Source organism: Hohaiivirga grylli (assembly GCF_039655745.1).
Lineage (GTDB): Bacteria > Pseudomonadota > Alphaproteobacteria > Rhizobiales > Beijerinckiaceae > Hohaiivirga > Hohaiivirga grylli.
Genome location: NZ_JBBYXI010000001.1, coordinates 865,074 through 922,744, shown reverse-complemented (window position 1 = coordinate 922,744; position 57,671 = coordinate 865,074). Strand labels below are relative to the sequence as shown.

Annotated in this window: 47 protein-coding genes and 1 tRNA gene (1 of these 48 only partly in view); 28 read left to right on the top strand and 20 right to left on the bottom strand. The window is 48.4% G+C overall.

From position 1 onward, the window contains the following. The first annotated feature begins 99 nt into the window (after positions 1-99). Together WJT86_RS04000 and WJT86_RS03995 are read left to right on the top strand one after the other, a co-directional pair. A complete protein-coding gene (locus WJT86_RS04000) occupies positions 100-1,071 on the top strand; it encodes an L-threonylcarbamoyladenylate synthase (RefSeq protein ID WP_346336186.1) in 972 nt (323 codons plus the stop codon). A gap of 78 nt (positions 1,072-1,149) precedes the next feature. Continuing rightward, complete coding sequence (locus tag WJT86_RS03995) at positions 1,150-2,043, top strand: LysR family transcriptional regulator (protein WP_346336185.1); 894 nt, start codon at positions 1,150-1,152, stop codon at positions 2,041-2,043. A gap of 39 nt (positions 2,044-2,082) precedes the next feature. Here the strand turns inward: WJT86_RS03995 and WJT86_RS03990 are convergent, their stop codons facing one another. From WJT86_RS03990 to WJT86_RS03970, 5 genes are all read right to left on the bottom strand, one after another. Then, the gene (locus tag WJT86_RS03990) at positions 2,083-3,321 is read right to left on the bottom strand and encodes a cell wall hydrolase (protein WP_346336184.1); all 1,239 of its coding nucleotides are present in this window, start codon (positions 3,319-3,321) and stop codon (positions 2,083-2,085) included. A 140-nt stretch (positions 3,322-3,461) separates the two neighbouring features. Continuing rightward, positions 3,462-3,698 carry a hypothetical protein gene (locus tag WJT86_RS03985; RefSeq protein WP_346336183.1) on the bottom strand — a complete coding sequence of 79 codons (237 nt, stop codon included), beginning with the start codon at positions 3,696-3,698 and terminating at the stop codon, positions 3,462-3,464. Between the two features lie 65 nt (positions 3,699-3,763). Further along, entirely contained in the window at positions 3,764-6,430 is a 2,667-nt protein-coding gene (ppdK, locus tag WJT86_RS03980) for a pyruvate, phosphate dikinase (RefSeq protein ID WP_346336182.1), read from the bottom strand. 326 nt (positions 6,431-6,756) lie between these two features. Continuing rightward, positions 6,757-8,841 (bottom strand): glycine--tRNA ligase subunit beta, encoded by a 2,085-nt coding sequence (gene glyS / locus WJT86_RS03975; RefSeq protein ID WP_346336181.1) that lies wholly within the window; start codon positions 8,839-8,841, stop codon positions 6,757-6,759. Between the two features lie 50 nt (positions 8,842-8,891). Then, the gene (locus WJT86_RS03970) at positions 8,892-9,818 is read right to left on the bottom strand and encodes a glycine--tRNA ligase subunit alpha (RefSeq protein WP_346336180.1); all 927 of its coding nucleotides are present in this window, start codon (positions 9,816-9,818) and stop codon (positions 8,892-8,894) included. A gap of 213 nt (positions 9,819-10,031) precedes the next feature. On the opposite strand from WJT86_RS03970, the gene hisS reads away from it, so the two are divergent. Then, positions 10,032-11,516: a histidine--tRNA ligase gene (hisS, locus tag WJT86_RS03965; protein ID WP_346336179.1), complete on the top strand. Its 1,485-nt coding sequence runs from the start codon at positions 10,032-10,034 to the stop codon at positions 11,514-11,516. A gap of 37 nt (positions 11,517-11,553) precedes the next feature. Here the strand turns inward: hisS and tyrS are convergent, their stop codons facing one another. Continuing rightward, positions 11,554-12,831 carry a tyrosine--tRNA ligase gene (gene tyrS, locus WJT86_RS03960; protein WP_346336178.1) on the bottom strand — a complete coding sequence of 426 codons (1,278 nt, stop codon included), beginning with the start codon at positions 12,829-12,831 and terminating at the stop codon, positions 11,554-11,556. Positions 12,832-13,128: 297 nt separating this feature from the next. Between tyrS and WJT86_RS03955 the strand changes: the two genes are divergently transcribed. From WJT86_RS03955 to WJT86_RS03945, 3 genes are all read left to right on the top strand, one after another. Continuing rightward, a complete protein-coding gene (locus tag WJT86_RS03955) occupies positions 13,129-14,232 on the top strand; it encodes an ATP phosphoribosyltransferase regulatory subunit (RefSeq protein WP_346336177.1) in 1,104 nt (367 codons plus the stop codon). A 14-nt stretch (positions 14,233-14,246) separates the two neighbouring features. After that, positions 14,247-15,230 (top strand): ATP phosphoribosyltransferase, encoded by a 984-nt coding sequence (gene hisG, locus WJT86_RS03950; RefSeq protein ID WP_346336176.1) that lies wholly within the window; start codon positions 14,247-14,249, stop codon positions 15,228-15,230. Positions 15,231-15,447: 217 nt separating this feature from the next. Then, the gene (locus tag WJT86_RS03945) at positions 15,448-15,909 is read left to right on the top strand and encodes an META domain-containing protein (protein WP_346336175.1); all 462 of its coding nucleotides are present in this window, start codon (positions 15,448-15,450) and stop codon (positions 15,907-15,909) included. A 59-nt stretch (positions 15,910-15,968) separates the two neighbouring features. Here WJT86_RS03945 and WJT86_RS03940 read toward each other — a convergent pair whose 3' ends face one another. Next, positions 15,969-18,101, bottom strand: a complete 2,133-nt coding sequence (locus WJT86_RS03940; RefSeq protein ID WP_346336174.1) for an ABC transporter ATP-binding protein/permease — start codon at positions 18,099-18,101, stop codon at positions 15,969-15,971. 252 nt (positions 18,102-18,353) lie between these two features. Here WJT86_RS03940 and WJT86_RS03935 point away from each other — a divergent pair, with 252 nt between their 5' ends. The 6 genes from WJT86_RS03935 to WJT86_RS03910 all read left to right on the top strand — a co-directional run bounded on the left by WJT86_RS03935 (position 18,354) and on the right by WJT86_RS03910 (position 23,795). Then, positions 18,354-19,448 carry a methionine ABC transporter ATP-binding protein gene (locus WJT86_RS03935; RefSeq protein WP_407066899.1) on the top strand — a complete coding sequence of 365 codons (1,095 nt, stop codon included), beginning with the start codon at positions 18,354-18,356 and terminating at the stop codon, positions 19,446-19,448. 85 nt (positions 19,449-19,533) lie between these two features. After that, positions 19,534-20,172: a methionine ABC transporter permease gene (locus WJT86_RS03930; protein WP_346336300.1), complete on the top strand. Its 639-nt coding sequence runs from the start codon at positions 19,534-19,536 to the stop codon at positions 20,170-20,172. A gap of 29 nt (positions 20,173-20,201) precedes the next feature. Then, entirely contained in the window at positions 20,202-20,993 is a 792-nt protein-coding gene (locus tag WJT86_RS03925; protein ID WP_346336173.1) for a MetQ/NlpA family ABC transporter substrate-binding protein, read from the top strand. 112 nt (positions 20,994-21,105) lie between these two features. Next, positions 21,106-21,897, top strand: a complete 792-nt coding sequence (locus tag WJT86_RS03920) for a MetQ/NlpA family ABC transporter substrate-binding protein (protein WP_346336172.1) — start codon at positions 21,106-21,108, stop codon at positions 21,895-21,897. A gap of 187 nt (positions 21,898-22,084) precedes the next feature. Further along, positions 22,085-23,032 (top strand): LysR family transcriptional regulator, encoded by a 948-nt coding sequence (locus tag WJT86_RS03915; RefSeq protein ID WP_346336171.1) that lies wholly within the window; start codon positions 22,085-22,087, stop codon positions 23,030-23,032. Between the two features lie 124 nt (positions 23,033-23,156). Next, a complete protein-coding gene (locus tag WJT86_RS03910; RefSeq protein ID WP_346336170.1) occupies positions 23,157-23,795 on the top strand; it encodes a DUF1287 domain-containing protein in 639 nt (212 codons plus the stop codon). 50 nt (positions 23,796-23,845) lie between these two features. On the opposite strand, the gene WJT86_RS03905 is transcribed toward WJT86_RS03910, so the two are convergent. The 3 genes from WJT86_RS03905 to groES all read right to left on the bottom strand — a co-directional run bounded on the left by WJT86_RS03905 (position 23,846) and on the right by groES (position 26,204). Then, positions 23,846-24,094 (bottom strand): hypothetical protein, encoded by a 249-nt coding sequence (locus WJT86_RS03905; protein WP_346336169.1) that lies wholly within the window; start codon positions 24,092-24,094, stop codon positions 23,846-23,848. A gap of 124 nt (positions 24,095-24,218) precedes the next feature. Further along, complete coding sequence (gene groL / locus WJT86_RS03900; protein WP_346336168.1) at positions 24,219-25,856, bottom strand: chaperonin GroEL; 1,638 nt, start codon at positions 25,854-25,856, stop codon at positions 24,219-24,221. A gap of 57 nt (positions 25,857-25,913) precedes the next feature. Next, positions 25,914-26,204, bottom strand: coding sequence for a co-chaperone GroES (gene groES, locus WJT86_RS03895; protein WP_346336167.1), 291 nt, complete (start codon positions 26,202-26,204; stop codon positions 25,914-25,916). A 347-nt stretch (positions 26,205-26,551) separates the two neighbouring features. Between groES and WJT86_RS03890 the strand changes: the two genes are divergently transcribed. The 7 genes from WJT86_RS03890 (at position 26,552) to WJT86_RS03860 (ending at position 31,879) form a co-directional block, all read left to right on the top strand. Next, positions 26,552-26,902, top strand: a complete 351-nt coding sequence (locus tag WJT86_RS03890) for a porin (RefSeq protein WP_346336166.1) — start codon at positions 26,552-26,554, stop codon at positions 26,900-26,902. Positions 26,903-27,048: 146 nt separating this feature from the next. Next, positions 27,049-27,441 (top strand): c-type cytochrome, encoded by a 393-nt coding sequence (locus tag WJT86_RS03885; RefSeq protein ID WP_346336165.1) that lies wholly within the window; start codon positions 27,049-27,051, stop codon positions 27,439-27,441. A 310-nt stretch (positions 27,442-27,751) separates the two neighbouring features. Beyond that, positions 27,752-28,741, top strand: a complete 990-nt coding sequence (locus tag WJT86_RS03880; protein ID WP_346336164.1) for an ABC transporter substrate-binding protein — start codon at positions 27,752-27,754, stop codon at positions 28,739-28,741. A 67-nt stretch (positions 28,742-28,808) separates the two neighbouring features. Beyond that, complete coding sequence (locus WJT86_RS03875) at positions 28,809-29,834, top strand: FecCD family ABC transporter permease (protein ID WP_346336163.1); 1,026 nt, start codon at positions 28,809-28,811, stop codon at positions 29,832-29,834. Beyond that, positions 29,831-30,607 (top strand): ABC transporter ATP-binding protein, encoded by a 777-nt coding sequence (locus tag WJT86_RS03870; RefSeq protein WP_346336162.1) that lies wholly within the window; start codon positions 29,831-29,833, stop codon positions 30,605-30,607. The genes WJT86_RS03875 and WJT86_RS03870 overlap by 4 nt, the downstream gene beginning before the upstream one ends. Positions 30,608-30,634: 27 nt before the next feature. Next, positions 30,635-31,255 (top strand): hypothetical protein, encoded by a 621-nt coding sequence (locus WJT86_RS03865; protein WP_346336161.1) that lies wholly within the window; start codon positions 30,635-30,637, stop codon positions 31,253-31,255. Between the two features lie 18 nt (positions 31,256-31,273). Then, a complete protein-coding gene (locus tag WJT86_RS03860) occupies positions 31,274-31,879 on the top strand; it encodes a hypothetical protein (RefSeq protein WP_346336160.1) in 606 nt (201 codons plus the stop codon). 26 nt (positions 31,880-31,905) lie between these two features. Here WJT86_RS03860 and WJT86_RS03855 read toward each other — a convergent pair whose 3' ends face one another. Together WJT86_RS03855 and WJT86_RS03850 are read right to left on the bottom strand one after the other, a co-directional pair. After that, positions 31,906-34,665: a bifunctional acetate--CoA ligase family protein/GNAT family N-acetyltransferase gene (locus WJT86_RS03855; RefSeq protein ID WP_346336159.1), complete on the bottom strand. Its 2,760-nt coding sequence runs from the start codon at positions 34,663-34,665 to the stop codon at positions 31,906-31,908. A gap of 198 nt (positions 34,666-34,863) precedes the next feature. Continuing rightward, a complete protein-coding gene (locus WJT86_RS03850; RefSeq protein WP_346336158.1) occupies positions 34,864-37,422 on the bottom strand; it encodes a PAS domain-containing sensor histidine kinase in 2,559 nt (852 codons plus the stop codon). Positions 37,423-37,798: 376 nt separating this feature from the next. Between WJT86_RS03850 and wecB the strand changes: the two genes are divergently transcribed. The 8 genes from wecB to WJT86_RS03810 all read left to right on the top strand — a co-directional run bounded on the left by wecB (position 37,799) and on the right by WJT86_RS03810 (position 49,068). After that, positions 37,799-38,932, top strand: coding sequence for a non-hydrolyzing UDP-N-acetylglucosamine 2-epimerase (wecB, locus tag WJT86_RS03845; protein WP_346336157.1), 1,134 nt, complete (start codon positions 37,799-37,801; stop codon positions 38,930-38,932). A gap of 70 nt (positions 38,933-39,002) precedes the next feature. Further along, positions 39,003-41,219: a hypothetical protein gene (locus WJT86_RS03840; RefSeq protein WP_346336156.1), complete on the top strand. Its 2,217-nt coding sequence runs from the start codon at positions 39,003-39,005 to the stop codon at positions 41,217-41,219. Positions 41,220-41,252: 33 nt separating this feature from the next. Next, positions 41,253-43,382, top strand: coding sequence for a glycosyl transferase family protein (locus tag WJT86_RS03835; RefSeq protein WP_346336155.1), 2,130 nt, complete (start codon positions 41,253-41,255; stop codon positions 43,380-43,382). 4 nt (positions 43,383-43,386) lie between these two features. Further along, positions 43,387-45,411, top strand: coding sequence for an NfrA family protein (locus WJT86_RS03830; RefSeq protein ID WP_346336154.1), 2,025 nt, complete (start codon positions 43,387-43,389; stop codon positions 45,409-45,411). A gap of 46 nt (positions 45,412-45,457) precedes the next feature. Then, a complete protein-coding gene (locus WJT86_RS03825; RefSeq protein WP_346336153.1) occupies positions 45,458-46,312 on the top strand; it encodes a DUF4434 domain-containing protein in 855 nt (284 codons plus the stop codon). Positions 46,313-46,570: 258 nt separating this feature from the next. Beyond that, a complete protein-coding gene (locus WJT86_RS03820) occupies positions 46,571-47,899 on the top strand; it encodes a sensor domain-containing diguanylate cyclase (protein ID WP_346336152.1) in 1,329 nt (442 codons plus the stop codon). A gap of 102 nt (positions 47,900-48,001) precedes the next feature. Further along, the gene (locus WJT86_RS03815) at positions 48,002-48,772 is read left to right on the top strand and encodes an EAL domain-containing protein (protein WP_346336151.1); all 771 of its coding nucleotides are present in this window, start codon (positions 48,002-48,004) and stop codon (positions 48,770-48,772) included. A gap of 219 nt (positions 48,773-48,991) precedes the next feature. After that, positions 48,992-49,068 (top strand) — tRNA-His (locus WJT86_RS03810). A gap of 63 nt (positions 49,069-49,131) precedes the next feature. Here WJT86_RS03810 and WJT86_RS03805 read toward each other — a convergent pair. The 7 genes from WJT86_RS03805 to WJT86_RS03775 all read right to left on the bottom strand — a co-directional run bounded on the left by WJT86_RS03805 (position 49,132) and on the right by WJT86_RS03775 (position 55,270). Beyond that, a complete protein-coding gene (locus WJT86_RS03805; protein WP_346336150.1) occupies positions 49,132-50,226 on the bottom strand; it encodes a DUF475 domain-containing protein in 1,095 nt (364 codons plus the stop codon). 283 nt (positions 50,227-50,509) lie between these two features. Then, the gene (locus WJT86_RS03800; RefSeq protein ID WP_346336149.1) at positions 50,510-50,992 is read right to left on the bottom strand and encodes an arsenate-mycothiol transferase ArsC; all 483 of its coding nucleotides are present in this window, start codon (positions 50,990-50,992) and stop codon (positions 50,510-50,512) included. Next, positions 50,989-51,480, bottom strand: a complete 492-nt coding sequence (locus WJT86_RS03795) for a UPF0262 family protein (protein WP_346336148.1) — start codon at positions 51,478-51,480, stop codon at positions 50,989-50,991. Before WJT86_RS03795 ends, WJT86_RS03800 begins: the two co-directional genes overlap by 4 nt. 80 nt (positions 51,481-51,560) lie before the next feature. Then, positions 51,561-52,850 (bottom strand): histidinol dehydrogenase, encoded by a 1,290-nt coding sequence (hisD, locus tag WJT86_RS03790; protein ID WP_346336147.1) that lies wholly within the window; start codon positions 52,848-52,850, stop codon positions 51,561-51,563. 36 nt (positions 52,851-52,886) lie between these two features. After that, a complete protein-coding gene (locus WJT86_RS03785; RefSeq protein ID WP_346336146.1) occupies positions 52,887-53,315 on the bottom strand; it encodes a DUF2948 family protein in 429 nt (142 codons plus the stop codon). 343 nt (positions 53,316-53,658) lie between these two features. Continuing rightward, positions 53,659-54,948 (bottom strand): UDP-N-acetylglucosamine 1-carboxyvinyltransferase, encoded by a 1,290-nt coding sequence (gene murA / locus WJT86_RS03780; protein WP_346336145.1) that lies wholly within the window; start codon positions 54,946-54,948, stop codon positions 53,659-53,661. A gap of 169 nt (positions 54,949-55,117) precedes the next feature. Further along, positions 55,118-55,270: a hypothetical protein gene (locus tag WJT86_RS03775; protein ID WP_346336144.1), complete on the bottom strand. Its 153-nt coding sequence runs from the start codon at positions 55,268-55,270 to the stop codon at positions 55,118-55,120. A 186-nt stretch (positions 55,271-55,456) separates the two neighbouring features. Between WJT86_RS03775 and ptsP the strand changes: the two genes are divergently transcribed. Next, on the top strand, positions 55,457-57,496 hold the full coding sequence (gene ptsP, locus WJT86_RS03770) for a phosphoenolpyruvate--protein phosphotransferase (protein ID WP_346336143.1): 2,040 nt from the start codon (positions 55,457-55,459) through the stop codon (positions 57,494-57,496). A gap of 16 nt (positions 57,497-57,512) precedes the next feature. On the opposite strand, the gene WJT86_RS03765 is transcribed toward ptsP, so the two are convergent. Then, positions 57,513-57,671, bottom strand: partial view of a BglG family transcription antiterminator gene (locus tag WJT86_RS03765; RefSeq protein ID WP_346336142.1) — the final stretch only. The gene runs 1,761 nt beyond the window's last position; the window shows 159 of its 1,920 coding nt (coding positions 1,762-1,920); its start codon lies off the right edge, out of view; it ends in the stop codon at positions 57,513-57,515.

Below are 57,671 nucleotides of genomic sequence, written 5' to 3'. Positions count from 1 at the left end.
TAGTGGGACGTGTTTTTTAATACCGCTATTTTTAGACATTTTTTACAGCCTGCGTCAAAGAGTCAACGCCGACTATCGCAGGGTTCCATGGAGTCCTAATTGAACCCGACAGAGTATTTACAAGCAGACGAGATCGGGCTTCAAAGAGCAGCAGAACTTCTGGCTCAGGGCCTATGTGTCGCCTTTCCGACGGAAACAGTCTATGGCCTGGGAGCAGACGCAACCAGCCCGAAAGCCGTAGCAGACATATATTCTGCGAAACAAAGACCAAGCTTTAATCCGCTTATCGCTCACCTTCCATCGGCAGAAATGGCTTTTGAGCAAGGGGTCTTCTCTGAAGATGCCAAAGCCCTCGCAACAGCATTCTGGCCTGGCCCACTCACTCTTGTCGTGCCAATTTCAGCAACGTCCACTGTGTGTGATTTAGCACGAGCGGGGCTCACCAGCGTTGGTTTACGCGTACCCGACCACCCTGTTGCCAAAGCCATTCTGGAGAAAGTCGCTCTTCCAATTGCCGCACCTTCTGCAAATAGCTCAGGTCATGTCAGCGCCACCTCCGCACCGCACGTCCTTGAAGATTTAAATGGACGAATTGCAGCTGTTGTTGACGGAGGCTCAACAAACGTAGGCGTTGAATCAACAATCATTGACTGCACAGGTACTGAGCCGGGCTTATTACGCCCCGGTGGTATTACACGTGAACAGATTGAAGCCGTGCTGGGAAAGAAGCTGGCACACCGTCCACCTGTTTCCGCCAAACCAATGGCTCCGGGCATGCTCACATCCCATTATGCCCCCCTGACAGGCGTCAGACTAAACGCAACATCATTTGGCCCTAGAGAAGCAGCCCTCCTGTTTGGGAAAGATTTTCAGGCGCCAGATGCCCTTATCAGTTTCAATCTCAGTGAAAGCGGTGATCTGGCAGAGGCTGCAGGCAATCTGTTTTCTGCATTAAGAACTTTGGATGAAGCGGGGGCTGATTGTATAGCTATATCCCCAATCCCCAATTCTGGTTTGGGCGAAGCTATAAATGACAGGCTTTCCCGAGCTGCAGCGGACAAAACAGCCTAAGCCACAAAATATCAATTCCAAGCTTGCAAATTTATGCATACGATAACGATGTTATCTTTGCAGAAAAGCATACTTATCATGTCGAAACTCTCATGGGATGATTTCCGGCTCGTCAAGGCAGTGGCGGATGCCAAAGGGCTTGTAGGCGCTTCAAGACAACTGAAACTCAATCATTCAACGGTTTTCCGCCAGCTTGCGCAGGTTGAAGAGTCGCTTGGAGTGAAACTGTTTGAGCGCCATAGAAACGGCTATGTCCCAACCTCGGCCGGACAGGAAATGATTACTTTGGCCGAGCGCATGGAGTTCGATATTTTCAGCTTCAGCAGAAAGCTCTCAGATCATGAACAGGCCCTTTCCGGTTCTCTGAAAATCACAACCAATGATATGCTGCAGCAAAGCCTGATCCTCCCTCTGCTGCCCGGATATATGGCACATTATCCCGATATTCATGTTGAGCTTATTCAAACCAATCAGGCTCTGAGCCTTTCAAAACAGGATGCAGACATTGCCATACGGGCCACTGACGCCCCACCGGAAAACCTGGTCGGGCGACGAATAAGCCCATTGTCATGGGCAATTTACGGTCATGCGAATAACTTCAAGAAACTGCTCAGTTTTGATGATTTAAGAGCCATGCAATGGATTGGCTTCAGCGATAATCTTGCCGGTTCCAAACCCGCACGTTTTATGACGGATCATGTTCGACCTGAAAATATCGCCTTAAATCTCAACACGGTTTTGGGCGTCTCATGTGCCATTGAAAATGGCATAGGGATTGCCGCCCTTCCCTGTTACTTGGGCGATACACATCCAGCCCTCGCCCGATTGACGCAACCTCTTCCTGAACTTGAAACCAGCCTCTGGTTACTGACCCATGCGGAGCTACGAAACTCAGCTCGTGTCCGCTCATTCATGGATTACTTCGGGACAGAACTTTCAAAACAAAAAAACAGGCTCGAAGGAGGCTTGTAACCTTCGAGCCTGTCTAAAAAAATCAGATTTTCATATGGATCAGGTTTGACCCGGCCTCAGCTTATAGAAGATATGCCGGCCAATCACGTCCATCTTCTTCAGCTTCTTTGACCAGTAAGGCTTCACATAATCTGCGTGATAGTGCGTTGCACCACCCACATCGGCCAGATAGGTCTTGCCCTCAAGAACCGAGTTGGCAACTTTCTGTGCCTGAGCCCATGGGCCCGGCTCTGTGATACGCAATGACTTGCCTTCACAGGCGAATGAGAACTGGCAGGCCATATAACGGTTACGGTTCTGGTAAACAGTTCCGCAGATTGTTGATGGATATAAACCACTCTTCACGCGGTTCAGAACAACCTGCGCAACAGCAGCCTGCCCATCAGCCGATTCACTGCGAGCCTCAAAGTATACGGCTTCGGCAAGGCACTTTTTCTCAGCGTCCCAGTTTGAAGCCTTGATAAGTGCTGCATAATTTGGTTGCAGCCGCTCATCAATCCAGCCAGCATTACCCAGTTTGGAGACAGGAACGGAAGATGCAATCTCCATTGGCATTTCATCCAGAGGAGCAGGTGTAGAAGACGACAGGACAACCGCGCGGGAAACAGCAGGAGAAGACCCATCACCCATACTGTAAGTTACGCCGGAACCAGTAGAGCCAGCAGCGGCTGTCATTGGTGAATGCGTTGTTGTGCTGCTGACAATTGCAAAATCCGGCTCATCTTCATCAAGCTGGAAGGTTTGCAAATCATAAGGTTCTGCTTCTAATGACCCTGACAGAACAACTGTTGGGGGTAATGCACGTTCGTCACGGGCAAATGCCAGTTTGACAGCAGTTGAAGAATTTCTCAGATCAATAGCCCGGCGGCTTAAGCTTTCAGGAATATAGCGTGAAGCTATCTTCGTGGACTTGTTAACTTCAGGAAAAGTTGAACCTGTCTGCTTCATCTCACCTTTAGGCGGTAGATAGCCAAGGCTGTCATCTGTATTGTCATCCCTGAAGCGAAGGGAAGCCTGTAGGGCAAGGCTTGTATTGTCGATGAGACGGTTGCCACTATAGGCACGTAAAACCATGTCACTCTGCATGATTGGTGCATCAGCAGCTGTCATCTGGTTCATATGTTCGCGGGAAAGCGCTGAAAGGCCAGACTGAGGTGTGTTTCCGGCTTCCGCCGTAAAAGAAACAAGCAGGCCAACACTCAAGGCCCATGGAGCTGTGACAGCACAAACCCATTTCATACGGGACCGACGCTGCTGACGATGATTACGCAACCTCACGTCACACCACCTTAACGCAAAACAAAAACACAACACACCGCCATGATTCGTCATAACGGAACAGTCTTATTTATCTCGTGTTAAGGTTGACAGGAGGTTAAAATGGAAGCCTGAACGCAACAAAAATTTGCAGCTTCCTGTCAGGAAGCTGCTTTGTATTTGCGGGAATGGTACCAAGTATAGATTGCCAGAATAAGCCAGAACAAAACCCGGCCCGTAAAAGCACCTGCTGCCTGCCCATACTGACCAGCAGCCCATGGCTCCATAACATTCCTGCCAGAAGCAGCATAAAGAGAGCCGGCAACGATCAGAAAAAGCGAGAAAATACGCAGACCGATAAGCATACCTTTTCGACTAATAGGTTCCTCGTCTGACATTCATTCCCACTCCAATAAACTTCAGGCCCCTATCTTATTGATCAGGGGCCTGAAATTCAATTGTTTTAACGCTTTGCTTTTATCGCAGCCTGAGCAGCAGCCAGACGCGCAATCGGCACGCGATACGGTGAGCAGGAGACATAAGCCAGCCCGACGTTATGGAAGAAATGGATAGACGCCGGATCTCCACCATGCTCACCACAGACACCAAGTTTGATATCAGGGCGTGTTTTTTGTCCAAGCTCAACAGCAAGCTTAACCAGCTGCCCGACACCAATCTGATCCAGAGAGACGAATGGGTCATGGGAGAGAATGCCCTTATCGGTATAATTACCGAGGAAAGTTGCTGCATCATCTCGGGAAAGACCAAGTGTCGTCTGTGTCAGATCATTGGTACCAAACGAGAAGAACTCAGCAGACTGGGCAATCTCATCAGCCAGAAGAGCAGCACGTGGCAGCTCAATCATCGTACCGACCTGATAATCCAGCTTCTCTTTACTTTCCTCTTCAACGGCTTTTGCCATTGCATCAATCCGGCCCTTGACCAGATCAAGTTCCATTTTGCTCAGAACGAGCGGAACCATCACTTCTGGCTTCACCTTCTGACCAGTTTTGCGGCCCGCTTCAATGGCAGCCTCAAAAATGGCACGGGCCTGCATCTCTGCAATTTCAGGATAAGCCACGGCAAGGCGGCAGCCTCGGAAGCCCAGCATCGGGTTGAACTCATGCAGTTCATTGACCCGACGGCGGAGTTTATCTTCCGATACACCCATCGCCTTGGAGACTTCTTCGATATCCTTATCCGTATGCGGCAGGAATTCATGCAGAGGTGGATCAAGCAGACGGATCGTGACGGGCAGACCACTCATGATTTCAAACAGCTCGGTGAAATCTGCGCGCTGATAAGGGAGAAGTTTGGCAAGTGCCTTACGACGTCCCTCTTCATCATCCGCTAGGATCATTTCACGCACGGCAACAATCCGCTCTTCATTGAAGAACATATGTTCTGTCCGGCTGAGACCAATGCCCTCAGCTCCGAAGTTGCGTGCTGTGCGCGCATCCAGAGGTGTTTCTGCATTGGCTCTGATCTTGAGGGTACGGGCGGCATCAGCCCATTCCATCAAAGCAGCAAACTCACCAGAAAGCTCTGGCTCAAGCATCTTGATCTGACCGATCAATACCTGACCTGTCGCCCCATCGATGGTGATAATATCACCCTTGGACAAGGTCTTATCACCAACTGAAAGTGTCTCAGCCTTATAATCTACGCGGATAGAACCTGCACCTGAGACACATGGCTTACCCATACCACGCGCCACAACAGCTGCGTGTGATGTCATACCACCACGGGTTGTCAGAATACCTTCAGCAGCATGCATCCCGTGAATATCGTCTGGCGATGTCTCAATGCGAACCAGCACAACAGGCTTGCTTTCCTTCTTGGCGATCTCAGCATCCTCTGAATTAAAGACAATCGCACCACAAGCTGCCCCCGGTGAAGCCGGAAGGCCTGAGGCTAGAACGTTACGCTCAGCTTTTGGATCAATCATTGGATGCAGTAACTGATCAAGAGAAAGCGGATCGACACGAAGAACAGCCTCTTCCTTTGTGATCAGCCCTTCCTTGACCATATCAACGGCAATGCGCAAAGCGGCTTTTGTCGTGCGTTTGCCATTACGGGTCTGCAGCATCCAGAGCTTGTTATTCTCGACCGTAAACTCGATATCCTGCATATCGCGGTAATGCTGCTCGAGCTTATTGTAGATGCGGACAAGCTCATTGTAGACCTCTGGCATTGCCTTTTCCATTGAGAGCTTATCAGAGCCAGAGGCAATTCTGGCAGCCTCTGTGATATCCTGCGGCGTGCGGATACCGGCAACCACATCTTCACCCTGCGCATTGATCAGGAATTCACCGTAGAAAGCATTCTCACCCGTGGACGGGTTACGGGTAAAGGCAACGCCTGTGGCCGATGTTTCACCCATGTTGCCGAAGACCATGGACTGGACGTTAACCGCGGTTCCCCAATCAGCAGGGATTTCATTCAGTTCACGATATTTGATAGCTCGCGGTGTCATCCAAGACCCAAACACGGCACCAATCGCACCCCATAGCTGTTCGTGCGCATCCTGCGGGAATGGGCGGCCCAGCTCACGCTGAACAATAGCCTTATAGGTTGTAATGATTGCCTGCCAGTCATCGGCTGTCATCTCAGTATCAAGTTCATAACCCTTACGATCCTTGAAACCATCCAGCTCTTCTTCAAAGTGGTGCAGGTCAACACCAAGCACCACATCAGAATACATGCCAATGAAGCGACGGTAGCTATCAAACGCAAAACGGCGGTCGTTGGCACTCTTCGCCAAAGCCTCAACGGTGGTGTCATTCAGACCAAGGTTCAGAACCGTATCCATCATGCCCGGCATAGAAGCGCGGGCACCGGAGCGAACAGATACGAGTAACGGGTTTTCAGAATCACCAAACTTGCGATTGGCCAGTTTACCGGTTGCAGCAAGAGCCTCCTCGACCTGAGCTTTCAGATCGGCAGGATAGCTTTGGTTTTCTTTATAGTAATAGGTGCAGACTTCAGTCGTGATTGTAAAACCGGGAGGAACAGGAAGTCCGAGGTTTGACATCTCTGCCAAATTCGCACCCTTCCCACCTAACAGGTTGCGCATCTCTGCCGTACCTTCAGCCTTACCATCACCGAAGGTGTAGACCCATTTAGTCATAATCTGATCCCCATTAGAGAAATAACCGGCAATACCGATACCTTCCAGAGTTGAGCACAGGCTTTCCGAATGGAAGATGAACGATATTTTGGCGAGGCCAGCTTATTAGAGATTTTTCAAAAGGGAACCCGAAATAATTTTTCATAAGTCATTAATTGGACCAACAAAATATATCAGAAGCTATTTTCTTTACTACGCCAAGTGGAGCTTACTGGTTGATCGTCCAAATCTACTTGTAGAAAATATCTTATTCTTTCTTCTGAATTGTCAATAAAGAAAAACCCCGGTCATAAACCGGGGTTTTAGAAAGTAAACCAAAGCTTCAATCAGCCTTCAATTTTTGAGAAATCTGCCACTTCCCGTGTTGCTGCACGAATAGCGTTCAACAGGCAAAGGCGGTTTTCACGAAGATCAGATTCCGGCGCATTGACCGTAACTTTTTCAAAGAAGTCATCAACCGGCTGACGTAACTGAGACAGGGCTTTCATTGCCCCTTCAAAATCTTCCCGAGCAACAGCAGATGCCGCTTCTTTACCGGAAACCTCAAGAGCCTTGGCCAGAGCCTTCTCTTCTGGTGTCACCAGTAGTTCTGACTTGATAGCTCCATCAAAGGTACGGCCATCTTTCTTCTCTTCAATACGAAGAATATTGGCAGCGCGACGGAAGCCGGCCAGAAGGTTCTTGCCATCTTCGCTATCTAGGAAACGTCCAAGCGCTTCAACACGACGGACAACCATCAGAAGATCATCCTGACCGGGCAGAGAGAACACGGCATCAATCAGGTCATGACGGGCGCCTGAATCACGCAAATAGACCTTAAGGCGATCTGCAAAAAAGCCAAGAAGATCACGGGCTGCTTCTGCATTACCAGCAACCTTGCTTTGTGCCTTGTTAAAGGCATCAAACAGCGGAAGACGGATTTCGTTATCAACGAGCAGACGGATCACACCAAGGGCAGCACGACGCAAGGCATAAGGATCTTTTGAACCTGTTGGCTTTTCATCAATTGCCCAGAAGCCTGTCAGCGTATCAAGCTTATCAGCCAGTGCCACCGTAATGGAAACCGGGTCAGTTGGTACGCGATCAGACGGACCAAGCGGCTTATAATGCTCTTCAACAGCAGCAGCGACAGATGGTGTCTCACCCTGCAATGCAGCGTAATAACGACCCATAAGCCCCTGCAACTCAGGGAACTCACTAACCATACCTGTAACAAGGTCAGCCTTTGCAAGCTGAGAAGCGCGCTGTGCCTGAGCCTTATCAGCCTTTACAACAGCTGCCAGCTCACCTGCCAGTGCACCAATACGGGCAATGCGTTCACTCTGCGTACCAAGCTTTTCATGGAAAACAATCTGATCAAGCTTTGGCAGACGCTCTTCCAGTTTCTGCTTCTTGTCTGTTTCCCAGAAGAACTTCGCATCGGAAAGACGGGCTTTAACAACGCGCTCGTTTCCTGAAACGACAACAGCGCCACCATCGGTTGGCTCAATGTTTGAAACAAGAATGAACTTGTTAGCAAGCCTGTCGCCTTTACCAAGAACAAAGCATTTCTGGTTTGTGCGGATGGTTGTGCGAATAACCTCTGGCGGAATTTCAAGAAACGCCTCATCAAAGGTGCCCATCAAAACCTTTGGCCATTCAACAAGGCCAGAAACCTCATCAAGAAGACCCTCATCTTCAATCAGCTCAAGCCCCTGAGCAAAGGCAATATCCTTGGCATCATGCAGGATAATATCCTTGCGGCGCTCGGCATCCAGAACGACCTTGGCCTTTTCCAGAGACTGAACATAATCATCGAAACGCCGTACCTTGATCGCTTCTGGCGCCATAAAGCGGTGCCCGTAAGTGATATTGGATGAAACCACGCCATTGATTTCAAAAGGTACGATTTCCGTATCTTCTGTTTCAGGGCCGAATGTGCAGAGAATGGATTGTAATGGACGCACCCAGCGCAAAGCGCCCGGCTGCGCAGATGCAGCCCCCCAGCGCATGGATTTTGGCCATGGGAAATCACGAATGATCTGAGGAATGAGCTCGCTCAAAACCTCAATAGTTGAACGACCGGGCTTTTCAATAACAGCCACATAGAACTCACCCTTCTTCGGGTCGCTCTCAATGGTAGCCTGATCAAGTGAAGACAAGCCTGCACTTTTTAAGAAGCCCTGAACCGCAGCATCCGGCGCCCCAACGCGTGGGCCCTTGCGCTCTTCACGAACGTCCTTACCCTTTACAGGCAGGCCTGCAATATGCAGAGCTAAGCGGCGCGGTGTTGAGAAGGCTTTAGCACCTTCATACAGAAAGCCCTGCTCAACCAGTGCATCTGTGAGCAGCTTCTTTAAATCCTCGGCAGCGCGACGTTGCATCCGTGCAGGGATTTCTTCAGAGAAAATTTCAAGTAGTAGATCGGACATCTGAATAACTCACTGGCCTCTCTATCGAGAGGCAAAACTGCATGGAATTGTTAAGCTTCGGCCTGCCCACCGGCAGTCTTCAACCAGGCGGCACCACAAGCTTTGGCAAGCTCGCGAACACGCAGGATGTAACTTTGGCGCTCAGTCACGGAGATCACACCACGTGCATCAAGCAGATTGAAGAGATGGCTGGCTTTCAGGCACTGGTCATAAGCAGGCAATGCCATCAGGTGGGCTTCCCCTCGTTCACCATCAGCCAGATACTTCTGACAGGCCGCTTCTGCATCACGGAAATGGCGGAACAGCATTTCGGTATCCGCATACTCAAAGTTATGGCGGGAATATTCCTGCTCGGCCTGAAGGAAGACTTCACCATAGGTGACCTTCTCGTCACCCTCGCGCCCATTAAAGTTCAGGTCATAAACCGAATTGACGCCCTGAAGATACATGGCAATGCGCTCAAGTCCGTAGGTCAGCTCACCCGCAACAGGGGCGCATTCCACCCCAGCAACCTGCTGGAAATATGTGAACTGGCTGACTTCCATACCATCACACCAGCATTCCCAGCCAAGGCCCCATGCACCAAGTGTCGGGCTTTCCCAGTCATCTTCAACGAAGCGGATATCGTGAAGCAGTGGGTCAACACCGATTGCCTTCAAAGATGCAAGATAAAGCTCCTGCAGATTTGGCGGGTTTGGCTTCAGGATAACCTGATACTGATAATAATGCTGCAGGCGATTCGGGTTTTCACCATATCGGCCATCGGTTGGACGACGGGATGGCTGTACATAAGCCGCCTTCCATGGACGGGGGCCGAGAGCACGCAGCGTCGTCGCCGGATGGAATGTACCCGCACCCACTTCCATATCGTATGGCTGAAGGATAACGCAGCCCTGCTCAGCCCAGAAGCGCTGCAGGGTTAGGATCAATCCCTGAAAGGATTGTTTCGGATTCATATAAGCGGGTTCGCTCGTCATTCTACACCTGTTATCCCGACCGGGATGTCCTGAAACAGCTATATTAGCTTAAGTCGTTGATATTTCCTTGAAGGTGAGAAACTAATGTGTCAAGCACCAACGACAAAAACCATGCTTTCCCCTTGCAAATAATACCTCTTACAGGGTACGACGCTCTAAGAGATACTTCGGGTATAATTTATACCCATGAACACCGGATACGACGGAAAAACAATGTCTAAGGCTGAAAAACTCAAAGCACGTCTTCCTCGTGGTTTCGCAGACCGCGCCCCAACCGATTTCGCTGCAACAGAAAAAATGCTGTCAGCCATTCGTGAAACCTACGAGCTTTATGGCTTTGAAGCTGTTGAAACGCCTTTCATTGAATATACCGATGCGCTTGGCAAATTCCTACCAGATCAGGATCGCCCGAATGAAGGTGTCTTTTCGTTTCAGGATGATGACGAACAGTGGCTCTCACTGCGCTATGACCTGACAGCCCCTCTGGCACGCCATGTTGCCGAAAATTTTGATGCATTGGCAAAACCATACCGCAGTTATCGTTGCGGCTGGGTATTCCGCAATGAAAAGCCAGGCCCGGGCCGTTTCCGCCAGTTTATGCAGTTTGATGCTGATACGGTTGGTGCGGCTTCTGTCGCTGCTGATGCCGAAATCTGCATGATGGCTTCAGATACGCTTGAGCGGGTTGGCATAAAACGCGGTGACTATGTTGTTCGTATCAACAACCGTAAAGTGCTTGACGGCGTACTCGAAGTGATCGGCCTTGGTGGTGACGATAAGGCACACACACGCCTGACAGTTCTGCGTGCCATCGACAAACTGGACCGTCTTGGCCCGGATGGCGTACGTGCCCTGCTTGGCACAGGCCGCAAGGACGAAAGCGGTGACTTCACAAAAGGTGCTGGTCTTGATGCCGCATCTATTGAGAAGGTTCTCGCCTTCACGGCAGCGCGTGGTGCCACAACATCTGAGACAATCGCCAATCTGACAGCAGTCGTTTCTGGCTCTGCCCGCGGTGAAGAAGGTGTCAGTGAGTTGGCAGAAATCGGCGCTCTGCTTGATGCAGCCAATTACTCAGACCGTGTCATCATTGACCCATCAGTTGTTCGTGGCCTCGAATATTATACCGGCCCGGTTTATGAAGCTGAACTGACATTCACGGTGACCAATGAAGACGGACAGCCAACGCGCTTTGGTTCTGTTGCCGGTGGCGGCCGTTATGATGGTCTCGTTGGCCGTTTCCGGTCAGAGCCCGTTCCGGCAACCGGTTTCTCAATCGGTGTTTCACGCCTGTTCTCGGCTCTCAAAGCCGTTAACAGCCCATTGGTGACAGGTCACGAACAGCCCGGCCCTGTCGTTGTTCTCGTTATGGATAAAGACCAGATCGCGGCTTATCAGAAGATGGTCTTCACGCTGCGTCAGGCCGGCATTCGCTCTGAAATGTATCTCGGCTCATCCGGCATGAAGGCCCAGATGAAATATGCTGATAAACGTTCAAGTCCATGCGTCATTATTCAGGGCTCTAATGAACGTGAGCGCGGTGAGGTTGAGATTAAAGATCTGATCGAAGGTGCACGCGCCGCGGAAAACCTCTCGACAAATGCCGAATGGAAGGCCGCCCGCCCAGCCCAGTTCTCGGTATCTGAAGATAAGTTGGTTGATGCTGTTAAAGAAGTGCTCGCACGGCATTTCTCATAAGTTTATTAAGGGGCCTTTTTAGGCCCCTTTTTTATTCTCACATCATTTTCACAAGGATGTGTTTCTTTTTGCCAATTGAGAGCTTCTTGGTCTGGCCTTCCCTCAGGTCTACCGCTGCGACAACATCATCTCTGCTGACGACAGGCTCATCATTGATACGGATACCGCCATTGGCGATCAGACGCGCACCTTCATTGCGGGATTTCGTCATACCTGCCCGAACCAGAAGATCAACGACAGCAAGGTCTGCTTCGACCTCATCACGAGAGAGGTGAATTTCTGGCAAACCTTCTGCACTACCGCCCTCTTCAAATGCCTGACGCGCTGTCTCGGCAGCGGCTTCAGCAGCTTCTTGGCCATGAGCCATGGTTGTCGCTTCATTAGCAAGTAGCTTCTTCACTTCATTGAGTGCGGCATCCTTGGCCTGTTCAAGCTTGGCGATCTCATCAAGCGGCAAGTCCGTAAACAGACGCAGGAATTTTCCGACATCAGCATCATCCGTATTGCGCCAGAACTGCCAGTATTCATAAGGCGACAGGCGCTCTTCATTCACCCAGACAGCACCTGCTGCCGTCTTGCCCATCTTGGCACCGGACGCCGTTGTCAGGAGTGGCATGGTCAAGCCAAAAACTTCGCTGCGCTCAATACGGCGAACGAGTTCAATGCCATTGATGATATTGCCCCACTGATCAGAGCCACCCATCTGCAATCCGCACTTGGCACGACGGAAAAGCTCCAGGAAGTCATAGCCCTGCAGGATCATGTAGTTGAACTCAAGAAAACTCATATTATCCTGTCGTTCGAGTCGTGACTTCACACTATCAAAAGACAGCATACGATTGACTGAGAAGTGAACGCCGATTTCACGCAGCATATCGATGTAGCGCAAATCATTTAGCCAGTCTGCATTGTTGAGCATGACAGCATCGGTTGGCCCATCACCAAACTTCAGGAAGCGCTCGAATACCTTGCGAATGCCACGGATATTCTCATCGATCTGTTCGTCAGACAGCATCGGGCGGGCATCTGAACGGAAGCTCGGGTCACCAATACGGGTTGTACCTCCGCCCATCAGAACAATCGGCTTATGACCAGAGCGTTGCAGGTGACGTAAGCACATGATGGGCACAAGATGCCCAACGTGCAGACTATCGGCTGTCGCATCGAAACCGATGTAGACCGGCACAACCTCAGAGTTCAGCTTTTCGTCCAAGCCTGTCAGATTGGTGCACTGGTTCCCAAAACCACGACCGAAAAGTTCTGTCAGGGCTTTAGAGCGGAAATTATGATCTGTGTTTTCTGATGTACTGGTCATTGGTCTCTTTCTCGCGGTTAGGCCGCTAAGGAGACCATTTTCTAAAAACAAAAGCCGCCTTAGCGGCGGCAATCGTTGCAAATGACTGAACCCGCGCCGCTCCTATGGGAACGACGTATAATAAGCGCGGTTAGTGGCAAGGTTCATAATCATGAGGCCCTAGTAGCATATTCTACTGGAATGTCAAAATACACGCCGTTCACCTTTCCATGAAAAAGTCATCGCCTTTCATCAAACGGGTTGCTACATAACATGAGAAGATATTCTGGGAATGATCACCCCGGTAAAGGAGATACCATGACGCAACAAGGCCAAGCTGCAATGCAGGCACTCATTGCGCTGTTCGAGCGCGAGGGCTACACACGCGTTGAACCGGCAGTCATGCAACCCGCTGATGTTTTTATTGAGCTTTCAGGTGAAGATATCCGTCGCCGTCTTTTCGTGACAGAAGGATATGATGGCGAAAAACTCTGCCTGCGCCCTGAATACACAATTCCAGTATGTCGTGATCATATCGCCCAGCATAACGGGCACCCTGCAAATTACTCATATCTCGGCCCTGTTTTCAGACAGCGGATTGGCGAGAGTGGAGAATTTCTGCAAGCAGGGATTGAGTCCCTTGGCCGTAAAGACATAACGGCAGCAGATGCGGAAATTCTGGCACTTGCTCTTGATGGGCTGACAATGCTTGGCTTAGAGGCAACCGAAATCACATTTTCGGATATGGGCGTTTTGGCTGCCATCATTGATGCTCTGAAAGTTGCACCATCTGCCAAACGTCGTATTCTACGGGCTGTTGTTTCAGGTACAGACATCTCAGCTCTTTCAACTCCAGAAGCTGTTGGCCTTGATGAGCACGCAGGACTTCTCAATGCGATTGATGGTCTCGATCCTAAAGCTGCCAGAGCAATGGTCGAAGACCTTCTCTCAATTGCCGGGATAGATAGTATTGGCGGACGTACACCAGGAGATATAGCAGCCCGCTTTCTGTCTCGTGCAGCCGCCCATTCTGATATCCCTGACGAAGCCATTAAAGTGCTTGAGGTTTATCAGGGTATTTCAGGAGATCCGGATCAGGCCGCTCTGAAACTACGCAATCTGGCTGAAACCTTCAGACTTGATCTGTCAAAAGCGATAGATACTTTTGAAGAACGAACCGGGTTTATGGCAGCACGGGGCATCAATATCGGCAAATGCAAGTTCTCTGCAAAATTTGCCAGAAACCTTGATTACTATAGTGGGTTCATTTTCGAGATATTCGACCTGAACCGTAAAGAGCATAAACCTGTTGTTGGCGGAGGCCGCTATGACGGCCTTGTGCAACATCTTGGAGCCAAAGAAGCAATACCCGCTGTCGGATGCTCCTTCTGGCTGGACAGACTTCCCGGAAACCTCAGCTGAGGCTTTGGAAACTGATGACAAAGAACGAACAAGACAAGCTTATTATTGCCGTGCCGTCCAAAGGGCGCCTGCAGGAAAATGCCATGGCATTTTTCTCACGTGCCGGACTGGTACTGGAACGTTCCCGCGGATCCCGTGATTATCGTGGTTCCATTCAGGGATTTCCAAACGTTGAAGTGCTGTTCCTCTCCGCTTCAGAAATCGTCTCACAGCTGGCGAGTGGCGCAGCTCATCTTGGCGTAACAGGTGAAGACCTTGTCCGTGAGCAGATTGCAGATGCGGATGAACATGTTGAAAGCATTACTCCGCTTGGTTTCGGCCATGCAAATGTTGTTGTCGCAGTCCCACAGGCCTGGATTGATGTTCGCTCGATGGCAGATCTTGATGAAGTTGCCTCTGACCTGAGAACACGCCATGGCTCAAAAATGCGTGTTGCAACCAAATACATCAATCTGACCCGGCGCTTTTTTGCAGATAAGGGCGTCAGCGATTATCGTATTGTCGAGAGCCTTGGCGCAACCGAAGGTGCCCCTGCTTCTGGCTCCGCTGAAATTATCGTCGATATCACCAGCACTGGCGCAACCCTTGTCGCCAATGGCCTGAAGGTACTTGATGACGGCGTTATGCTGCGTTCAGAAGCAAACCTCTTTGCCTCCTGCAAAGCACAATGGGGACAAGGTGCGCGAACTGCTATCAGACAAGTTTTAGCACGCATCTCAGCAGCGGAAGAAGCCCGCACCAACCGTGAGATTTCAATGGTCTTTGAAGCTTCCAGAAAACAGGAAGTTATCAAAATTCTTGGCCAGTTCCGATTTATCCAGATTTTCGGGGAGCAGACAAACGGACTGACCCTCCACTGCCGGAATGCGGATATATTCCAGATTGTTGAAGCTCTGCAAAATGCTGGCTGTGATGATATTACCGTCCGAAGCTTTGATTATATATTCCGCTCAGAGAACCCGCTTCTCAGCAGACTGGAAAAAAGAATTGGTCAGTGACCAATTTTATGGAGAGTAATTTTTACCAGAAAAAATCCTGTATTTGGTAAGTGTTCCACGCCAACTTTTCGCCATATAGAGTCGTTAGGGTTTATTTGGTGGGAAATACCGTATACAAGATATGCAACAAAAACGCCGTTAAAGACGTTGGCCTTGTGTGGTCTGAGTGATTACAAATTCAAGCTGGCGTCTACTCGAGACAGGAAAGAGATATTCTATGAAAGCGCTCCGTCTGGCTGTACTTATCGCTGCCGCGACTGCAATTTCAACCAGCGCATTTGCTCAGGGTGCAAATGAGGGTCGGCGCAAGGTTGTTCCGCCAACACCAAAGCAGCAGGAAAAGATTTTCCCGACAGGGACTTCGTGGACTGCCGTGAGCCTTTCTGGCAGACCTATTCCCAGCGGCGTAGAGCGTCCTTCTTTCTCCCTGGACTCCCAATTTCGCGCTCGTGGCTTTGGTGGTTGCAACACCTATTCTGCAACGGTCTATCCACTCCGCAACCAGACGCTGGCTGTTGGTCCAATTGCGCTCACAAAGCGTAAATGCCCGGGCAATCTGAATGCGGCTGAGCAGAACTTCCTTGGTGCCCTGCGTTCAGCCCAGAAATGGGATATTATTGGCAGCACGCTGATCATGAAAACAGGTCATGGTGATCTGCGCTTCCAGCGCTCGCTGTAATCAGCAGGCCAACTTAATGCATTTAAAAACCCAGCCAAAAGGCTGGGTTTTTCTTATCTCTAATGTGCCATTGCCACATCTGTTATCACAGGCTTTCCATCCCCACCCTTTTCGAGCTCTAGACGCCTGTCATGATAAGCATGTAGGGTTGAGCGATGGCCGATAGAAATGAGTGTCGTTTCTGGTAGCGCTGATCTGAGAATACCATAGATATCCTCTTCAGTTTTCTCATCCAGTGCTGCGGTTGCTTCATCAAGCAATAACCAGTCAGGTTTTGCCAAAAGAGCACGCGCTACAGAAATACGCTGCTGTTCACCCAGCGATAGTGTCTGGTTCCAAACGCGCATGTCATCAAGATGCTCTGTAAACTGGCCAAGCTTGGCAGCCTCCAGCGCAGCTTTAATCTCATCATCAGAATAGGTCCCGGATGTTGCGGGATAGCTCACCGCATCCCGTAAAGAGCCCTGCGGAATATACGGCTTCTGTGGCAGTTCCATCAATCGATCATCTTGCGGCACACCGATCGTGCCACCACTGAATGGCCAGATACCAGCCAATGTCCGGAACAATGTTGACTTCCCGGAACCTGATGGGCCTGTCAATAAAACAGCCTCACCTTTACGGAACTTTGTATTCAGCCCCTGAATGAGCTCATGCCCATCCGGCAGGCGAACAGCAACATTATCAAGGGAGATATCATTTCCATTTGCTGTCGTAATAACAGCTGATTTCTGCTCTGCCTGCTCCTGACTCGCCCCTTTCATCGCTGTCTCAAAAGAAGTCAGACGATTGATAACGGCTTTATAGGCAGCAAGTATCGTATAGGCTGTAATGAAAAAATTAAATGCATCCTGCACATTTGCAAAGGCCCCGGCAGTCTGCTGCATTTGCCCAAGTGTTATTTTCCCAATGAAATAATACGGAGCCACCAGAAGATAAGGGAAGACAACATTCGCCTGCATAAACGAAAAGCGGAATGTGGTTATCTTCATCATCCGCCACGCAATATTCATATAGTTGGAAACAATAGCACCAAATTTTTGATGCAAACCTTCTGCTTCTGCTCCCTGTCCTTTGAGCAAGGCAATCTGCTCACTGTATTCTCTGATGCGCGCAAGAGAGAAACGATAATCAGCTTCAACCTGTTCCTGCTTGAAGTTCAGGTTAATCAACGGGCGGCCGATCATATGGATCAGCCAAGTTCCCACACCGGCATACAGAATAGCCACCCAAACAAGTAATCCGGGCACAGGGAAATCTGTTCCCGGGAAGCTGAAGCCTGCGGACAATCCCCAAAGAATAATCACGAATGAAACCAGTGTTGCAACCTGATTCAATATCTGGATTGAAAGATCGAGTGTACTTTGGACATAGCTTTTCAGATCATCCGTAATACGCTGATCAGGGTTATCAGTTCCCTTGCCAATCAGCTGCATCTCATAATGGACACCATCCCCTAACCAGTTATTGACATAGTAACGGTTTAGATATGACCGCCAGCGTATCTGCATGAAATAACGCGTGATAAGTTCCATCAATCCAACGACAACCCAAATGGCAGCAAACGCACAGAACACAAAGAGTATCTGAAACCAGAACGCAGATGCATCCTTCGTTTGAAGGGCATTAAACAAATCACGCGAGAAAAAATTCAAACGCACTGACAATGCGACCTGTATCAAGTTGATAGCGATGATTACGGCCAACAATCCAACAGCTATCGTGCCTTCTTTAGCGCGTATCGTTCCCAGAAAACCCAGTGATAGTTCACTTGGCTCCTGTGCCCGATAGAACCGGTCACCAATCGACAGGATGGTACGAATAACCGGAATATAGGAACAGGCGTAGATCAGAGCCGATGCAACGGCTGCGGCAATTGCCATTGATGACGGCGGCACATAGGCATTCCATCCGAACGGCACAACATTGAAGGTATCAGCAAGAAGCAAGACCACCAGTACAATATGCGTAATACCCAAGGTACCAATAAACGTACCCAAGAAACGAGGAATACGTCTTGCAGCTAAAGTCACTCCAGCCAGTAGAAAACTGGATAATGGTATAATCAAAACGCTGGCCAGAGCGACAGACATTTCTGCTGCCGGTAAGGCCATTGCAGCATTGAGAGCTGCCAGATTAGAGGCAACAAACCCTATTCCCAATGCAATCAGGGCATAAGCGATGATCATCATCCATTCACCTGTTCGTTAAAATGTACACTTTGTTCTATGCTGATACGATGTGCTGTCATAGAAGATAGCCATCTTCTTTAAGCAGGAAATAGGCAACTATGTGATTTCCATATATAAGGGCAACAATTTTTCACATCCAAACCGAAGAACAATTCCGATATTCAGAACGTTTTGATTGACACGACGAACAAACTCGGGCAGAAATCAGTTCTGAAATTTCACTGTTCTTTCTTTTTATAAAGAGACAAAGCTTTGTATTCGCGTTCAACAGCAGAAAAAACTGTAGCACAGGATCAGACAGCAGCACCGATTGTGCAGCTGAAAGATGTGCGTAAAGTTTTCGCCTCCCATGATGGCGGCACCCATGTTGCACTTGACGGGGTTAATCTTTCTGTCAATAAGGGCGACGTTCTCGGCGTTATCGGCCGTTCTGGCGCTGGCAAATCAACCCTTATCCGCCTCCTGAATGGATTGGAAAAGCCAACCTCCGGTTCAGTCATCGTCAATGGCGATGAAATCTCATCATTTGATGAGGTTAGCCTGCGTCAGGCCCGCCGCTCAATTGGTATGATCTTTCAGCACTTCAACCTGCTCTCATCCCGGACAGTGGCCCAAAACATTGCTCTTCCTCTTGAGCTGGCCGGTGCCAATCGTTCAGACATTACCAAGCGTGTTGATGAACTACTTGATCTTGTAGGTCTGTCAGACCGCAAGGATCGCTACCCATCTGAGCTTTCCGGTGGTCAGAAGCAGCGCGTTGGTATTGCCCGCGCTCTTGCAACCAATCCTGAAGTTCTTCTGTCTGATGAGGCAACCTCGGCTCTTGATCCGGAAACAACACGTTCCATTCTTGAACTGCTCAGCAATATCAATCGCGAACTTGGATTGACGATTGTTCTGATCACCCATGAAATGGCCGTCGTCCGCTCCATCGCCAATCAGGTTGCTGTCATTGAGCACGGTCATATCGTCGAGCAGGGCGATGTCTTTGATATCTTTACGCGTCCTGCACATGATGTCACCCGCAGCTTCCTCGGTCATGAGAGTGGTCGCGCACTGCCTCCAAGTGTTGCAGCTAAACTTAAAGCCACACCGGGTCCCAAGAGCGAAGCGGTTGTTCGCATCATCTTCCGCGGGCCTCATGCGACAGATCCGGTACTTGCACAGCTCGCAACCGAAGCTGATATTGCTGCAAATATTGTTTCTGGTTCGATTGATGAAGTCGGTGGCCGTCCGTTTGGAATCATCACTGTCAGCTTGCCATCTGATCCCAAACTGCTTGATAAGGCCCTCACCTTCCTGAAGGTCCGCCATCTTGATACGGAGGTCCTTGGTTATGTGGACTGATTTTAGCCTTGAGACTATCACCAACTCATTTGTCTTCCAGCGTTTTGACAAGCTGATTGTTGAGCCGTTCTTTCAGACAGCCCTGATGGTCGGTATTGCAACCCTGATTGCAACTGTCATTGGTATTCCGCTTGGCGTTTTCCTTGCAACCAGCAAACGTGGGGAACTTCTGGCTATGCCGATAACAAGCCGGATTGTCGGCGCGATCGTCAATGCTCTGCGCGCAATTCCGTTTATCATTCTGGCGGTTTACATCTTCCCGATTACCCGCTGGGTTGTCGGCTCCGCTATCGGAACAGCTGCTGCAATTGTACCTTTAACGATTGCAGCCATCCCCTTCATTGCACGTCTTGTCGAGACGCATATTCGTGAGGTCGATCAGGGTCTTGTTGAAGCTGCGCGTGCTTTCGGTGCCAATCCGTTCCAGATTATCTGGAAGGTTCTGCTCCCGGAATCCCTGCCCGGTATTGTTCTTGTCCTGACCCTTGCCATTATCTCCCTTATTGGCTTCTCTGCCATGGTGGGCGCTATTGGTGGTGGCGGTCTTGGTGACGTGGCATTGCGCTGGGGTTATGCCCAGAACAAGATCGACGTCATGAATGTCATTGTTGTGCTGCTTATTGTGGTCAACCAGCTTGTCCAGATGTTCGGCGAATATATATCCCGACGCATCAACAAGCGTGTGATCATCCGTAATACCCCTAAACCAGATTCCCTTTCCTGATCGATAATGTCTTTTCAAGGAGCCCGATCATGTCACTGAAAAAAATTGGTCTTGCTGCACTCTTCCTTATTGCCTCTGCCTTGCCTGCAAGCGCACAGACAAAAACAACTCTGAAGATCGGTGTCACACCTGGTCCGCACTCAGAAATTCTTGAGGTCGTCAAACCCTTGCTTGCCAAGCAGGGTATTGAGCTGAAAGAACTCGATTTCTCGGATTACAATGTGCCGAACGAAGCTGTATCAAGTGGTGATCTTGATTTGAATTCATTCCAGCACAAGCCATTTCTGGATAAGCAGATTGCAGACCGCGGCTATAAACTGGCCAACGTTGCCAAGACCCTTGTATTCCCGATGGGGATCTACTCCAAGAAATACACAAGCTGGAGCGAAATTCCGGATGGCGCAACAATCGCAATCCAGAACGATCCTTCCAATGGTGGTCGTGCCCTTCTCCTGCTCCAGGCAAATGGCGTCATCAAGCTTCGTGAAGGTTCAGGCCTTGTTCCTTCAAGCCTAGACATCGTTGAGAATCCGAAGAATCTGAAGTTCATTGAAGTTGAAGCTGCACAGACACAGCGTACACTTTCAGATGTTGATGCAGCTTCCGTCAACACAGACTTCATCGTTGCAAGCGGTGGTAATCCAAAGCGCGATGCACTTCTTCTTGAAGGTCCAGATGGTCCTTATGCCAATATCCTTGTTGTGCGTGAAGCTGATAAAGACAAGCCATGGGTCAAGGCTGTTATTGAAGCTTACCAGTCTCCTGAGATGAAGAAATTTGTCGAAGAGAAGTACAAAGGCGCTGTTCTGACAGCTTTCTAACTCCTACAATCCATTATTTCATAAGCAACGCGCTGCCAAAACTGGCAGCGCGAACAGGAAACGCAACTCTTTTATCAGGCCAACATATGTCCCCATAATGGGAGGAAATTCCATGTCATTAAAAAAATTTGGACTCGCTGCACTTCTGATCCTTTCATCCATCCTGCCTGCCGCAGCACAGGAAAAGACAAAGCTAAAGCTTGGTGTAACAGCAGGCCCGCATGCTGAGATCGCCGAATTCATCAAACCTTTGGCAGCAAAAGCCGGGCTTGATCTCGAAATCTTCGTTTTCAATGATTATGTCATTCCCAATCAGGCACTTGCTGACGGCGACCTTGATCTGAATTCATTCCAGCATAAGCCTTATCTTGATAAACATTCAGCAGACAAAGGTTTCAAGTTTGCCGTCATCGGGCAGACAGTCACCTTCCCAATGGGCTTCTATTCAAAGAAGTATAAGAACTGGGAACAGCTTCCAGATGGCGCAACACTTGCCATTCCAAATGACCCGACAAATGGGGGACGTGCATTACTGCTTTTGCAATCAAAAGGTATCCTGAAGGTAGATCCCAAGGTAGGTCTGATTCCAACGGTTCTGGATGTGACCGAGAACAAGAAGAACTTTAAGATACTTGAAGTTGAACCAGCCCAGACCATTCGTACCCTGGAAGATGTTGACGCGGCAGGCGTAAACACAAACTTCGTTGTTGCCAATGGGGGCAACCCAGTCAAGGACGCAATCCTGATTGAAGGTCGTGACGGCCCTTATGCGAATGTTCTTGTTGTTCGTGAAGCTGATACAGACAAACCATGGATCAAGCCACTTCTGGCTGTCTATCACTCAGATGAAGTTAAAAAATTCGTTGATGAGCATTTTAAGGGATCAGTTATCCCGGCTTTCTAAGTCAATAGAATCTTTAAATTTTTAGCCGGGTGTATCACCCGGCTTTTTCTTATACTTATGCAAGTCGCTAACATTAAAGTCTAAATTGTATAAATATCATTGAAAACAGCAATAACTGCTCCATTTCCAAATAAACATCACCTGCAAAACCGGGGGTAAATTAAACATATATTGGAAGCAGTCACACGTGAATACGACAACCAGCATACCGAATTTTCGTCAAATTAAATCGTTCCTCGCTCTTGCAAGACACCTGAGTTTTACACGGGCAGCGGAGGAGCTGGGTATTTCTCAGCCAACTCTCACAGTGCAGATTCACCAGCTGGAGGAAACCCTCTCCGTTATCCTCTTTGACAGAAACCGTCGGCAGGTTCGTTTAACGGATGTTGGTAGAAATCTGCTTGAGCCGCTTGAACAATTACTGACAGACCTTGATGCTGTCATGAACTTCAGCAACGACCGTGCTCAATTGCGAAGCGGTACAGTACGCATTGCCGCGATGCCGTCCATTTCTTCAAGCCTTATCCCAAAAACCATTCGCATTTTTCAGGAGAAGTATCCCGGGGTCTCAGTTCAGATATATGATATCGACGCCGAACAGATCATCGAGATGGTTAAACTGGAACAGGTTGATTTCGGCGTTGGTATGAAAGTTTTGCCCGACAGGGAAATTATTATTGATGAATTTCTGACTGAGCAGTTATGCGTCTTCTTCCCGGAGGATCACCCCCTGCAGTCAAAGAAATCCGGTAAAATCACACTTAAGGACTGCACCGAGTTTCCACTTATTCTGACAAACCGCAGCAGCAGCCTGCGTAAGATGATTGATCGTGAACTTATTGAAAGCGGCCTGGAAGTCCAGATAGCACAGGAAGCAAATTTCATGGCAACAGCACTTGCCATGACGCGTGCCAATATCGGTATTACAATTCTCCCCAACTCAGCAATTGGTAACGGATCAACAAAAGGGCTCGACTACGCCCCGGTCCACTCGCCTCATCTGTATCGGAAGATTGGTATTGTTCAGAAACAGAACAAACGACTTTCACCTTCTGCCAGTTATTTTCTGAAAGACCTCAATGCTGTCGCTCAGGAAAACAAAATGTTTACTGAAAACAAGAATAAAAACAGCTAAAGCTCGTTCTGTTTATTATTTCGGCAATCTGTTTTGAACAGGTTGCCGAACAGCACAATCCTATCTCACAGTTTCTTAACACTCTGCCTTTACCATCGTTAATAACGACAAAGGGCAGAGAAATATGCAGAAATTCAAAACCATCATTGGCACGTTTGTACTGATTAGTTCTCTTGCAGCAGGACAGGCATATGCTGCATCAGCAGCCCATGACACTTCAGGACAAACGGTACAGCAAAACCAAATTCAGAAACTGATCAGATCTGCCAGAAGTCAAGTTGGTGTCACGCTTAGTTATGACCCAAGCTATACGCGCCTGTCCTTTCCCAATGGTGATGTTGACCGTAGTAAAGGCGTCTGTACAGACGTTATCATCCGGGCCTATCGCGATGCCTTCACTTATGATCTTCAGGCTGGCGTCAACAGGGATATGAAATCAAATTTCTCAATATACCCGAAGAACTGGGGCCTGAGCCGTCCAGACTCCAACATCGATCATCGCCGTGTTCCTAATCTTCAGGTATTCTTTAAGCGCCACGCAAAAGTGCTGCCTGTCACAAACTCACCGTCAGACTATCAACCGGGTGATATCGTTACCCAGATGCTGCCGGGTAATCTGCCTCATATCCTGATTATCTCAGACAAGAAGGCTGCAGATGGAATAACTCCTCTCGTCATTCATAATATTGGTAGGGGAACCCGTGAAGAGGATAGCCTTTTCCAGTTCAAGATAACGGGACACTACAGATTTCTACCTAACTGAGAACCGACCCCTTAAACAAAAACTCCGGCATTTGACCGGAATTTTTGTTTTTATATCCAACCATTTGTTCCATCAGCGGCCTGACATCCATAGGGAGGTAGCCTTCCTGGGAAATTGGCCTTCAGCTGATCGCATCCCCATTTACGGATGGGGCCTGGCATACGTGAATTAATATCAATACCAACGCTGTCATATGGGTTCTTGGTATTCGTGACATAAGAATACCAGCGTTGCCCAATCAAAACGACAGCAACAAATAGAGTGATGCCTAAAATACGGACAACCCGCTTAATGATCATATCAAATCCTCTAACTGAATGCCGTTGGTAACCGATTAAATAAAAGCATTCAAGAAAAGCCAGATTTAAAAAACAAAAAAAGCCCCGGAAAATCCGGGGCTTCTTATTTGATGGGTTTGGATTATTAGAAATCCATACCGCCCATACCACCAGCAGGCATTGCTGGAGCTGGATCTTTGCGTGGCAGTTCAGCAACCATAGCTTCAGTTGTGATCAGAAGACCTGCAACAGATGCGGCATCCTGCAGAGCTGCACGGACAACCTTAGCCGGGTCGATAATACCTGCATCAACCATATCGACGAATTCTTCCGTCTGAGCATTAAAGCCGAGTGTAACCGACTTTGTGTTTTCAGCAATCTTGCCAACAACGATAGAGCCTTCGACACCTGCGTTTTCAGCAATCTGGCGAATAGGAGCTTCCAAAGCCTTGGCAACAATGTGAATACCAGCCTGGATATCGGAGTTATCGCTCTTCAGCTTTGCAACAGCAGCCTTAGCGCGGAGAAGAGCTGTACCACCACCTGGGACAATACCTTCTTCAACAGCAGCGCGGGTTGCGTTCAGAGCATCGTCAACGCGATCCTTCTTTTCCTTAACTTCGATTTCGGTAACGCCACCAACGCGCAGAACGGCAACACCGCCAGCGAGCTTAGCAAGACGTTCCTGAAGCTTTTCACGATCGTAGTCAGATGTTGTTTCTTCGATCTGACCCTTGATCTGAGCAACGCGAGCTTCGATGTCCTTCTTCTTACCGGCACCATCGATGATCGTTGTGTTTTCCTTGTCGATGCGGACGCGCTTTGCACGACCGAGCTGAGCAAGGGTAACTGTCTCAAGCTTGATACCGAGGTCTTCAGAGATTGTCTGACCAGCTGTGAGGATAGCGATATCTTCCAGCATGGCCTTACGACGGTCACCGAAGCCAGGAGCCTTAACAGCAGCGATCTTCAGACCACCGCGCAGCTTGTTGACGACGAGTGTTGCAAGAGCTTCACCTTCAACGTCTTCAGCGATGATCAGCAGAGGCTTGCCTGTCTGAACAACTGCTTCCAGAACTGGCAGCATTGGCTGCAGTGATGTCAGCTTCTTCTCATGAATGAGAATGTATGGGTCTTCGAGTTCTGCGACCATCTTCTCAGCATTTGTGATGAAGTATGGAGACAGGTAACCACGATCGAACTGCATACCTTCAACAACGTCGAGTTCTGTTTCGAGGCTCTTGGCTTCTTCAACAGTGATAACGCCTTCGTTGCCGACCTTCTGCATAGCCTTGGCAATCATTTCACCAACGGAGCGATCGCCGTTAGCGGAAACTGTACCAACCTGTGTGATTTCTTCAGAAGACTTAACCTTCTTGGCGCGCTTCTGGATATCAGCAATAGCCTCTGCTGTTGCCAGATCAATACCGCGCTTCAGATCCATTGGGTTCATGCCGGCTGTAACAGCCTTGGCACCTTCACGAACGATAGCCTGAGCCAGAACAGTTGCTGTTGTTGTACCGTCACCAGCGATGTCGTTGGTCTTGGAAGCAACTTCACGGACCATCTGGGCGCCCATGTTTTCGAACTTATCTGCAAGTTCGATTTCCTTGGCAACGCTAACACCGTCTTTTGTGATGCGTGGAGCACCGAAAGAACGATCGATAACAACGTTACGGCCCTTAGGACCAAGTGTAACCTTGACGGCGTTTGCAAGAATATCAACACCGCGAAGCATCTTTTCGCGAGCTTCTGTTCCGAATTTTACTTCTTTGGCAGCCATAAGCTTAGCCTCTCAATTCAAATATGTTTTCAGGAAAATAGCGACGATGCGCTGAAATTACTTGGACAGAACGCCCATGATGTCAGATTCCTTCATGATCAGGAGATCTTCACCATCAAGCTTGATTTCAGTACCGGACCACTTGCCAAACAGGACGCGATCGCCCTTCTTGACATCAAGTGCAACCAGCTTGCCATTGTCGTCACGGATACCTGGGCCGACAGCGACGATTTCGCCTTCCTGTGGCTTTTCCTTGGCTGTATCCGGAATAATGATACCACCTTTTGTCTTTTCTTCGCTTTCAACGCGACGGACGACAACACGGTCGTGCAAAGGACGGAACTTCATATCTAATGGCCCTCTTTATAATAAAGGTTTTAACAATGCCCGGATACATTTCCGGGTCATCTGGAAATTGATGTTAGCACTGTCCCGATGAGAGTGCCAGCGACTTTCAGATATGTATGGGGAAGATCAGTGTCAAGAAGCCTATCAGTAAAAAAATCTCAAATCAGCTGAAATCCTGTATTTATGAAAATTGTCGTTAACGCGGGGCTTTGCAGCCACTTCTGCATTCCTCAAAAAGTTTCTCGTATTTAAGCTTGCCAGTCGTACACAAGCTGCTATCGTTAAGCCACAAATGCGCCAGAATGTTTGCATTACTGTGCCAACTGAAAGTGCTTTGGGACGATTCTATGCCGGATATCATCAGACAGACTATTTCTGCATCAGCTTTGACACTCGTTCTTGTAACCAGTGGCACCGCTTATGCGAGTGAGAAACCTTTTCCAAAAGCGCCTTCTCCATCTGACACAATGCAGGCATGCCCTGAATACGGCGCAGGATTTTTTAAAACACCCGGCTCTGACACCTGCATCCGCATTGGCGGCAGCGTTCGTGGTGAAACAGGATTTTCCTCCAAAGGTCGGCACAACGCCGATAAAATTGACTGGCGCACAGAGGGCAGCGCTACAATAGAAAGCTATGACAGAGGAACAGGCGGCCGCGTCCTAATCCGGATGAAAGGCGTCCGCAGTTCAAACTGATAAATCATTTAGATTGTCCTCAAACAACCTAAGCTATATCTATACGAGACGGGGCGAAAAGGGTGTGCTATCCCTCATCTGTGTTCTATGCATGCGTTCTCTAATGCATAAGTGAGATTTTAGAATATCAGAGTGGGGAATAACCAATGTACAAACTTATTTCTGTCATTGCCTTATCACTATTGGGCATGGGGGCTGCACACGCGCAGGAGGCAGGGGATCCGGCTGCGGGTGAGAAGGTCTTTATTCAGTGCCGTGCCTGCCATCAAATTGGTCCCAAAGCAAAAAATATGACAGGCCCACTTATGAATGGACTATTTGGCCGCCAGTCAGGTTCAATCCCAGGCTTCAATTACTCTGAAGCAAACAAAAACTCTGGCATTGTTTGGGATGAAGAGGTTTTCCGCGAATACATTAAAGATCCGCGGAAGAAAATTCCAAAGACAAAAATGATTTTCGTTGGCGTCAAAGATGAAAAGAAAATTTCTGATCTCATCGCCTATATGAAGCAGTTCGATCAAGACGGAAACAAGAAATAAATATGATAACGCCTTACAAATTCATTTGTGAGGCGTCCTTTTTTTCAAGAAGAATAACTTAACAATATCAAATCACAAGATTATTATTTAAAATAATTACAACCTAAACATATCCACATTTCTTTATTTTTAATAATTAAAATGAAGCAATTATTGTTTGCTAGCCAATTCTTATTTTGCCATTAGCTCTTTCTACACATCCCAAATAAGGAATAAGCTGATGGGGGTTCGCACTTATACTTTTTTAGCATTTTCTTTTTCTGTGCTACTATCTTTACCAGCAATTGCAGAAGAAATATCATTCACCGATATGATCGGGCGTCCAGTAACACTGGACAAACCTGCAGAACGCATTGCATCTATCCCAATTCCTCTGGCTTCGACGATCATTGCAATTGACGGATCAACCAAGAAACTGGTTGGCATGAACCCCCTTGCCAAAAGCGCCATTGAAGAGGGAATTCTTGGACAAATATTCCCGGAAGCCAAGGATATCTCCTCTGCTATTGCGGGAACTGATTTTATTCCCAATGTAGAAGAACTTGCGTCTGTTAATCCTGATCTTGTTATCCAGTGGGGTGACATCGGTGATGGTGCTATGGCTCCGCTGCTCAATGCAGGTTTAAAAGCCATGTTTGTGACCTACGGAACAGAGGAGCAAGGACGTCAGTTCATGCGGATTACCGCTAAAGCAATGAATAAGGAAGAACGAATTAATCCGCTCATCGACTGGCGTGAAAAAGTACAGTCAGATATTCAGGAAAAAACTGATAAGATTGCCAACGATCAGAAGCCGCGGACTCTTTATCTGCAACGTGCCCTAACCGGCCTGATTGCTGTTGGACCGGGCCAGAGCTATATGGATTTCTGGATCAGGCTCGGAGGTGGCGTCAACGCCGCCAAGGATATTACTGGGGCCAAGCCTGTCAGCCCTGAACAGGTTGCACAATGGGATCCTGAGGTAATTTTCCTGAATAGTTTTGAGGGCAATCTCACAACGGATTTCATATATAATGATCCTGTTTTATCTATGACCAAAGCTGCGAAGGAAAAACGTGTCTACAAGATGCCGCTTGGTGGCTATCGCTGGGATCCACCCAATCAGGAATCGCCATTAACATGGATGTGGGTTGCCAATCTGCTCCAGCCAGGTGTCTTTAAGTTTGATCTGCGTGCAGAGATGCAGAAAGCATATAAATCACTTTATGGCTATGATCTGACGGCTTCTGACATTGATGAGGTTCTCTGGGTTAAAATGCAAGGTAGTTCCAAAAACTACGCTATCTTTAAAGCCGACTGAGAAGCTGACATTGTTAACCTCCCGCGCAGAAAATATACGGCTCCCCACTTCTCTTAAAACAGGAGAGATGGAGAACCGCAGGCTTGCCAAACAGGCTGTTGCTTTTCTCATCCTGTCAGTTGTCTTGCTGGGCAGTATCTTTTTTGGACTATGTGCAGGCCGTTTTTCAATCACACCCGCACGCGCTCTGGAAATCGTCTTCAACTGGTTGTTCACTCCCGGTCTGCTTATCAATCAGATAGATGAGCGGATCATCCTGCTGGTACGCATCCCCCGTATTATTCTGGCTGGTTTTGCCGGAGCTGGACTTGCTGTTGCAGGAGCAGCCTTACAAGCGGTATTCCGCAATCCTCTCGTTTCTCCTCAAATCCTCGGTATCTCGCCTGGGGCAGCTTTTGGTGGTGTTCTGGCAATTGTGCTTGGCTGGTGGGGTCTTGCCCTACTCGGACTTTCCTTTGCTTCGGGCTTGATAGCACTTGTTTTTGTCGGCCTCCTAGCACGAATTAATGGTCGTTCTGAAATCATTACTGTCATTCTGGCCGGTATTGTCATCTCAGCTTTATTTGGTGCCCTTGTTTCTCTCTCCCAGTTTCTGGCGGACCCGAATGGTTCTCTTCCTGCTATCGTCTACTGGTTAATGGGTTCCATGGCTTCAGCCACATGGCAGAAGCTTACTCTTGCTGCACCGGGGCTCATTATGGGAACACTTCTGATTATGGCCATGAGGTTTCGTCTCAATATCCTGTCATTGGATGATGCTGAGGCTCGCAGTCTTGGAGCCAACCCAGATATCGAACGCTGGATCATTTTTCTTGCTGTCACAATTATTGTCGGCAGTCAGGTTTCAGTTTCCGGAGTCATCGGCTGGATTGGCCTCGTTATTCCCCATACCGTACGCATGATTATGGGACAGGATAATCGAGTGGTTATTCCCGCATCCGCCATTCTGGGGGCTGCCTTCCTGATCTTTGCCGATACATTAGCCAGAACGATGACAGCCGCTGAAATTCCACTTGGAGCCCTCACTGCCCTTGTCGGAGCACCCGTATTTGCAGTTCTTCTACGCAGCCATTATCGGGAGCGGATGCAATGATTATGCTTTCAGATGTAACAGTTCGCTTTGGCAGCCGCGTTATTCTTGATAATGTTTCTCTTCACTTTCCCAAAAACCGGACGACCGCCATTCTTGGCCCGAACGGCCGAGGTAAAACAACACTTCTTCGCACTCTTCTTGGGCAGCAGAAGATGAATAGCGGACTACGGCATGCTCCCAAAATAGTCGGCTATGTCCCACAGGCCGTTATGCTTGCTCATCCTTATTCTGCTCTTGATATTGTAGTCATGGGTCGAGCCGCCTCTTTAGGGCTTTTTGGCCGTCCGGATAAGAAAGAGCAAAACATTGCCCTTGAGGCAATGGCACGGGTCGGTGTTGCACATCTAACGGATACACCTTTTCTCAGACTTTCAGGCGGGGAACGGCAGCTTGTTCTTCTGGCACGGGCGATTGCGACAGGAGCTGATGTCCTCATTCTGGATGAACCAGCAGCAGCTCTCGACCTTCATAATGAAATGCGGCTACTCGATATTCTGACAGATATTAGCCAGGAGAGCGATAAATCGATCATCTTCACGACCCATAATCCAAATCATGCACTTAATGTTGCTGATGATGTACTCATGATGATGCCAGATGGTTCAACGATACATGGAACCGTCAACGAGACTCTGAAAACTGATAACCTCACCCGCCTTTATGGTGTCGATATGCAGTTTATCCGGCTCGATAATCAGGCAGAAGAACAATCACTGGTCATTCCAAGTTTCTCTCTCTGCCGGAAATGTCCGGCAGCCTCTGTCAAATTCTGATTCATCCAGACCAAGGAAAACATATCTATGTCCCCTGTCCCCATTCTAATCTGGTCACATTTCAAAAACGAACAGCATGCCTCTCCTTTTGATGATTATGTTGCTCAGGGAAAGTTGCGCGAAATATGGGAAGGTGATGTTACCCAGCATGACATTGAAGAGGCTCCAGCCGCTATTATTACCATGCATATTGACCAGAATCGGGCTGTTAACTGGCTTCCATGGTTCTCAAAATTGTTGGACCGTGGTGGGCGCATTGCGATCAATGGCCATGTCATCCGTCCCTATCTTGAAGGCGTGGGCACATATATTCCCGCAGAGAAGGTTGGCAAATCCGGCTTGCTGCTCACTGTTTTAGGCGAGCACCCAATCTTTGAAGGGATAGACAGGGTAGCCTGCGGTGTCCGAAAAGGCGTAGCCGGTTTCTATGGCCGAGGCCACAACCAGATGCCTTCTGGAGCCGTTGCCCTGACGGGTGTTGGCCCTGCTAAAGCTCCTCTTGACTGGATCTGGCAGCGCCCTGCGGGTGGCGAGATTTTCTCGCATGCAGGCAATGACATCTGGAATATTTCCGCTGATGAGCCAATCAACCGTCGCCTTACCAACAATCTCGTCAACTGGGTTAATAATGCCCAGTCAGCATCTTAAAGCGACAGGAAGCATCTTATGTCCTCAACATTAGCCGCTCTACAACCTGGGGCTTACTATCATTTCGAAACACTTGAAGCCCCACGCTACCGTGATCTATTCGACAAGCTGATCATCCCGGAAGATGTGAATGAGACAACTCTCGCAGGTATCGACAAACTCTATATTCCCAGCAGAACACATCCGAAGCGTCTAAGTGCAGTTCTACCCCATTTGTTCCGTTTTATGGAACAGGGCGGTACAATTATTGCGATGGGCGAAACATTCCAGGATAAGTGGCTCCCAAACGTGACATTTCATCCGGTAGAAACAAACTACTGGTGGTGGCTGGAACCGCATGCAAATCTTGGCGTCACAATTGAAAAGCCAGATCATCCCCTACTGAAGGGAATGAGTGATCTTGACGTCACCTGGCATCTGCATGGCTGGTACGAACCGGCAGATGGGGCACAAACCCTTGTCACCGATAGGGACAATCGCTCAATCTTCTATATTGATGAGACAAGCTATAATGGTCGTCTGGTCATAACGAGCCTTGATCCATGCTACCACCATGGCTCCCACTTCATGCCGGCAACCACACGTTTTCTGGATAAATTCCTGCCAAATTTACGAAACTGGTAAGACCAGAATCTGGGCTGAAAGAGGGGCTACTGCCCCTCTTTTTTTGTCTCGCCAAGAACCTTGGATGTCGCTCGCGTCATTTTCTGCTGATCAATCGCATTGATATCAAGCTTCACAATCTTCAGGTCAGGATCATCCATGTCAGTGCTGATACCAAAGCCCATGTGACGACACATATCAAGCATAGCCTTGTTTTCACGCAGGACCTGTCCCTCAACAAACTGTAGACCTTCCGCCCGCGACCATTCGATCATCTGCCCCATCAGGGACCAGCCTAACCCCATGCCCTTCATGTCTGAACGCAGAAGAATGGCGTATTCACCGGTGTGAAGGTTTGCATCCGCATGCACACGGACAACACCGGCAACCTGCCCTGTTGTCTGATCAATGGCAGTAAACGCAATAGCCCGGGAATAATCAATCTGCACAAGCTTTGCCATGAAGGCATGGTTAAAGTCACGCACTGGCGCAAAGAACCGCATCCGCATATCTTCCTGAGTTACATTTTTCAGGAAGTCGATATAAAGCTGCTCATCTTCCGCCCGTACGGGGCGGATAAAGAAGGAGCGGCCATCTTTGACAGTAATGGTGCGTTCCCATTCCTTGGGATAAGGACGAATTGCAAACCGTGGATTAGTCCCACTGTGTGGAGCCTCGAGCGGAGCCAGAGACACGGCAGCATCGACAACAATCACACCCTCTGCATTTGCCAAAATCGGATTAAGATCAACTTCACGAATTTGCGGCAGGTCCGCAGACATCTGGGACAGTTTAACCAATGTCAGAGCCAAAGCATTTTCGTCAGCAGCTGGCGTTCCCTTATATGCCTTAAGACGGTCGGCCAGACGTGTGCGCCCTATCATTTCATGAGCAAGCTTCATATCAAGCGGCGGCAAGGCAAGCGACTTATCATTTACGACTTCAGCAGCTGCACCACCGCGCCCGAAAACGACAACAGGACCAAAAATAGGATCATCCGCAATACCCGCAATAACATTGCGGGCGGCTGAGCGATGGATCATGGGCTGAACGGTCAACCCCTTTACGCGCATACCTGGATTATACGTACGTACTTCAGAGAGGAGTTTATGTGCCGCCTCATAGACTTCCTGCTCAGTACGCAGATTAAGTATAACGCCACTGATATCATTCTGATTAATCAGATCAGGCGATGACACCTTAAGAGCAACGGCATGTCCCTGCTGAAGATGTATTCGCGCTTCTGTAACAGCTTCTGCTTCACTGGTTGCAAAAGAAACAGGAACCGACGGAATGCCATAGGCCCGCAACAGTTGATATACTTCAACCGGGTTCAGCCATTGTCTGTGTTCTGCAATAGCCCGCTCAACAATATCCCGCCCGATAGAAGTATTGGGGATCAAATCTGCAGGCAGATTTGCAGGCGTCTCCATCAAACTATCAATGGCTTCCCGATAATGAATAAGGTGCATCATACCACGAATGGCATCAGCCTCTGTTGTAAAATGGGGAATACCGGCGCTATCGAAGATCGCCTGAGAAAGTGCATCACTGCTAAGCCATGAGGCAAAGACAGCCTTCTTATGGTAACCTGAGACACGATCATTTTTAACAGTCTCAACAACAGCACGGGCTGTCGTCTGTGCCATCGCAAAGGCGGTTGGCACATTCATAATCAGCACTGCATCATTGTTGTCATCCGCCAGCAGAATTTCGAGCGCTTTGGTATAACGCTCAGCATCTGCATCATTAATGATGTCAACCGGATTAGCATGAGACCAGGCATCTGGAAGAACCTCATTGAGCTTCTCAATGGTTTCTGCAGAAAGTTCAGCTGCAACCCCGCCCAGGTCTTTGAGACGGTCCATAGCCAGCATATCAATACCGCGGCCATTGGTGAGAACGGCAATACGGTTTCCCTGAAACGGCTTTTGATGACAAAGCGTCTCAGCAGCGGCAAAAACCTCATCAAGATCATAAGCCCGCAGAAGACCGGCCCGACGGAAGGCGGCATCATAGACACTGTCGATATCAGCAAGTGCGGCAGAGTTTGTCCGGGCTTCTTCATCGCGTTTTTCATAACGACCGGAGCGAATGACAACGACAGGTTTGGCACGGGCGGCGACACGGGCCGCCGACATAAATTTTTTGGCATCCTGAATGTTCTCGACATAGAGCAGGATGGCACGCGTATAGCGGTCTGTTGCAAAATAATCGAGGCAATCACCGAAGTCGACATCAGCCTTATCTCCAAGAGAGACGACAGATGAGAAACCGATATTTCGGCCAGCAGCCCACTCAACAACAGCACTGGCGACAGCGCCGGATTCAGAGATCAGAGCAAGATCACCCGGCATAATATTGGTTGCAACAAAACTGGCATTCAAGCCAGCGGATGGTGCCAGTAACCCGATGCAGTTTGGCCCAATAATCCGGATTCCATAAGGACGGGCAATCTTCCGGATTTCTGCTTCCAGAGCCTTTGGGTTTTCACCGGCGCCAACCGTCATAATCACAGCCCCACTGATGCCCTTTTTACCGGCAGATTCAACCAGTGATGGCACAGCGGTTGGCGGAGCTGTTACAACCATAAGTTCCGGAACTTCCGGCAAATCATCAATTTTTGTATAGCATTGGAAACCATCTATCTCGCCACCTTTAGGATTGACGATATAGATTTGCCCCTTAAAGCCTCCGAGACGGATATTGTTCAGGACAACGCGCCCCAATGTATCAGGTCGATGGCTCACACCAGCCAGAACAACCGATTTGGGTGCAAACACTTTGTCCAGACGATAGGTGCTCATGGAAACCCCGCTAAAACTTTTCTTCGAGTAGCAGCAACCCTTCTAGCATTTTTGCTTGAAACAGCTCTGGCCCTCGAATGACCATACCAGAAAATCGCATGGTTATTGCAAATATTGATTATTGCATAACCAGCCTTATCCTCTGACAAGTGGTGTAACTGGCCTTTTACCTAGCTGCAACACAACCGATGGTCTAGGTTATTCTGCAAGAACCCGGGTTGGTGGAAAGACAACCTCAACCAGTGTCCCCTCTCTTGGGGCACTGGTAATTTCGAAAGACCCGCGATTGGCTTCAATCAGGGCTTTCGTCAGAGGCAACCCTAATCCGGTTCCACCGCGCTGGCGCGAGGTTGCAAGCTGCCTGAAGGGTTCCATCGCCGCAATGATATCATCACTGCTCATACCGATACCCGTATCCCTGACACGGATCACAACTTCATTGAGATCGGTCATTGCGGTAGACACGATGACCTGACCACCGGCATCGGTAAACTTGATGGCATTTGATACAAGATTGAGAACAATCTGCCGAACAGAGCGTTCATCAGCCACAACAGGCGGCAGCTTATGTGCAAAGCTCGTCCGCATGATGATGCGACCATTGGCTGCCTGCTGCTGCATTAAGCCGACACAGCTGGCCACAAGCTCATTAAGATGAACGCTGCTGAAACTGAGATCCATATGGCCTGCTTCAATCTTTGCCAGATCCAGCAGATCATTAACGAGACTCATGACATGCGTACCCGAGGTATGCATATCTTTCAGATAGGATTTGTAACGCTCATTATGAATAGGGCCAAGACGCTCTTCCATCATCAGCTCAGCAAAACCGATGATCGCATTCAGGGGAGTGCGGATTTCATGACTGATTTTAGCGAGCAGGTCAGACTTCTGTTCGCTGGCTTCCTCAGCGGCCCGCTTCGCCTCAAGCAGCTCACTCTCGGCTTTCTTAAAGGCTGTAATATCGCGCAAGACAACACAGAGCTTACGCGATGTCAGATCATTAATCCGGCCAATCGTCATGAACAGCGGAATTGTTCCGCCTTGCTTGACGCGCCCTGTTACTTCTCTTCCACCTTCAAGCAGGCTTGCGACACCACTCAAACGCAGACCATCAATATAATCAAGAGCTGCAATATGGCTTTCAGCAGCCAACAAAGTGGTTATCGGCTCGCCAACAACCTCACGTGCATCATATCCAAACAATGCTTCGCCAGAACTGTTTAATGACAGAATTGAACCAGTCTCATCGAGCGTAACAATACCATCTGTTGCCGTAGCCAGAATGGCTTCAAGTTCACGAATACGCTCGCCCCGTTCATGACTGTCCCGCTCGCTCTTACGTAATTGGTCCACCATATTCGTTTCGGCAGACTGACGGATGAGCATCAGGCTGGCAGGTATTCCCTTCCACTCAACAGTCGATAGCCGAACTTCAACCGCAACCTTTTCACCATCTGCATTAGTCAGAACAAAAGGAGCATCCGTCCCGCCACCGGAGAGCACAGGGCTATCGCGAAATAGCCCGAGAACACCCAGATTCACCAGCTTGTCAATATTGGGGTAACCAACCATCTGCAAGAGCATCCGGTTGGCAAAAATGACATCTTCCCCTCTGTGGATCAGAACGCCTGTCGGTAACAGATCCATAAGCTCTTCTGCTTTTTGCGGAGGCGTTTCAACGCGTTCTTTCTCCGAATGCAGAATAGCCGGTGAAGAGACTGTTGGTATCTCAACGTCCCTTTTTTCAGGAGAAGAATGTTTGCTCTTATGTTTTTCAGTTACCTTCCCAGACGGGCCAGACATGATCGGCCCACCAAGGGTACGTGCAATCTCACCCAATGTCAGCTTGTCGGCATCTGACAGGCGTTTATCAGGGACAGGAAGGGCGACCTTTGCAGAAACTGGAACCTTCACCTTTGCCGGCTTATCTTTGGCAACTTCTTTAACAGAAACTGAAGCCCCTGTTCTGACCAGTGTATCAGCCCGACACAACCCAAAGCCGCGATAGCCGACAAGCTCACGGCTCGCCCCCAAAACCGGGAAGCCCGCAAGTTCAACCCCTACCTCATGTTGGCTTTGATCAATTGGCCAGAAAACGACTTCGCCACTCCATGTCTCATTCTGCTCAAGGTGACTGAGAATAACACCCGGCTTTTCCTGACGAAGACGGGCCAGTAATTCGGGCCATCTTTGACCAATGATATCAGCTGACTTTTCACCAACAGCCTCAGCCAGTGCATCAGAAACAGATGTAATCCGTAAATTGGCATCAGCTTGCCAGATAAAACGAATTGTCTGCTTTTTCTGTAACAGACCAACACGATCATCAGGCAAAGCTTCTTGCGCCATAACAGACTGACCTTCTCCAGCAAGCGGAACCTGACCCGCAATTGCAGTGACCAGAAGATCTCCGTAGGAATGCACATTAATCAGTCGGCAGGCACATGTGAGCGGCGCAGAGTAACGAAGCGGATTGAGACGAAGACGCTCCAGCTGCATACCTTGCTGCGGAGCAGCCCCAGAGGCAAGCGCCTGTATTCTTGCAGCCTCCAGCTCTGGCAGAGCAACCTCACCATGTTCTCCTTTTGCGAGAGCATTCTTCAAGGGCTGTGCCGCCTGACTGGCCCATAGGATATGCCTGCCATCTTCAGACCAGACCAGAATACCTGCATCATCTCCGGAAAATGCAGAAAAAGCCGGCTCTTCAACCAACTTTTCAATTGCAGTTTCAATATCTTTAACGCGAGATGACATTACGGCTCCAGCAAGTGCTTCCGAGATATCCTAAAAAATCGGCAACACCTTCCATCAATACGCACATGACGGCTTATAACAATCTGTGTCTTTATTTACTTCCTGTAAAGGTTAATGAATTATTAACGTCTGGCCGTTTTCCAACAATCTCTTTAATAATTTTAGAAGACGTATCATCTTCACTTTCATGTAATTGAGCCAAGAGGCCTCATTTTTAATCTGTACACAGCCACTCTTGAAGTAAATTATTCTCTTATAAGACACTGAAAAATATTGCAAAAATAAATATATATATTTATCTGGATTTTGTAGAACAGAATACTATATGCTCCACAATAGCCTTGGTAACCTCAGCGTTTGATTGGCAGGGACGACTATGCGTGTTCTCTCTATTTTTGGTACACGACCAGAAGCTGTGAAGATGGCTCCCGTCGTAAAAGCACTGGCCAAAGAGTCAGGCATTCACTCCCATATCTGTGTCACAGGCCAGCACCGTGAAATGCTCACTCAGGTTCTGGAACTATTTGACATCCATCCTGATTATGACCTTGCCGTCATGAGACCCAATCAAGGACTGAATGGCCTCACAACCCGCGTTATCGATAAACTTGATACAATTCTGGCAGACACCAACCCTGATATGATCCTCGCTCACGGCGATACCACAACAGCAATGGCAGCTGGCCTTGCAGCCTTCCATCGCGGTATCAAGATCGGGCATGTGGAAGCGGGTCTCAGAACCTATGACGTAACACGGCCCTGGCCGGAAGAAATGAACAGGCGGGTTTTGGATGTTGTTTCAACCAAACTCTTTGCTCCGACCGAGCAGTCTGCGCAAAATCTTAAACAGGAAAAACTGAACGGCGAAATTATAATTACTGGTAATACTGTGATTGATGCCCTGTTTCTGACAGTCGACAAGATTGCCAATGACCCAGTGTTAAAGAGCCAGCTTGATGAGCAGTTTTCATTCATCAACCCTAAAAACCGTCTGCTACTCGTCACAGGACACCGCAGGGAAAGTTTCGGGGATGGCTTCAGCAATATATGCAAGGCTCTTGCCGAGCTCTCCAAACGCCCGGATATTGATATTGTATACCCCGTTCACCTTAACCCCAATGTGGACGGCCCTGTCCGAGAATCTCTCGCAGGATGCCATAATGTACATCTGATCAAGCCTCTGGATTACCTGCTGTTTGTTTATCTGATGCAGCGTTCGGATATCATTTTGACGGACTCCGGCGGCGTACAGGAAGAGGCCCCATCTCTTGGTAAGCCTGTGCTCGTTATGCGTGATGTCACTGAACGACCAGAAGCTGTGGCGGCCGGTTGCGTAAAGCTGGTTGGAACCGACAAAAAGCAGATTATCGAGAATGTTAATCAGCTGCTGGATGATAAAAATCACTACGCAAGCTTTGCCAGAAAAATCAATCCTTATGGAGATGGAAAGGCATCACAGCGCATCGTCTCCTCTCTTTTAGGAGAGCCTTTCAAGCAATTTATCCCATAGCCCCCACCGGCAACCAATGAAATTGTATCCTGTTCTTAAAACTGTGTGTATGAGTTGGAGTTTGAGAGATATGCGTTTGAAACCATCCAACGCCGCCATTTCTATAGTCTGGAGCCTGTTCCTGCTGACATCAGTAAACGGGCAAGCCGTTGCAGGAGAAATCGCAGATACTTTTAAGAAACTCCTGTCCAATCCTATTGTCTCACGGCAGATTGATCTCAAGCAGGTTGGTATCAGACAACCAATTGGCCTGAATGTTCAGGATTCAACAAAAGAGTTTTACCTTCCCGTTCCTCCGGATGTTCCACTGATTGATGCATCTTTGGCGCTTGATAGCCATTACATGCGCCCTGAAGGCGGCAGAACCACATTCATTGTCTCTCTTGATGGTTATGCCGTTTCTTCACGTTCACTCTCAGGCGACAATGGTGATGCCAGCCTCAGTATAGGTGTTGACGGCTCACCTCGCCCTAATGGCTTTGTCCGGCTGGGTCTGAAATGGTCCTCAATCATTGATGACAATGTCTGTCATGATGAGCTGGCCATCGGCAACATCGTTCAGGTGATGCCTTCAACGACTCTCAGCTACAGCTTTGACAGTTCAAAAATCAATTCTCTGTACACCGCATGGATGGCATTACCACAGTCAGTTAAAATTCTGATTTCAGGAAAATCCCTCAGCAAGGACAGCTACGATTCAGCCTGGCGCATCGGTGTCGCGTTAGAACGTGCAGGCAAAGATGTCTCCATTATCAGCATTCCCCAACAGGGTGATACAGTTGATCTTTCAGAGCTGAATATTCCTCAAGAGCTGCTTGCCATTCCCGCATTCGCAGCTTTGTCATCTGGTGATACACATACGTTATCCAGCCCGCAGGAAGCTGCGGCATTTTTACTGATGTCACTGGCAGGCGGGCAAGCTGATATTGCCCTTGTCGATGACGCGCTTGTCACAGCGATTGACCAAGCTTTCAGCAACCTTGCAGATCAGGTTCGGACACGTGATCCTGAAGCAGAAAAAGTATTTACGGATTTACGAAAATCCCAATTTTCAGCAATCCCGACTACCAAAGATGCTGCAAATTCCAAGGCCATTCATTTCGGCGCCCTTGCCGGACGTTATGCCATTACGATTGGTTCTCAGGCAGGCGGAGCAGCATCCGGTTTGTTTGACCGTTTCTGGAGGCAGACTGCTGTCACTTCAAACCTGATTGCCAATAAAGTTGTCAGGCCAACAAACGGTGCCGACAATCTGTCACGATCCGTTTTTGGCTCAACATCCAACACGCTTGATATCATTGAGCGCGGAAGCTGGAACGCTGCATTTGATCTAGCCGATGTTGGCGTCCCCGGAAAAGTCCCCGGAAGTGTTGATCTTGATCTGGTTGTCTCACCCGGAGCCTCAGAAGTTTCTCCTGTGGTTGCAGTTTATCTGAATGATTATCTCCTTGGCGCCAAGAAGATGAATGCACAAGGAAACCGGGAAAAGCTTACAGCATGGATTCCGGCCTATGCCTTACTTCCTCGTAATATGCTGCGCGTAGAATTCTTACGTCAGCGATATTATAACGGCTGCAAAGAAAGACCGCAGGCTTACCCCGTTGCCGTTCTTCCCAGTAGCCGGTTCAATATTAAAGCCGGACCAGAGGTCAACGGATTTGCAACCCTCATCGGCCAGCTTGCAGGCAATACGACACTCTTTGTTCCGCAGAAATGGATGAGTGAAGCATCGACATCCCTGCCGGGTCTCATCCGCATAGCATCCGTGAGCGGCATCGCTCCTCAAACCGCTACTCTTTCATCCGATACCGGCGCTAAAAGTGTTAAGCCTGAAGGCCCATTCATTGCCTTCGATACGGCTGTTGAAGGCTTAACCCAGCGCGTTGATGTCCAGAATGACAGACTTGTTCTGACAGAGAAAGATGGATCGGTCCTGTATGATGTGACAGGTCTGAATAATCTGGCTGTTGTTCAGGTTGCATCCGGCACCAAACAACCGGGTTTGATTTATAAAACTGTAGGCAGTGACTTCCTCAAAGTTGATGAACCATTCATGTGGGGTCGGGGAACCATCGCTGTCATTGGGAAAAAAGGACTTCTTGCTCAAGTTGACACAAACAGTGATGACGATCTCTTCACCACGGATGAAGAACATCCGCTGTCACTTGCCGACCCATATTCCTGGTTCAAACATCTGCCATGGATAACAGCTGTTGTTGTTGCCAGTTTCCTCCTGCTTTTATTACGGGCGCGCTCTGTGCGTCGCCGGAAAGAAGCCAAAGAATAACAGGAGTACGGGATCATATAGCTGGAAACAAAGATGTCACTTTACTGGCCATTCTTCATAGCTGATTGCTACCGGGCTCTCGAGTATACGATTGCCGCTATGGCTGTTTTGATCCTTATTTCCAGCCTTGATGATCTGTTTATTGATCTCTGGTACTGGGTAAGACGTATCAGACGCGCTCTGACCGTCGAGCGGATTTACAAGCCCTTGCAGGCAGAGCAGCTGCTTGAACGCCCGGAGCAGTATATCGCTGTCATGCTGCCCGCATGGCTGGAATATGATGTCATCGCACCAATGATTGAGCGGATGGTCAATACGCTTGATTATCGCTCATATATGATTTTTGCCGGAACATACCAAAATGATCAGGCAACAATCGATGAAGTTGAGCGGATGAAATCACGCTACAAGCAGCTCATCCGTGTTGAAGTTCCCCATGACGGGCCAACCTGCAAAGCAGACTGTCTCAACTGGATCGTTCAGTCGATCTTCCATCAGGAAAAGGTCAGGAACATCACATTTGCCGGTGTTATCCTGCATGATAGTGAAGACGTTCTACATCCGCTTGAATTGCGCTTCTTCAATTACCTGCTGCCACGAAAAGATCTCATCCAGATTCCCGTTAATTCACTTGAACGCAATTGGTATGAGCTCGTTGCGGGCGTGTACATGGACGAATTTGCAGAGTGGCATAGCAAGGATATCGTTGTCCGTGAAAGCATGACGGGAATGGTGCCCTCAGCAGGTGTTGGAACCTGCTTCTCACGGCGTGCATTGCTGACCCTTGCCGGCGAGACAGACAACCAGCCCTTTAATACCCAGACACTCACGGAAGATTATGATATTGGCGTACGTCTGGCCAATCATGGCATGAAATCCATCATTGCCCGCTTCATGGTTACATACATTGTCAAACGCCAGACATGGTTTGGCTATGGCTCAGAACGCGAATACACCGTGAAGATGCCTTTGTGCGTTCGTGAGTTTTTCCCGAATACTTTTAAAACATCTTATCGACAGAAAGCCCGCTGGTCTTTGGGTATCTGTTTTCAGGGATGGGAGCACTTTGGGTGGCATGGAACATTGGCAGACCGCTACCTGCTTCTGCGGGACAGGAAAGGCGTTGTAACCTGCTTTATTGCCATTATTTCATATATTCTGGCTATTCAGTTCATGCTGTTTCAGCTGGCCTATAACAGCGGCTGGATCACGGCACGCTACCCACCACTGATCGCCTTTGATGGCTGGATACAGTGGGTTTTCTGGATATGTCTTGCTGCCCTTATTTTACGCACAGGGCAACGTGTCTACTTCACGGCGAACTACTTTGGATGGGAACACGGCTTGCTGGCGATCCCACGGATGATTGTCGGTAACTTTGTAAACTTCATGGCCATGTGCCGGGCCTGGAAACAGTTTCTATCCTATCTCATTCTTGGGAAAAAACTTGTCTGGGACAAGACGATGCATGATTTCCCAACAGAAGAAGGGTTAGAAAAGGAACATCGCCGTCTGGGTGATCTTCTGGTGGAATGGCATGCCATTGATCCAACCAAGCTATCACAGGCTCTGGAAGACCAGAATCGTCATTACGCCCCACTTGGACGTATCCTGCTCAGTAAAGGCTGGCTTGATGAAACGACTCTGGCAGAAGCGATCGCTTTTCAGTCTTCACTGGAACGGGCTGTTGTTGACGAGAAACAGCTTATATCAGGACGCAACATTCTGCCTGCAGAAATTCTCATTCGGGGACGTATTGTCGTTCTGGGACAGGGAAAAGGAAAGCATGTCATTTTAGGGGTTATTGCGCCCTTAAATCCAAAAATCTTGGAACATATTACAGCCGAGCTTGGTTATACCCCTGAACAGCGGATCATCTCCGAGAGTGAGCTCGTTGCAGGTCTGAGATATTTAACGGCAGGAAACGAGAATGCAGCGTCTGATCTGAAGCTGGGAAATCAGCAGGTTCCATTACTTGGCGATATCATGGTCGAAATGGCTCTTGCCAACCGTGAAGATATCGATAAACAGATGGAAATTTATTCTCCCGACAAAGATGGGAGAATCGGTGAGTTTCTTGTTTCAAAGGGCGTCATCACTGCGGATGCTTTGCAAAAAGCCATTCAGGAGCAGCAGCGCCGCAGAGAACATTTGGTGAGCTAGAGACATGCGGACAGGCGAACCCCAACAGAAGAACCTGAAGCGGACAAGCTGGGCAAACAGCAGTGCCGTTGCAGCTGTTCTCCTGTGTCTGTCATTGCCATCCTATGCTCAACAAACCGAAGAGCTTCCCTTAAGTGGTCCGGCTTATACTCTTGCCAATGAAGCTTATAGCGCTTTCCAGCGTAAAGATTATGCAACGACTATTACGAAAGTACGCGAAGCTATAAGGCAGCGTCCGGATGTGACGCGCCTGAAAGTACTTCTCATTCAGGCACTGGAGGCGTCTGGACAAAAAAAGGCTGCGGCAGATCAGGTGCAGACCTTTCTGGCAGAAACCAATGATCCATCACTGCGCAAAGAACTTGAACGCCTTAATAGGCCGGCTGGTTCTAGCGGCGCCCTAACCTATGCCGATCCTGCTGCACAGGCAGCAGATCAGGCATACCGCGCCTATAATAGCAAAAACTGGAAACTTGCCATCGCATCAGCAGAAAAAGCTGCCAGCCTTGCCCCAGGCAACCGAAACTATCAATTACTTCTGATCAACTCACTCTCGGCTGCCAAAAACTATTCACGAGCAGAACAGCAGGTCAACAAAGCTATTTCCCGTTTTGGCAAAGACTGGGAATTGTTGCGGACAAGAGGGTATATCAGACAGGCATCCGGCAACTCGGAAGCTGCCATACAAGACTTTTCAGAAGCTCTGCGTTTTGCCCCGACAAACAAAGACCGACGTCTGGCCCTGCTGGCCCTTGCAGATTCTACAAATAACGCCAAGGACTATCAAAAGACCCTTGATGTACTCGAACCCCTCGCACACGAAAACAGCTATGATGTTTTAACAAGACGTGCCCTTGCCCTGGCTGGTCTGAACAGAAAACAGGAAGCTTTAGAGGCTTTAGCCCAAGCCGATCGTATCGCAACACCAGCCCAGCGCAATACGCTACTCAGCACCCGGATTGGTCTTCTAGCTGATATCGGAAAAAAGAAAGAAGCACAGACATTATTTGCACAGGCGCGCGATAATGAATTCCGAAACATGTCTGATACAGACCTTGCCTATCTGGCAGCTCATGTTGATGATAATGAAACGGCAAGCAGACTTTTCCAGAAACTGGACCAGCAGGGACAGCTGAAAGGAAAAATGCTGATAGATGCGGCCTACGCCAATAAGAAGCAGTTCAACAATCAAGAGGCCATCGAATATCTCAAGCGTGCAACAGATGCCCATGAAGCCGGTGAGATTACGCTAGACCCGCAATACGCTTTCGGCCTGCGTCGTGAAACAGCAGATATGGTTCGCACATGGGGCGCTTACAGCAGTATCATTTATGGCAGTGTTGGCAGCGCACCCGGCTCTTCATTCGTTCCGCTTTCAACCGGAAACACAACTCAGTCTATTCAGGAAATTTACTGGCGACCGCCTGTGATTGGCTACAGAAACGGTTCAATCTTTGAAATCTTTGCACGTACATTTACAACCTTGCAGAGTGACAACAAGGGCCCCAAAGGTCTCTCAACAATGCAGGGAGCCATCGGTGCGCGGTGGAAGCCATTCCCCACTTATAATCTGATCTTCGAAGCAAGCAGGATGTTCCCCATCGGCAAACATAGCCGTCAGGATGTTCTGCTGCGTATCGCCTTTTCTGAAGGCCGTGGAACTGATTTGCGGGTTGATGTCCCCAGCTGGTGGATGTGGCAGCTCTACGCGGAAATAGGACGTTACGTACAAACCAACATCAATATCGCCACGCTTGAGGCACGGGCCGGTCACAGTTTTCGGATAGACAGCATCAGCAGAAATCTTGTTGTCACGCCTTTTGTTGCAATGGGAGCAAGCTATGACAGTTCCCTTGCAACCCAGGGAGCTTTAGGTGCCGGCCCCGGCCTGAACATCCGTTACTGGTTTAGAGAAGACAAATATGTTGCGCCAATGTCGTATGTGGATGTCAACGTACAGTACCGTTTCAAAATTGCCGGAGATGACCGTGCCAAAGGTGTTTTTGCAGGCATAACTTTAGCCTACTGACCCTCATAAGGCACATCACGAAAGTAAAGAGAAAGGAGCATAAGGAGTGAACAGACGTCAGATGCTTGCCTCTTCTCTTGCTGGCCTTTCAGGTGCGGCAGCCCTTTTCTGGTTTCTCAAGCATAACCCGAGCACCTTTAAAATCAGAGGCATCGCATGGCAACCTGACAATGCAACAATAGATATTGATGGCAACTGGGATAAGCTTGGCATCACAGAGCTTCTGGTTCAGTGGAGCGTCGTCGATGACATTGCCTTTATTCCAAACACAGGTTTAAGCCTCGCCCCTCACCTGCCTGACTGGCAGCGTATTGCAAGACAACCCTGGGCACAAAGCGTGATCATGGGCCTTGCCGGGCGTTTTCAAGAGCCCGAAGCACGTCAGCAACTTGAAGAGCTAACCGAGCTTTCGCTAAAAATTCAGGCAACTCCATTACCGCTTAACATTCGTGGCTGGTATTTCCCTGTAGAGGCTGATCCCACATGGAATGATGCCCCCAAAATGGCAACCGCACTCTCTCGGTTAAAACAACCGGTATGGATTAGCGCCTATGACAACACAAATATCGGGGCGAAGGATTTCACAAACTGGCTCACCAGCTGGCTGCCTAGCAATGTAGGAGTTCTGTTTCAGGATGGGGTTGGCGTCCATGCACGCGAAGCCTCTGTCGCTCGACAGTATGCTGATGCTTTATATAAAAAACTGGGAGCAAACAGGCTACGCATAATCATTGAGGCTTTTCGACCAATGGGCCCAGCCGGTTTTCGTCCTGCAAGCGTCGCGGAACTTTTACCCCAGATAGAGGCTTTACAAGGATATGAACTCTATTTGTACGACGGGCCTCATTACCTCAACCGTAACATTGTGAATGAAATATCAAGCAGACTGCTAAACCAATAGGATCCGAGACTGATGAAATTAACGAATTCGCAAATGAATATTTTTATATCGGATTGAACAATGGCAAGATTTGTTTATGAAAAATTCAGTCATTTTCTTTCGAAATATGTTATATTTATTGCTCTTTTATTTATATTTTTCATCTCAAGCATGATCTTTTATGTTGCATGGCAGGGCTATAACGACAAATGGACGTCTAATAAGCTATTTGCCGAGAATGTTTTGCAATCAAAGCTTAGAGAACTTGAGCAAAATTTTATGCTGTATAATCGTTCCTTACAGAGAACGGTTGATTTCCTGCAGTCATTCAACACAATTGAAACTTCAGGAAAAGAAAAGAAAGCCATATTATTAAATATGGCCCCAACGACACATGGTCTTGAGGAAATACTTATTTTTGACAAGGATGGAAATCTCACAAGCCGTTCAAGCGGCTTTCCATCCCGGAACTTAAGCAGTGCCAACTGCCCTTATTTTCAATATCTCAGGGTGGAAGCAACGGATAAGCCTCAGATAGCAACTTTCTGCCCGACCATGGCAGCGGAAGAAGACCCTTCTATTTCAATAGCGAGACGTGTTTCCGCTCCAGATGGAAGCTTTGCAGGCGTTGCAGTCGCAAAGATTAGCCTTTCATATATTTACGACAGCTTTAAGGACCTGACACTTGGCGATAAAAGCCATATATTTCTTGTCAAAGATAACGGTATTCTTCTGATCAGATTCCCCGATAACAATTTTTTTGGCTACGATTTCTCCAGAACCGCTATTTACCATAAAATAGCGAGCTCAGATCAAGGTTCATTTGTTGAAAGAACTAGCCTTGATAGAGTTGAAAACCTTTATACCTATAGGCATCTGAAGAATGTGCCGCTCATTCTTGGCGTCTCAATTGCCAAGAAAGAAATACTATATGCCTGGTATCGACGCATATTCATTACAGCAGCGGTCAACACACTTGTATGTCTCGCCTTACTGGCAACTGCCATCATCATCAGACGCGAAATTATTCGCAGAGAAACGGTTGAGACAAAGCTTGAGAAGCTATCTGTCACAGACGGCCTGACAGGTCTCTACAACCGCCGCTATTTCAATAAAGAAATAGAGAATGAGTGGAGACGTGCTTTACGCTCCAAAGCACCATTATCAATGCTCATGATTGATGCTGATAATTTCAAAGACCTGAATGATAAATTTGGTCACTTAATGGGCGATGATGTCCTTACCAAAATTGGTGAAGCCATCTCATATTGCGCACGACGGGCCGGTGATCTTGCCATCAGATACGGTGGCGATGAGTTTGCCGTCTTGCTACCAAATTCAGATTCAGAGAAGGCACGGATTGTTGCGGATAAAATTGAAAAGCGGCTGGCAACTCTTTGTCATGACTTAAACAAACGATTGCAGCAGGATAACAATTCTGTTTCAATCAGTATTGGTATTGGAAGCCTTATTCCTTCAGATCAGGAAACAACACATGATCTGATAGCTATGGCAGATGAAGATTTGTACCGGGTTAAAAGAAACCGGAAATCACGATCTCTAGAATCTATTGATGCTGAACAGAATCTTCCTTTTCAAGGAGCATGATCTTGTTTTTGAGAGTTTAATAATCATTTTATTTTATCCCCCTGCAAAGGGAAAGTCATTTAACCGAGCGAAGCGAAAACCAATACTTGGTGGAGAACAGGGATGAAATCAGCGGTAGCACATAGAGCTTTCGCTTCGCTAAAAGAAGCAATAGCGGACAATGAAATACGTCCAGTATTTCAGCCCGTCATCCGCCTTGCAGATGAGCAGGTGGTGGGTTTTGAAGTTCTGGCGCGCTGGTCAAGCTCCAAGTTTGGAGACATTAGCCCTGCAGAGTTCATCCCCTATGCTGAACAGAATAATATGCTTGATGATCTGACAAGCAATCTCATCCGCAGAGCCAGCAAGATTGCCGTAACCTGGCCCGGAGAGTTTTTTCTCGCTTTTAATATCGCCCCAACACAGTTCAGAGACCATAACTTACGTAAACTGGTACTCAACGCTCTGGAAACAGCACAGTTTCCGCAAGATCGTGTTGTTATTGAGATGACGGAGGAAAGTCAGGTCTACAATAAAGTCAAAGCGCTAGAAGTTATGAAAAACCTTGTCGATGATGGTTTAAGTTTTTCTCTTGATGATTTTGGCTCCGGGTATGGAAATATTATGCGCTTGCGCTCATACCCATTCAAATACGTAAAAATAGATATTAGTCTGGTTGAAAAAATCACGACCAACAAAGATGACGAAGCTGTCGTTGCGTCGATTATCGAACTCGCCCACTACTGGGGATACGAAGTCATTGCAGAAGGTATAGAGAGGAAGGAGCAGGCTGCCCTTCTCAAGAAGCTGAATTGCCCTATGGGCCAAGGCTGGCTGTTCTCCCGACCTCTGGAAGAAAAAGATGTCATTACGTACATCAAGAACAATACCTGATCGGATTACCTGCTCGTTTTCCGCTACTTACATGCAATGGCAAGATGCCTGACCAAGCAGAGCAACAGACACATAATCCACTGGCATGCGCGCTATTTTTTCAGCCTTAAATCAGCGTTTTTAGGAAAAAAGACGAAACTGACAAGAAAAATGTACAGATATGCAACAAGACATCTTGCAAAGTTCGCACTTTGCTTCTAGGTTCCAGCCGTCGTTCGGGCAGTTGTAGCTCAGTTGGTTAGAGCGCCGGATTGTGGATCCGGAGGTCGGTGGTTCGAGCCCACCCAACTGTACCATCGTAAATCTCTGAAAATTGTAAAATTTAACCGCAGGCAGCCAAAGCCACCTGCGGCTGATTTTTATATGGCCTTGTTTTCCGGTGTCTCACCCTTCACGACATTCGCTGAGCTTCCGGGCCTGTTAAAGCGGACAGAAGACCAGAACGAAATACCAATCAGGACAGCACCACCCAAACCGGTAATAACCTCCGGAATATGAAACATTGTCTGGAAATACATGACAACAGACAACACAACGATTGCGTAAAATGCACCGTGCTCAAGGTATCTGTACTGAACCAGCGTTCCCTTCTCAACCAGCATGATTGTCATGGAGCGGACGTACATCGCACCGATACCAAGGCCAATTGCAATAATGAAAAGGTTCTGCGTCAATGCGAAGGCCCCGATGACACCGTCGAATGAAAAGCTGGCATCCAGAACTTCAAGATACAGGAAGGCACCCAAGCCACCCTTTGCTGCCGCATTCATTGTCTTCTGTGATGCATCCAGTAAGCCGCCAATAACCTCAACCGTCAGAAACGTTAGAAGACCATAAAGGCTGGCATGGATAAAAACATCTGAGGCTTCTTTGGTAAGGAACGATGAGAAGATCAGAATCAATGCAAGGACAAGACCAATCTCAATTCCTTTAATGGCAGCAAAACGTGCCATTTTCGATTCAAGCCAGAAGACCCAGTGAATCGTCTTTTCAGCATCAAAAAAATAACTCAGCCCAACCATCATCAAAAAGGTACCGCCAAAAGCGGCAATCGGCAGGTGAGCTTCCTGCATAATCCGGGCATATTCTTCAGGCTTTGATGCTGCAAGCGTAATAGCCTCCCATGGCCCGATCTTGGCTGCAATCACCACGATCAAAAGAGGGAAGACAATACGCATACCAAAAACAGCAATAACGATACCCCAGGTCAGGAATCGATGCTGCCAAACAGGCGTCATATCTTTGAGTTTATTAGCGTTGACGATAGCATTATCGAACGACAGGGATATTTCCAAAACAGCCAGAACCGCACAAATAAAAAGCGCGGTTGTTGCACCTGTGACAGTACCAGTGGTCTGCCATCCCAGCCATGTGCCAAGTAACAATCCGCTAATTGTTACAATAAAAGCCCATTTGAAATATCCGAGCACGTCTTTATGGGAATGGGCTGTCATAACAGTCCCCCTTCCGACACAACAACAATCACACATAATTGTGTTTCAGAACGGGAAGACATCCACGTATTCTGAGGAATACATGCAAAAAGCATGGAATCTTTTGACATTTTTAAAGTCCGCCGGCTGATTTGCAGGCGGTACCGACATCACGAGAGCGCCGTATCAAACTCTCGCCAGAGGGGCCCGGCACCGGTATATGTTCGCAATCTAAATACGAAACATGCCTAAATTATGTATCTGGCAGCACCAGTCAAGATGTTTCATGCAGAAGGCCACAGGCTCAGACCTCCATATCATCACTCCAGAGTGGCTGGCTTGAAAGCCGCTGTTTAATGTTCTGAGTTAATGTTTCCCGCACCTGCCGGTAGGCGTCTAATTCTTTCTCGTAAGAACCTTGTACAGCTGTCGGGTCAAAAGTTGGCCAATACTCGACATTGGCAGATAAGGAGCTGGTCATTTCCAGAATTAAATGGTGTGCTTCCGGCGACAGGGTAACAATCAAATCAAAATTCAGCCCTTCAGTATCTCGCAGCTCAAATATTGTCCGTGTTTTATGACGGGAGCAATCAACTCCTATCTCCTGAAGAGCAGCGACAGCCATTGGATCAATATCGCGCCCGGCTTTCACGCCTGCTGATTGAATATAAATTTTCTGACCAAAAAAATGTTTTGCTAAAGCCTCAGCCATTGGAGAGCGAATAGCATTATACTTGCATGCAAACAGGACAGACTGGATACCGCCTTTCCGTTTTGGATCGGTCATACATCATCACCTTTCCAATAAAGAGCGAAAACAAGTGTAAAGAGGCGGCGAGCCGTATCAAAATCAAGCTCAAACTTGCCCTTCAAACGCCCTAACAGAATTTCAGCTGCTTCATTATGCAAGCCACGCCGCCCCATATCAATGGCTTCCAAGCGGGCTATGGAACCACTTTTAATTGCCTTTTCGTAGCTATCGCACAGTAACGTATAATCACGCAGCACACGCCGAAAGGGTGTCAGTGACAGGTGGTGGGTAATAATGGGGTGCTTGGCATCATTATAAACCGCGAAGTAAAGCTTTGTCTCAACAATACCGACACACAGAATATAAGGGCCATTATCATAACCACAGACAGAAAAACGGTTATCTGCCAGAATATCACTAATGGCAGCAATACGCTCATGCTCTTGCTCAACATTACGCTGAGCAAGCGTTTCCTCATCAAGTTTAACTGCAATGAGGCGTTCTTTTTTGGCCCGTTCGCCCATCCTATCCCCATGGCAAATTATCAGGACTGACTACCTGTCTGATATCCTAATCTATAACAACCGATCACAAAACCAAAAAACTAGTTTAACCGGATTGCAACAGAGCGCGCATGAGCATCCAGCCCTTCCGACTTACCAAGCGCGACAGCAGCTGGGCCAAGAACAGCAAGCGCCTGACGATCACATTTAAGAACAGATGTACGTTTCATGAAATCAAGCACGCCCAAGCCCGATGAGAAGCGTGCAGATCTCGCCGTTGGCAGCACGTGATTGGGGCCACCAACATAATCACCAATTGCCTCAGGTGTGTGGCTGCCCAGGAAAATTGCACCAGCATTGCGCACACTTGAAACCAGTTCATCCGCATTCTGGCATTCAATTTCCAGATGCTCAGGGGCAATACGGTTACTTAAGGCAAGCGCGTCTTTGATGTCATCAACCGTAATAATGACACCGTAGTTATTCCAGCTCTCACGGGCAATTTTTTCACGTGGCAGGGTTTTAAGGTGGGCCTCGACGCAACGTTCCACCTGATCAGCAAGCTCAATGGAGTCCGTTATCAAAATAGATTGCGCCGCGGTATCATGCTCCGCCTGCGCCAGCAGATCGATGGCAACCCAATCCGGGTTGGCGTGCTTGTCTGCAATAATCAGAACTTCTGACGGGCCTGCTATCATATCAATACCAACCTGCCCGAACACCCGACGTTTGGCAGCCGCAACATAAGCATTACCAGGCCCAACAATCTTCGCGACAGGCTGAATGGTGTCTGTGCCATAGGCTAAAGCAGCAACAGCCTGTGCCCCACCAATACGATAAATCTCTTCAACACGGGCAAGGCGTGCTGCAGCCAGAACCAACGGATTGGTCTCTCCACGAGGCGTCGGCACCACCATGACTAACCGCTCAACACCAGCAACTTTTGCCGGAATGGCATTCATCAGTACAGAAGATGGATAACTTGCCGTACCGCCTGGAACATAAAGACCAACAGATTCAAGCGCTGTCCAGCGCCATCCCAGCGTCACGCCGAGACTATCAGTTGACTGATGATCCTGTGGTTTCTGCAGTTCATGATAAACACGAATACGCTCTGCTGCGAGTTCAAGAGCAGAAAGAGTATCAGGCTCGCAAACCTTGATGGCTGCATCAACTTCATCAGAAGAAATTGCAAGGCCTGTCTTTGAAAGATCCAGCCCATCAAACCGATTGGTGTAATCAATCAGCGCCTTATCACCATGTTCAACAACATCAGCAATGATTGCACGAACAGCCGTATCAACATCTTCCGATATTTCGCGTTTCATCGTGAGGACCTCACGGAACCGGCTTTCAAAATCAGTAAGGTTGAATTGCAAACGTAGGGCCATTCCAAACTCTTTCTTTCAAAATCCTTACGACTTTAGTCAGTCTTGTGCGCGGGTCTCTTTTAAGGCCTCTGACGGAACAATACCAAGGTCTTTCATCTGAACCTCAATACACTCAATTTCGAGTTCAATCTCAACATATCGTGTAAAGACCAGAGTGGCCGTTCCGGAGGGCTTATCTTTCTCATTAAAGACAATGGCCAACAAGCACAGCGTCGCATCTTTATTGGATAAATCAAGACCTCGGCTCCGAACAGCTGTTACACGCTCAAAATGAACACCTGTCAGATTATAGTGAGGATCATCCGGTTGGCTGGTCTCCCAGTCCATCCGTTGTGTCGTAAAGACAAATTTCTTTTCTTTCGGCAGATAGACCATATCTCCGAGACGAATAAGGCTATCTTCCAAATGGGCTGAGATCACTTCAAGATCATCAGCGTCCAGGGCAATAAGTTTCAGGTTATCCATCGCTCAAACTGCTCACATCAATAACCTGAACATGCATTCTTCTCTGGAAGAGGCAAGCGAAAATAATAACATAATATGCGAAACCAAGTTTTATGCGCAGCAGACCGCAACAGGGTACTGAGGATTTATTTTAAAATCGATTCAGCTTTTGTTTAGTTCAACCCGCTATCAAGGAATTATAGAATTATAAATTAGGGATTTGAAAGACCCAGTTATGAAGAAACTTCTTTTTATTGTTGCTGCATTGGCAACTTTCACAAAAACGTCCACTACACCACAGCGTTGGAGACGTTAAACACCTCCCCCAAAATAAAAAAGGCTGGAAATTTCTCCAGCCTTTTCGTTATCCGCGCACACGCTCAATATTTGCACCGCACCGAGACAGTTTGGCCTCCAGTGCCTCAAACCCGCGATCAAGATGGTAGACACGATTGATTGTCGTTTCACCCTCTGCAACCAAACCGGCAATTACCAGTGAAACAGACGCACGAAGATCAGTTGCCATCACCGGCGCACCTTTCAGCACGCCTGCCCCATCAACAATCGCACAATCGCCATCAAGCCTGATCTGAGCACCAAGACGTGCCAATTCCTGCACGTGCATAAAGCGGTTTTCAAAAATTGTTTCGCGAATGGTTGAGCTACCCTTAGCCTTCGTCATCAGGGCCATGAACTGAGCCTGTAAATCAGTCGGAAAGCCCGGGAATGGTTCTGTCGTAATATTGACGGCTTCAATCTGACCGCCCTCGCGTCGAATTCTGATACCATTCTCAACAGGTATAACTTCCGTGCCCGTACGGGCCAGAACATCAAGTGCACTTTGCAGAAGATCAGCGCGAGTGTCCTGCAGGAGAACATCACCACCCGTCATGGCAACAGCCATAGCGTAGGTTCCGGTTTCAATCCGGTCCGGCAGCACAGGATGAGAAGCACCGTGCAGACTGGGGACACCCTCAATTTCAATATGAGGTGTACCGGCACCTTTAATTCTGGCACCCATCTTATTAAGGCAATCCGCCAGATCAGTCACTTCAGGCTCACAAGCGGCATTATCAATAATGGTTGTGCCCTTTGCCAAAGTTGCCGCCATCAGCGCAACATGTGTTCCGCCAACTGTGACCTTCGGGAAATGTATTGTTCCACCTGTTAAACCATTAGGGGCTTTGGCAACAACGTATCCACCATCAACTTCAACATCAGCGCCAAGCTTTTCTAAAGCCATGATCAGCAGATCAACAGGACGTGTACCGATAGCACAGCCTCCCGGCATAGAGACACGGGCCTCACCAAAGCGGGCCAGCAACGGAGCAATTACCCAGAAGCTTGCACGCATCGTGGAGACCAGCTCATAGGGTGCAAACGTATCGACAACATTGCCAGCATTAAGGCGAATTGTCTGACCAGATTCAGTATTTTCACCCAAGCGCTTGCCGGCAATCGTGTGGTCAACACCGAAATTACTCATAATTCGCAGGAGGGAGGAGATATCCGCTAAGCGGGGTACATTAGTCAGCTCAAGCGTCTCTGACGTCAGAAGGCTCGCAATCATTAAAGGCAAGGCGGCATTCTTGGCTCCGGAAATTGGAATCACGCCATTTAATGGGGCTCCACCCCGGATTACGATACGATCCATTCTGTCCTCAGTTTTTACCCGATGCGCACGCAAAGAGCGTTTGTATAGTTGAGTTACATGCGCTTTCTTGCGCAATCAATACGATTTCATGACCACCATTTAAGGCAAAAAGATTGACGATCCGTAGCAACAGTTGAAAATGCTGGAAAAATGCACAATTCACTCACAGCTATTGATTGTCTTTCGTCTCTTCCCTCACAACCTCAGCAGTTGCTTTTTCCTGTGCTGCATCTTTTCCCACATTACGCTCACGCATATGGGCCTTACGGCGCTTAAGGTTTTCTCTCAGTGCTGACTTCAGCCTGTCTGCCTTGTTATTCATGACAATGCCAATAATGGGACCAATTTATTCAAAGATCACTTTTCTTAATTGAATCGCAATTAAAATGGAACCTCCGGAAAGGCCAAACCGTTTTCCGATTTGAACCGGAAAATTTTCCGGTCAACAGTTTGCAGCGCTGCAAATACAGTGCTCATGTCAGTCGATAACGAATGGAGGGGCTCTTAGATGGCCAATCAGACCGGTAGCGACAAGCTTGTTTCAGAGAATATCGCAATTCCTAATCCTGCAGGGCTTCACGCACGTCCTGCTGCGGTTCTCGCGACAAAAGCAAAGTCGTTTCAATCGGATATCAAAATCCTGTTTGGAGACCTCAGTGCAAATGCCAAATCAGTTGTTGGCATTATGGGTCTTTCAACACGCAAGGGTGATATTGTCCGCATTGAAGCCTCTGGTGAGGATGCTGCTGAAGCCCTTAATGAACTGACACAGCTTATTAAAGATGCCTGTGGCGAAGATGAGCATGAGGCACCACCAGCCACTACGGCACCGGCACAACCCGTACAACAGCAACCTATCATTGTTGACGCCAATCTTCTAACGGGTGTTGGCGCTTCTCCGGGAATTGCAATTGGCCGTATCTATCATCATCGTATTCAGGAATTTGATATTCCTGAGCATGGCCTAGCCTACACAGATGAACAGGCCCGCTTTTTAAAAGCCCTTGCGGATGCGAGTTCTCAAATTGAAGATATCAAGGTTCGTTTAAAAGAGCCTGCCAAACAGGCAATTATGAGCATGCATCAGGAGCTTCTGCAAGATCCTGATCTGATGGCCCATACCTATACAAACCTTGGCGAAGGCAAGTCTGCGGCATGGTCATGGCGCGACGCTTTTACGGCCTATTCAGCAAGGCTTGAAGCTCAAGGAAACGCTTTTTTGGGCGAAAGAGCGAATGACATCCGGGATATTGGCCGACGTGTTCTGGCGCTCCTTGCCGGTGTTGAACATGTTGAGATTGATGTTCCTGAAGGCTCAATCCTGATTGCTGAAGATCTGACACCTTCAGATACAGCTGCTCTTGACCCGGTCAAGGTCAAAGGTTTCTGCACCAGAACAGGTGGTGCAACTAGCCATGTGGCTATTCTTGCCCGTTCGTTTGGAATACCAGCTGTTTGTGGGATAGATCAGCAAGCCCTGCTCATACCGGAAGGTGGGCAGGCAATTATTGATGGTTCTCTTGGCACATTGCGTCTTGCTCCAACGAAGGAGCAACTTGAAGCCGCAGAAGCCGAGATCAAGAAAATCGAAGCACGCCGCGCCGAAGAAAGCGCCCTTTCGCAAAATGAAGCAAAAACAAGCGACGGTACTCGTATAGAGGTCGTTGCAAATATTCGGAATGCTACGGATGCCCGCGAGGCAATCGTGAAAGGTGCTGAAGGCGTCGGCTTGCTTCGATCTGAATTCCTGTTCGATAACAGGGATACGGCTCCCAGCGAGGAAGAGCAGGCTCAGGAGTATTGCGCAGTCGCAAAAGCTCTTGGCTCTGAACGGACCCTTGTTGTCAGAACACTGGATGTTGGCGGAGATAAACCCCTCTCCTACATGCCTCTTCCAAAAGAAGATAATCCGTTCCTCGGATTACGTGGCATAAGGGTTGGGCTGGAACGTCCAGATATTCTTAGAACACAGCTGCGCGCTATTTTGCAGGCGGCACCTTATGCCAAACTTCATATCATGTTCCCGATGATTGCATCTATCGATGAACTCCGTGAAGCCAAGGCCATTCTTGCAGAAGAACAGGCTAGTATGGGTGTTAAGGATGTCAAAGTCGGTATCATGGTTGAAGTTCCCTCAACCGCTGTCATGGCAGAGCGCTTTGCCAAGGAAGTCGACTTCTTCTCCATCGGGACCAACGACCTGACACAGTACGTACTTGCGATGGATCGCGGTCACCCGCAACTGGCTAAGCAGGCAGATGCCTTGCATCCTGGTGTCCTTGCAATGATTGCAATGACCTGCGAAGGCGCCAAGAAGCACGGCAAATGGGTTGGTGTATGCGGGGGCCTTGCCTCTGATGAACGTGCGGCTCCCCTTCTGGTCGGCATGGGCGTTACAGAGCTTTCTGCCAGTATTCCTTCCATTCCATCTGTGAAAGCAACACTGTCACGCTGGAGACTGGACGAATGCAACCAGCTTGCTAAAGACATTCTTGAAAAGGCAACAACAGCAGAAGTCCGCGAGCATCTGGCAAAAACGGCACGCTGATCAACATCAGCCAGCTTTATGCATCTGACATACTGGCAAGAGCTGTTTCGTAAAACTCTTCAAACGAACGGCTCTCAGCCAGCTTTGTTGCTGTACGTTGACGCATAAAATTCACGAATAGATCATAGATCGCCATCGCTTCTTCATATTCTGTCTTGCTAATGGCGAGCAGAAA

Excerpts from the sequence above, each read along its gene's own strand:
- WJT86_RS03835 (WP_346336155.1), top strand. The coding sequence starts at position 41,253 with ATGTCACTTTACTGGCCATTCTTCATAGCTGATTGCTACCGGGCTCTC.
- WJT86_RS03945 (WP_346336175.1), top strand. The coding sequence starts at position 15,448 with ATGAAAGCGCTCCGTCTGGCTGTACTTATCGCTGCCGCGACTGCAATT.
- WJT86_RS03875 (WP_346336163.1), top strand. The coding sequence starts at position 28,809 with ATGGAGAACCGCAGGCTTGCCAAACAGGCTGTTGCTTTTCTCATCCTG.
- ptsP (WP_346336143.1), top strand. The coding sequence starts at position 55,457 with ATGGCCAATCAGACCGGTAGCGACAAGCTTGTTTCAGAGAATATCGCA.
- WJT86_RS03985 (WP_346336183.1), bottom strand. The coding sequence starts at position 3,698 with ATGTCAGACGAGGAACCTATTAGTCGAAAAGGTATGCTTATCGGTCTG.
- WJT86_RS03925 (WP_346336173.1), top strand. The coding sequence starts at position 20,202 with ATGTCACTGAAAAAAATTGGTCTTGCTGCACTCTTCCTTATTGCCTCT.
- WJT86_RS03910 (WP_346336170.1), top strand. The coding sequence starts at position 23,157 with ATGCAGAAATTCAAAACCATCATTGGCACGTTTGTACTGATTAGTTCT.
- glyS (WP_346336181.1), bottom strand. The coding sequence starts at position 8,841 with ATGTCCGATCTACTACTTGAAATTTTCTCTGAAGAAATCCCTGCACGG.
- WJT86_RS03970 (WP_346336180.1), bottom strand. The coding sequence starts at position 9,818 with ATGACGAGCGAACCCGCTTATATGAATCCGAAACAATCCTTTCAGGGA.
- WJT86_RS03775 (WP_346336144.1), bottom strand. The coding sequence starts at position 55,270 with ATGAATAACAAGGCAGACAGGCTGAAGTCAGCACTGAGAGAAAACCTT.
- groES (WP_346336167.1), bottom strand. The coding sequence starts at position 26,204 with ATGAAGTTCCGTCCTTTGCACGACCGTGTTGTCGTCCGTCGCGTTGAA.
- WJT86_RS03995 (WP_346336185.1), top strand. The coding sequence starts at position 1,150 with ATGTCGAAACTCTCATGGGATGATTTCCGGCTCGTCAAGGCAGTGGCG.
- WJT86_RS03880 (WP_346336164.1), top strand. The coding sequence starts at position 27,752 with ATGATCGGGCGTCCAGTAACACTGGACAAACCTGCAGAACGCATTGCA.
- WJT86_RS03795 (WP_346336148.1), bottom strand. The coding sequence starts at position 51,480 with ATGGGCGAACGGGCCAAAAAAGAACGCCTCATTGCAGTTAAACTTGAT.
- WJT86_RS03815 (WP_346336151.1), top strand. The coding sequence starts at position 48,002 with ATGAAATCAGCGGTAGCACATAGAGCTTTCGCTTCGCTAAAAGAAGCA.
- WJT86_RS03840 (WP_346336156.1), top strand. The coding sequence starts at position 39,003 with ATGCGTTTGAAACCATCCAACGCCGCCATTTCTATAGTCTGGAGCCTG.
- ppdK (WP_346336182.1), bottom strand. The coding sequence starts at position 6,430 with ATGACTAAATGGGTCTACACCTTCGGTGATGGTAAGGCTGAAGGTACG.
- WJT86_RS03820 (WP_346336152.1), top strand. The coding sequence starts at position 46,571 with ATGCTGTATAATCGTTCCTTACAGAGAACGGTTGATTTCCTGCAGTCA.
- WJT86_RS03920 (WP_346336172.1), top strand. The coding sequence starts at position 21,106 with ATGTCATTAAAAAAATTTGGACTCGCTGCACTTCTGATCCTTTCATCC.
- WJT86_RS03865 (WP_346336161.1), top strand. The coding sequence starts at position 30,635 with ATGTCCCCTGTCCCCATTCTAATCTGGTCACATTTCAAAAACGAACAG.
- hisD (WP_346336147.1), bottom strand. The coding sequence starts at position 52,850 with ATGGCCCTACGTTTGCAATTCAACCTTACTGATTTTGAAAGCCGGTTC.
- wecB (WP_346336157.1), top strand. The coding sequence starts at position 37,799 with ATGCGTGTTCTCTCTATTTTTGGTACACGACCAGAAGCTGTGAAGATG.
- WJT86_RS03800 (WP_346336149.1), bottom strand. The coding sequence starts at position 50,992 with ATGACCGATCCAAAACGGAAAGGCGGTATCCAGTCTGTCCTGTTTGCA.
- WJT86_RS03890 (WP_346336166.1), top strand. The coding sequence starts at position 26,552 with ATGCCGGATATCATCAGACAGACTATTTCTGCATCAGCTTTGACACTC.
- hisS (WP_346336179.1), top strand. The coding sequence starts at position 10,032 with ATGTCTAAGGCTGAAAAACTCAAAGCACGTCTTCCTCGTGGTTTCGCA.
- WJT86_RS03785 (WP_346336146.1), bottom strand. The coding sequence starts at position 53,315 with ATGGATAACCTGAAACTTATTGCCCTGGACGCTGATGATCTTGAAGTG.
- WJT86_RS03940 (WP_346336174.1), bottom strand. The coding sequence starts at position 18,101 with ATGATGATCATCGCTTATGCCCTGATTGCATTGGGAATAGGGTTTGTT.
- tyrS (WP_346336178.1), bottom strand. The coding sequence starts at position 12,831 with ATGACCAGTACATCAGAAAACACAGATCATAATTTCCGCTCTAAAGCC.
- WJT86_RS03930 (WP_346336300.1), top strand. The coding sequence starts at position 19,534 with ATGGTCGGTATTGCAACCCTGATTGCAACTGTCATTGGTATTCCGCTT.
- WJT86_RS03955 (WP_346336177.1), top strand. The coding sequence starts at position 13,129 with ATGACGCAACAAGGCCAAGCTGCAATGCAGGCACTCATTGCGCTGTTC.
- hisG (WP_346336176.1), top strand. The coding sequence starts at position 14,247 with ATGACAAAGAACGAACAAGACAAGCTTATTATTGCCGTGCCGTCCAAA.
- murA (WP_346336145.1), bottom strand. The coding sequence starts at position 54,948 with ATGGATCGTATCGTAATCCGGGGTGGAGCCCCATTAAATGGCGTGATT.
- WJT86_RS03870 (WP_346336162.1), top strand. The coding sequence starts at position 29,831 with ATGATTATGCTTTCAGATGTAACAGTTCGCTTTGGCAGCCGCGTTATT.
- WJT86_RS03860 (WP_346336160.1), top strand. The coding sequence starts at position 31,274 with ATGTCCTCAACATTAGCCGCTCTACAACCTGGGGCTTACTATCATTTC.
- WJT86_RS03830 (WP_346336154.1), top strand. The coding sequence starts at position 43,387 with ATGCGGACAGGCGAACCCCAACAGAAGAACCTGAAGCGGACAAGCTGG.
- WJT86_RS03855 (WP_346336159.1), bottom strand. The coding sequence starts at position 34,665 with ATGAGCACCTATCGTCTGGACAAAGTGTTTGCACCCAAATCGGTTGTT.
- WJT86_RS03905 (WP_346336169.1), bottom strand. The coding sequence starts at position 24,094 with ATGATCATTAAGCGGGTTGTCCGTATTTTAGGCATCACTCTATTTGTT.
- WJT86_RS03850 (WP_346336158.1), bottom strand. The coding sequence starts at position 37,422 with ATGTCATCTCGCGTTAAAGATATTGAAACTGCAATTGAAAAGTTGGTT.
- WJT86_RS03805 (WP_346336150.1), bottom strand. The coding sequence starts at position 50,226 with ATGACAGCCCATTCCCATAAAGACGTGCTCGGATATTTCAAATGGGCT.
- groL (WP_346336168.1), bottom strand. The coding sequence starts at position 25,856 with ATGGCTGCCAAAGAAGTAAAATTCGGAACAGAAGCTCGCGAAAAGATG.
- WJT86_RS03885 (WP_346336165.1), top strand. The coding sequence starts at position 27,049 with ATGTACAAACTTATTTCTGTCATTGCCTTATCACTATTGGGCATGGGG.